Source organism: Streptomyces sp. NPDC093795 (assembly GCF_044764665.1).
Taxonomy (GTDB): domain Bacteria; phylum Actinomycetota; class Actinomycetes; order Streptomycetales; family Streptomycetaceae; genus Streptomyces.
Map to the genome: position 1 here is coordinate 230,531 of NZ_JBIWIO010000008.1, position 57,671 is coordinate 288,201.

Annotated in this window: 40 protein-coding genes and 2 pseudogenes (2 of these 42 running past the window's edge); 21 read left to right on the forward strand and 21 right to left on the reverse strand. The window is 68.9% G+C overall.

Features of this window, described 5'->3' with window-relative positions; genetic code table 11:
- Both ACIRB7_RS22575 and ACIRB7_RS22580 read right to left on the reverse strand, forming a co-directional pair.
- On the reverse strand, positions 1–667 hold the start of the coding sequence (locus ACIRB7_RS22575) for an SNF2-related protein (RefSeq protein WP_403601461.1). The gene continues 2,498 nt to the left of window position 1, outside the view; 667 of the gene's 3,165 nt are visible here — the first part of the coding sequence; its start codon is at positions 665–667; its stop codon lies off the left edge, out of view.
- A 143-nt stretch (positions 668–810) separates the two neighbouring features.
- Positions 811–1,998, reverse strand: coding sequence for a serine/threonine-protein kinase (locus tag ACIRB7_RS22580; protein ID WP_403601464.1), 1,188 nt, complete (start codon positions 1,996–1,998; stop codon positions 811–813).
- Between the two features lie 398 nt (positions 1,999–2,396).
- Between ACIRB7_RS22580 and ACIRB7_RS22585 the strand changes: the two genes are divergently transcribed.
- The 5 genes and pseudogenes from ACIRB7_RS22585 to ACIRB7_RS22605 all read left to right on the forward strand — a co-directional run.
- A complete protein-coding gene (locus tag ACIRB7_RS22585) occupies positions 2,397–2,915 on the forward strand; it encodes a hypothetical protein (protein WP_403601467.1) in 519 nt (172 codons plus the stop codon).
- Between the two features lie 314 nt (positions 2,916–3,229).
- On the forward strand, positions 3,230–5,323 hold the full coding sequence (locus tag ACIRB7_RS22590) for a DUF262 domain-containing protein (RefSeq protein ID WP_403601470.1): 2,094 nt from the start codon (positions 3,230–3,232) through the stop codon (positions 5,321–5,323).
- Positions 5,324–5,429: 106 nt separating this feature from the next.
- Positions 5,430–6,215 (forward strand): hypothetical protein, encoded by a 786-nt coding sequence (locus ACIRB7_RS22595; RefSeq protein ID WP_403601472.1) that lies wholly within the window; start codon positions 5,430–5,432, stop codon positions 6,213–6,215.
- 165 nt (positions 6,216–6,380) lie between these two features.
- On the forward strand, positions 6,381–6,617 hold the full coding sequence (locus tag ACIRB7_RS22600) for a hypothetical protein (protein ID WP_403601475.1): 237 nt from the start codon (positions 6,381–6,383) through the stop codon (positions 6,615–6,617).
- A gap of 28 nt (positions 6,618–6,645) precedes the next feature.
- Positions 6,646–6,897: pseudogene (locus tag ACIRB7_RS22605) on the forward strand (transposase family protein); the annotation flags it as partial.
- A gap of 552 nt (positions 6,898–7,449) precedes the next feature.
- On the opposite strand, the gene ACIRB7_RS22610 reads toward ACIRB7_RS22605, so the two are convergent.
- The 6 genes and pseudogenes from ACIRB7_RS22610 to ACIRB7_RS22635 all read right to left on the reverse strand — a co-directional run bounded on the left by ACIRB7_RS22610 (position 7,450) and on the right by ACIRB7_RS22635 (position 20,706).
- Entirely contained in the window at positions 7,450–8,337 is an 888-nt protein-coding gene (locus ACIRB7_RS22610; protein WP_403601477.1) for a tyrosine-type recombinase/integrase, read from the reverse strand.
- Between the two features lie 882 nt (positions 8,338–9,219).
- On the reverse strand, positions 9,220–9,798 hold the full coding sequence (locus ACIRB7_RS22615) for a hypothetical protein (protein WP_403601480.1): 579 nt from the start codon (positions 9,796–9,798) through the stop codon (positions 9,220–9,222).
- The gene (locus ACIRB7_RS22620; protein ID WP_403601839.1) at positions 9,791–10,330 is read right to left on the reverse strand and encodes a DNA/RNA non-specific endonuclease; all 540 of its coding nucleotides are present in this window, start codon (positions 10,328–10,330) and stop codon (positions 9,791–9,793) included. The genes ACIRB7_RS22615 and ACIRB7_RS22620 overlap by 8 nt, the downstream gene beginning before the upstream one ends.
- Positions 10,331–10,621: 291 nt before the next feature.
- Positions 10,622–11,188: pseudogene (locus ACIRB7_RS22625) on the reverse strand (RHS repeat-associated core domain-containing protein); the annotation flags it as partial.
- Positions 11,189–11,479: 291 nt separating this feature from the next.
- Positions 11,480–12,004 (reverse strand): SMI1/KNR4 family protein, encoded by a 525-nt coding sequence (locus tag ACIRB7_RS22630; protein WP_403601482.1) that lies wholly within the window; start codon positions 12,002–12,004, stop codon positions 11,480–11,482.
- Positions 12,005–12,018: 14 nt separating this feature from the next.
- Complete coding sequence (locus ACIRB7_RS22635; protein ID WP_403601484.1) at positions 12,019–20,706, reverse strand: DNRLRE domain-containing protein; 8,688 nt, start codon at positions 20,704–20,706, stop codon at positions 12,019–12,021.
- Positions 20,707–21,000: 294 nt separating this feature from the next.
- Between ACIRB7_RS22635 and ACIRB7_RS22640 the strand changes: the two genes are divergently transcribed.
- On the forward strand, positions 21,001–21,477 hold the full coding sequence (locus ACIRB7_RS22640; RefSeq protein WP_403601487.1) for an MmpS family transport accessory protein: 477 nt from the start codon (positions 21,001–21,003) through the stop codon (positions 21,475–21,477).
- Positions 21,478–21,669: 192 nt separating this feature from the next.
- Here the strand turns inward: ACIRB7_RS22640 and ACIRB7_RS22645 are convergent, their stop codons facing one another.
- Positions 21,670–22,251, reverse strand: coding sequence for a L,D-transpeptidase family protein (locus tag ACIRB7_RS22645; RefSeq protein WP_403601490.1), 582 nt, complete (start codon positions 22,249–22,251; stop codon positions 21,670–21,672).
- A gap of 171 nt (positions 22,252–22,422) precedes the next feature.
- Between ACIRB7_RS22645 and ACIRB7_RS22650 the strand changes: the two genes are divergently transcribed.
- A complete protein-coding gene (locus tag ACIRB7_RS22650) occupies positions 22,423–22,665 on the forward strand; it encodes a hypothetical protein (RefSeq protein ID WP_403601492.1) in 243 nt (80 codons plus the stop codon).
- 631 nt (positions 22,666–23,296) lie between these two features.
- Here ACIRB7_RS22650 and ACIRB7_RS22655 read toward each other — a convergent pair.
- From ACIRB7_RS22655 to ACIRB7_RS22665, 3 genes are all read right to left on the reverse strand, one after another.
- Positions 23,297–24,826: a UDP-N-acetylglucosamine 1-carboxyvinyltransferase gene (locus ACIRB7_RS22655; protein WP_351219747.1), complete on the reverse strand. Its 1,530-nt coding sequence runs from the start codon at positions 24,824–24,826 to the stop codon at positions 23,297–23,299.
- Between the two features lie 51 nt (positions 24,827–24,877).
- On the reverse strand, positions 24,878–25,234 hold the full coding sequence (locus ACIRB7_RS22660) for a VOC family protein (RefSeq protein ID WP_403601496.1): 357 nt from the start codon (positions 25,232–25,234) through the stop codon (positions 24,878–24,880).
- Between the two features lie 72 nt (positions 25,235–25,306).
- A complete protein-coding gene (locus ACIRB7_RS22665) occupies positions 25,307–26,347 on the reverse strand; it encodes a saccharopine dehydrogenase family protein (RefSeq protein WP_403601499.1) in 1,041 nt (346 codons plus the stop codon).
- A 103-nt stretch (positions 26,348–26,450) separates the two neighbouring features.
- Here ACIRB7_RS22665 and ACIRB7_RS22670 point away from each other — a divergent pair, with 103 nt between their 5' ends.
- On the forward strand, positions 26,451–27,386 hold the full coding sequence (locus tag ACIRB7_RS22670; protein ID WP_403601502.1) for a helix-turn-helix domain-containing protein: 936 nt from the start codon (positions 26,451–26,453) through the stop codon (positions 27,384–27,386).
- 68 nt (positions 27,387–27,454) lie between these two features.
- Here the strand turns inward: ACIRB7_RS22670 and ACIRB7_RS22675 are convergent, their stop codons facing one another.
- Positions 27,455–28,126: an SMI1/KNR4 family protein gene (locus ACIRB7_RS22675; RefSeq protein ID WP_403601505.1), complete on the reverse strand. Its 672-nt coding sequence runs from the start codon at positions 28,124–28,126 to the stop codon at positions 27,455–27,457.
- 258 nt (positions 28,127–28,384) lie between these two features.
- On the opposite strand from ACIRB7_RS22675, the gene acnA reads away from it, so the two are divergent.
- Positions 28,385–31,102 carry an aconitate hydratase AcnA gene (gene acnA, locus ACIRB7_RS22680; protein WP_403601508.1) on the forward strand — a complete coding sequence of 906 codons (2,718 nt, stop codon included), beginning with the start codon at positions 28,385–28,387 and terminating at the stop codon, positions 31,100–31,102.
- 100 nt (positions 31,103–31,202) lie between these two features.
- Here the strand turns inward: acnA and ACIRB7_RS22685 are convergent, their stop codons facing one another.
- Positions 31,203–32,111 carry an FG-GAP repeat domain-containing protein gene (locus ACIRB7_RS22685; protein WP_403601511.1) on the reverse strand — a complete coding sequence of 303 codons (909 nt, stop codon included), beginning with the start codon at positions 32,109–32,111 and terminating at the stop codon, positions 31,203–31,205.
- Positions 32,112–32,652: 541 nt separating this feature from the next.
- Between ACIRB7_RS22685 and ngcE the strand changes: the two genes are divergently transcribed.
- From ngcE to ACIRB7_RS22735, 10 genes are all read left to right on the forward strand, one after another.
- Positions 32,653–34,101: an N-acetylglucosamine/diacetylchitobiose ABC transporter substrate-binding protein gene (gene ngcE / locus ACIRB7_RS22690; RefSeq protein ID WP_403601513.1), complete on the forward strand. Its 1,449-nt coding sequence runs from the start codon at positions 32,653–32,655 to the stop codon at positions 34,099–34,101.
- Positions 34,102–34,202: 101 nt separating this feature from the next.
- The gene (locus tag ACIRB7_RS22695) at positions 34,203–35,132 is read left to right on the forward strand and encodes a carbohydrate ABC transporter permease (RefSeq protein ID WP_403601515.1); all 930 of its coding nucleotides are present in this window, start codon (positions 34,203–34,205) and stop codon (positions 35,130–35,132) included.
- Entirely contained in the window at positions 35,132–36,070 is a 939-nt protein-coding gene (locus tag ACIRB7_RS22700) for a carbohydrate ABC transporter permease (protein WP_403601518.1), read from the forward strand. Before ACIRB7_RS22695 ends, ACIRB7_RS22700 begins: the two co-directional genes overlap by 1 nt.
- Positions 36,071–36,241: 171 nt before the next feature.
- Positions 36,242–37,453: an ROK family transcriptional regulator gene (locus ACIRB7_RS22705; protein WP_351219814.1), complete on the forward strand. Its 1,212-nt coding sequence runs from the start codon at positions 36,242–36,244 to the stop codon at positions 37,451–37,453.
- Positions 37,454–37,575: 122 nt separating this feature from the next.
- Entirely contained in the window at positions 37,576–38,640 is a 1,065-nt protein-coding gene (locus ACIRB7_RS22710; protein ID WP_403601520.1) for a sugar ABC transporter substrate-binding protein, read from the forward strand.
- A 355-nt stretch (positions 38,641–38,995) separates the two neighbouring features.
- On the forward strand, positions 38,996–39,775 hold the full coding sequence (locus tag ACIRB7_RS22715) for an ATP-binding cassette domain-containing protein (protein ID WP_073817512.1): 780 nt from the start codon (positions 38,996–38,998) through the stop codon (positions 39,773–39,775).
- Entirely contained in the window at positions 39,772–41,106 is a 1,335-nt protein-coding gene (locus tag ACIRB7_RS22720; protein ID WP_403601524.1) for a sugar ABC transporter permease, read from the forward strand. Before ACIRB7_RS22715 ends, ACIRB7_RS22720 begins: the two co-directional genes overlap by 4 nt.
- Positions 41,107–41,361: 255 nt before the next feature.
- Positions 41,362–43,281 carry a 1-deoxy-D-xylulose-5-phosphate synthase gene (gene dxs / locus ACIRB7_RS22725; protein WP_403601527.1) on the forward strand — a complete coding sequence of 640 codons (1,920 nt, stop codon included), beginning with the start codon at positions 41,362–41,364 and terminating at the stop codon, positions 43,279–43,281.
- A gap of 153 nt (positions 43,282–43,434) precedes the next feature.
- Positions 43,435–44,913 carry an amino acid permease gene (locus tag ACIRB7_RS22730; RefSeq protein WP_403601841.1) on the forward strand — a complete coding sequence of 493 codons (1,479 nt, stop codon included), beginning with the start codon at positions 43,435–43,437 and terminating at the stop codon, positions 44,911–44,913.
- 133 nt (positions 44,914–45,046) lie between these two features.
- Positions 45,047–46,126 (forward strand): hypothetical protein, encoded by a 1,080-nt coding sequence (locus ACIRB7_RS22735; protein ID WP_403601529.1) that lies wholly within the window; start codon positions 45,047–45,049, stop codon positions 46,124–46,126.
- 98 nt (positions 46,127–46,224) lie between these two features.
- Here the strand turns inward: ACIRB7_RS22735 and ACIRB7_RS22740 are convergent, their stop codons facing one another.
- Both ACIRB7_RS22740 and ACIRB7_RS22745 read right to left on the reverse strand, forming a co-directional pair.
- The gene (locus tag ACIRB7_RS22740; RefSeq protein WP_403601532.1) at positions 46,225–48,363 is read right to left on the reverse strand and encodes a 3-hydroxyacyl-CoA dehydrogenase NAD-binding domain-containing protein; all 2,139 of its coding nucleotides are present in this window, start codon (positions 48,361–48,363) and stop codon (positions 46,225–46,227) included.
- Entirely contained in the window at positions 48,360–49,574 is a 1,215-nt protein-coding gene (locus ACIRB7_RS22745) for a thiolase family protein (protein ID WP_403601534.1), read from the reverse strand. The genes ACIRB7_RS22740 and ACIRB7_RS22745 overlap by 4 nt, the downstream gene beginning before the upstream one ends.
- A 304-nt stretch (positions 49,575–49,878) precedes the next feature.
- Between ACIRB7_RS22745 and ACIRB7_RS22750 the strand changes: the two genes are divergently transcribed.
- The gene (locus ACIRB7_RS22750; protein ID WP_403601537.1) at positions 49,879–51,000 is read left to right on the forward strand and encodes an alpha/beta fold hydrolase; all 1,122 of its coding nucleotides are present in this window, start codon (positions 49,879–49,881) and stop codon (positions 50,998–51,000) included.
- A gap of 74 nt (positions 51,001–51,074) precedes the next feature.
- Here ACIRB7_RS22750 and ACIRB7_RS22755 read toward each other — a convergent pair whose 3' ends face one another.
- The 3 genes from ACIRB7_RS22755 to ACIRB7_RS22765 all read right to left on the reverse strand — a co-directional run bounded on the left by ACIRB7_RS22755 (position 51,075) and on the right by ACIRB7_RS22765 (position 54,040).
- A complete protein-coding gene (locus ACIRB7_RS22755) occupies positions 51,075–52,358 on the reverse strand; it encodes an HRDC domain-containing protein (protein ID WP_403601540.1) in 1,284 nt (427 codons plus the stop codon).
- A gap of 82 nt (positions 52,359–52,440) precedes the next feature.
- Positions 52,441–53,106: a response regulator transcription factor gene (locus tag ACIRB7_RS22760; RefSeq protein ID WP_073817496.1), complete on the reverse strand. Its 666-nt coding sequence runs from the start codon at positions 53,104–53,106 to the stop codon at positions 52,441–52,443.
- A 238-nt stretch (positions 53,107–53,344) separates the two neighbouring features.
- Positions 53,345–54,040 carry a DUF3000 domain-containing protein gene (locus ACIRB7_RS22765; protein WP_403601543.1) on the reverse strand — a complete coding sequence of 232 codons (696 nt, stop codon included), beginning with the start codon at positions 54,038–54,040 and terminating at the stop codon, positions 53,345–53,347.
- A 91-nt stretch (positions 54,041–54,131) separates the two neighbouring features.
- On the opposite strand from ACIRB7_RS22765, the gene hemE reads away from it, so the two are divergent.
- Positions 54,132–55,208: a uroporphyrinogen decarboxylase gene (hemE, locus tag ACIRB7_RS22770; RefSeq protein ID WP_403601546.1), complete on the forward strand. Its 1,077-nt coding sequence runs from the start codon at positions 54,132–54,134 to the stop codon at positions 55,206–55,208.
- Positions 55,209–55,267: 59 nt separating this feature from the next.
- Here the strand turns inward: hemE and ACIRB7_RS22775 are convergent, their stop codons facing one another.
- Both ACIRB7_RS22775 and ACIRB7_RS22780 read right to left on the reverse strand, forming a co-directional pair.
- Positions 55,268–56,641 carry an FAD-dependent oxidoreductase gene (locus ACIRB7_RS22775; protein WP_403601549.1) on the reverse strand — a complete coding sequence of 458 codons (1,374 nt, stop codon included), beginning with the start codon at positions 56,639–56,641 and terminating at the stop codon, positions 55,268–55,270.
- A gap of 131 nt (positions 56,642–56,772) precedes the next feature.
- Positions 56,773–57,671: the 3' portion of a DUF4349 domain-containing protein gene (locus ACIRB7_RS22780; RefSeq protein WP_403601551.1), read on the reverse strand. 118 nt of this gene lie beyond the right edge of the window; only the last 899 of its 1,017 coding nucleotides appear in the window; the start codon falls outside the window, past its right edge; the stop codon is at positions 56,773–56,775.

Below are 57,671 nucleotides of genomic sequence, written 5' to 3' on the forward strand. Positions count from 1 at the left end.
GGCGGACCAACGGGATGGAGAAGCGGGTCCACAGCTCGCGCTGGAACTGCTCCAGGACGTGCGCCGGAGTGACCACCAGGATGCGCTCGCCGCGCCCGCGCCGGATGAGCTCGGCGAGCAGGATGCCGATCTCCAGGGTCTTGCCCAGCCCCACCACGTCGGCGATCAGAACCCGCGGCTGCGGGTTCTCTTTGGACAAGGCCAGCTCGGCAGGGCGCAGCTGGTGGGTCTGCTGGTCCATGAGGAAGTTGTCGGCCAGCGCGAGACCGTGCTCGGTCTGCGGGAGCGCGGTCTTGCGGATGACCGCCTCCAGGTAGAGGCGGGCCTTGCGGTGGTTCGGGGAGTCGTCCGGGACCAGGAGAGTTTTCTTCGGGTCGAGGGCCTCGATGTAGTCGAGCTTGTCGTAGAAGACGGCGTCGGTCCCGCGGACGAAGGAGGAGACTCCGGTCGCCTCGACCATCCAGTCCTCGTCACCCACCGGCGTGACGGTTTTGACCAGCCATTGCTCGTCCCGGACCCGGACCTGCGCGCCCGGCGCGTACTTGGCCTGGCGGGTCAGGGAGGCGGCCCCCGTGGGGCCGGGAACGGCGGAGTCCACTGCTTCATCCGCAGCGTCCTCCGTGTCGAACGCGCCCTGACCGTCACCGGTCTCCGTCACGCTGGTCACGTACCGCTCCATTCCTTCATACTGCTGTTTCGCATGCGCTCCGGAGAAGCCCGGAGGTGAGATACGGCGACTCGATCATCCGCCGTTGTTTTACCGCAGTGCACTGACATTGCCTCCGGCTGACGATGCGCCTGATGGGCGAGCTACAGCCCGGACTGCATCGCGTACCGCTTTCGCAAGTCCTCGGAAACCGTCAGAGAGGCTGGCTTCCGACCTCGCCTCGGCTTCTGGGTCGGCGGCTCCGGATCGGGAGTTTTCTCGGCTCCCCGCACGATTTCTTTCGTGAGATCTGCAGGCGCCTCAGCGCCGGAGTCTTCTGAGACCGGGAGGGGACGGTCGAGCGGGCTGTCGTGGTCGTCCTCGTCCGCAGTGCCGGTCTCGCCGACCGGGGCCGCGAATTGTTCGATGCGTTCCCACACCGAGGAGGACGGGCCATTGTTCTGCGCCGCGCGGGCACTGTCCTCGGAGGAAGCCGTCGCCTTTACCAGTGCATGGCGGGCTTGTGCCGCAGACAACCCCGCATCCTCTACGAGCGCCACACACTGCCGGGTCACCTCGGTCAGCATGGGACGGTCGGCCGGCGCGTACGCGAGCATGGCTGTGATCAGCGGGAGGAGGGCATCAGGCAGCCCGGCCAGATTCGGGGACTGCTCCTCGTCCGCTACCTGAGTGGCAATTCCGAGCCAGTCCGCGCCCTCGTACGGGTAGTGGCCGGTCGCCGCATAGAGCAGCACTGTGCCGAGCCCGTACACATCGGCAGGTTCTTTCGGCTTGGTGCGGGCGAGCGCTTGTTCGGGAGGTATGCACCGAATGGTGCCGATGATCATCCCGGCTTGCGTCAGGTTGTCCTTGTCAGCGTCAACGAAGGCCCCGAGACCGAAATCGATCAGTATCGGACCGTACTCGCTGAGCATGACGTTCTGCGGTTTGAGGTCGCGGTGGAGCAGGCCCACCTTATGAACTGCTTCGAGCCCCTCGGCGAGCAGCGCGCCGAGGCTGGCGACGAGCGGGGTAGGGAGCGTGCCCCGGCCCTGTACCTGCTCCTGAACCGTATGTCCTGGGACGTACTCGACGGCCATCCAGGGCTGCTCGGCGTACGGGTCGGCATCGAGGAAGCGTGCCACTCGGTTCGTACCCACGACCGTTCGCGCGATGAGCGCTTCCTTCTCGAATCGGGCGCGCGTGGCCTGGTCGAGGCGATCCCGTCGGATCACCTTCACCGCGACCGGGTCCCCGCCGGGCGAATAGGCCAGATAGACCTCTCCCATGCCCCCCGAGCCCAGCTCGCGCTCGACCACGTAGCGGCCGATCTGCGCGGGCACCTCTGCCATGTTCTCTGCGTCACCCTCTCGCGACCGCGTCACCGTGTTGCACCATCCCCGAAGGTCACCCTATCCCTGCGGCTACGGGAACAGGGCGGGTTTCTGGTCCTTGACGTGCGCAGACGTCAAGGGCGGACGAGTTGGCCCGACGGGAGACAGCCAACGTACTTACGAAGCAGGTCGGCGGACGCCGTCCGCTCGCGCAGGTCCAGCCGCGGTGAGGGTGTCGCTATGGGGCTCGGTGAGGCCGCTGCGGCCGTTGAAGGCCAGGCGCTGCTCGGCGTCCCAGCGAAGGCGGTACGCGTCTGACAGAACTAGCTCCGCAGTGCCGTGTGCTGCCGGTAACGTCGTCCGTATCGTCAGCGGCGGCCCGCGTGCGGCCGAAGTGTAAGAGGGGGCGCTGAGCCATGGGGAAATCAGCACGGGTGTTGGGCGAGAAGTTTGGCCGAACGGCTCGAGAAATGAATGCGCTCCTCAAGGAGTACGGCTATCTGGACGGAAACCCCGGCGCTTATGGGCTCACCGAGAAGGGGCAGCAGTACGCGAAGGAGCAATACCATTCACGCGGTACGGGCGGGTACGCTCAGTACAACCGGAACTGGGAAACTCGTACCTGGAGCGAGGAGACGGTAGCGGCACTTAGGGCCGATATGGAAGCGAATTCCGGTGGCTTCGGCGACGGAGGGTCTCCCGCTGAAGAAGAGGCCATTTTCGATCCCGAGCCCATCGTGGACGACAGCGGTAATGGTGGCGACGATGACCCTCAGCTCAGTTGGAAAGAGTTGGCCATCGGCGGGGCCGTAGTAGGCGCCATTCTCGTCGCTCCTCATGTCAGGCCTTTCTGGGACAACAAGGTGAAACCTGTTGCGAAGAAGCTGCGGGACAGATTGGCGAAACAGGAGGCCATCGAGCCCACAGAGTCCTGACGCTCATTCGTGCTGGGCTGCCCAGGGTGGCGACGACCCATGTCGCACGCTGTGGCCGTGCGCGGGCAGGATGGTGGCCCGAGTGCCGGTTGGTCAACGCGAGTGTCGGCATCCATCCAGGCCGGGAGGTTGCGTGTGATCTGCGCGATCTCGAGCCGGACACGGTTGTGCGCGGTGGGCTTCAGGGGCAGCTTTCGTAGGTCGGTGGAGCGGGCGGGCCACTGGTTGCGGGGTTGACGCTAGTCCCTGAATCGGCCGAGAGGACCTCAATGGCAGGTACTCGGCTCGTGTACCAGCCCCTATTGGAGGACAGTGTGGAAGCGAAATCGATGACCCTGCGCGATTTGTTCGGGCCGGACCGGCGACTCGTCGTGCCGGTCTTCCAGAGGCCGTACGTCTGGACGGAGGACCGGAACTGGCGCCCGCTGTGGGAGGACGTCACCGCTCTGGTCCACCAAAGAATGGCGGATGAGGAAGTTCATCCGCACTTTCTTGGTGCGGTCGTGCTGGATCAGTTGCTGACACTCACGGGGTCGATGCCTGCCAGACAGGTCATCGACGGACAGCAGAGGCTGACAACACTTCAGGTTCTCCTTGCTGCGGTCCGCGATGTCGCACGGGAGCTCGATGTCCAGGACAGGTACGTACGTGCGCTCGTCAAACTGACCGCCAACGACGACGACATGACCGACGACCCGCATGCTGCCTACAAGGTGTGGCCTACCAACATTGACCGTGACTCGTTCCGCATGGTCATGGACGGTCGGCTCCGGCGGCCCGTCGACGTCGCATTCCCCGTCACTCCGGGCGCCTCGGCGATCGTCCAGGCGTACTGGTTCTTTCGCAACCGCACGGTCGAGTGGGCACAAGAGTTGAACTACGAAAGCAGGCTGGACAAGGGCTTTGATGCCTTGGTGCGCGTGCTTCGTGACAAGTTCGAGTTGGTCGTTATCGATCTCAAGCCCGAGGATAACGCCCAGGTCATCTTCGAGGCTCTGAATGACCGAGGCACCCCGTTGCAGGCCTCCGACCTGGTCAAGAACCTGGTCTTCCAGCAGGCGGAGGAGCAAGGGCTCCCGGTGGAGGAGCTGTACAGGGACCTGTGGGCGCAGCTGGAGACGCCCGACTGGCGCAAGGAGGTGCGGCAGGGAAGGCTGAAGCGTCCTCGCCTGGACGTCTTCCTCATGCAGTACCTGACGGGTGAACTCGCCGAGGAGGTGATGGCTCCCGAGCTCTTCCTGACCTTTCGCAGGTACGTCAAGGCCGCTGATATGGGCCTGGTCAATCTGATGGGGCGCCTGGTGGAGCGGGCAGGTGCCTACCGGCGGCTGACGGCCGAGGAACAGCCGCTGACACCGGAAGGCCGCTTTCTGCGCACTGTTGGTGTTCTGGACGCCAACACCGTGATGCCCGTGATCCTGTGGCTGGTGAGCCGTTTCGACGAGGACGACCGGGCTGGGGCGGTGGCCACCCTGGACTCCTACCTGGTGCGACGCACCGTCTGCCGGCTGACGACGAAGAACTACAACCGGCTCTTCCTGGAGCTGCTCAAGGAGCTGAAGGCGAAGGACGACCCGTCGGTCGTGGCGGACTTTCTGCTCCGGCAGGAAACCGACTCCGGGTTCTGGCCCCGCGATCGCGATATCCGAGAGGTCTTTCGGTCCCAGCCGTTGTACAAGCAACTCACGCGGACCCGAATGCGGCTGCTGCTGGCCGAGTTGGAGGACTCGCTGTATTCGGGCAGGACCGAGCGACAGGTTCACAACGGGGAGTTGACGATCGAGCACCTACTGCCCCAGGCCTGGGAAGAACACTGGCCGCTCCCCGAAGGCGGAGGCCGCGGAAGCGTCGAGGCTCATGAGCGCAGGCAGTCCCTCCTCCACACCGTGGGAAACCTGACACTGCTGACCGGCAGACTGAACACATCGGTTTCCAATGGTCCCTGGGAGCGCAAGAGATCCGACATCCTCGTGCACAGTGCACTTTCGTTGAACCGTTCCCTGCCTGCTCAGTGGGACGAGGAGACCATCCTGGCCCGGGCGGACCATCTGTCCGAGGCGTTCTCCCGCCGCTGGCAACGCCCGGATGGAGGCGCGCCCGCCTTCTCAGTTGCAGGCTTCCCGGCACCCCGGCTGGGGGCGAGGGAGGCTACCCCCGTCGATAGGCCGGCGACGGTTCAGATGCCCCGGTCCCGGCGCGATGTCGCCCGCCACATGCGAGAGGCCTTCGCCGGTCTCCCGGTCGGGAGCGTCCTGGCGGTTTCCCAGATAGTGGCGATCCCCACGAGCCAGTACGAGGCTGGGGAGATCAGTCCCGGCGCTGTGGCCGCCAGACTTCGTGCTGACAACGTTCCTGGTATCCGGGCCGTACCTGGTTCCAGCCCACTTTCCGCCCGCAAGACCAGCTGAACCGTCCCGCACTTGTGCGGGGTGCACTTCCTCGGGACAGAATCCGCCACGAACTGGTGATGCCTGCTGTCACGGCGAACTGGTGGAACCAAAGGAGAGGGTTCGGATGGGGTGGCGAGAGGGTGCCGGGGAACTGGACGCGCGGATGCTTGAGCGTCCACTTCCTTCGGATGCAGTGGGAAAGCTGGGAGCCTGGCTGGCCGGAGACGGGGCGCCGTACGCGGACGGGACCGGCGAGCACGCCGTTGGCTACATCCCGGGGGCCTGGGCCGGCATCCGGCCGTGGCCCTCGGGGTTGGCTGAGCAAGTCGGACGTAAGCCAACTTTGCTGAGCCGGGCGCAGGTGCTGGCGGTGGCCCGGACTGGGGCAGCAACGGCGAGCTGGACCGAGACACTCGTCGCCAGCTACGTCTGGGGACAGGGTGACATCGGCTACGGGGCCCACCGGCTGGGTGAGATCCTGCGCCCAGCGCCGGTTGAGGCGGTGCTTGCACAGGCTATTGCGCTGCTGGCGACCGATGGAGCCGTGGCGGGCTACCGCAGGCTGAGCGGCGCGATCGCAGGCCTTGGACCGGCGTTCTTTACCAAGTTCCTCTACTTCGCCGGCGGCGCCGTAGTGGATGCGCCGGGGCCGCGCCCGCTCATCCTCGACCAGCGCATAGCTCGTGTCTTGCGCGCGTACACGACACAACTGGGGGAGAAGATCGGGCTTGAGGAACCCGCGAAGCTTGCTGCCTGGCTGTGGAGCGACGGAGGGTGGACCCCGCACCGCTACGACGTGTACCTGAGATGGGCACACGGCGCTACCGACCAGCTGGCCGGGTCCACGCACTGGCCGCTCGCTCCCGACGTACTGGAATTGGCACTGTTCAGCGGCACATGGACCCCGTAGAAGGCTCCCCCTCGGGCCGTCCGCCGATTCGGCGGCACCGCGTCCGCTGCCCCTTTGGGTCCAGCCCCCATGGCCAATACTCCCGGACCGCCGCCACGAGGACGCCTGCCGCCAGTTAGCGAGGAATTCCGCTCCGAGATGGGAAAGTTGCGCATGAGGCAGTCGATGGGACGTATCGGCTCTTGTTGCGATAACGCTGCTGCGGAAAGCTGGTTCGCCGTCCTCAAAGCAGGGATCGGAACCATCGCCTGGGAGACCCGCGAGGCCGCCCGGGCCGACGTCTTCCGCTACATCGAGGTCGAGTACAACCGCAGCCCACTGCGTCGGCACCCCGACCACGGATACGTCATCCCGCTCGAAACGAGAACCCTGCTCAGGCAGAACCTCACCCCCGCAGCGTAAGCATTCGCAGTTCACGGTCAGCTTTCGCGTGCTTGCCTACCCGTCCGGCATCGATCTGCTCAGCCGCACCCTGCACCACCTCTCGGGTCTCCTCGCAGGCCACCGCCGCCAAATCGGCTCCCGGTGACGTCGCCTGTCCTGCGGTCGGCAGGCCCTGCTCGTCCTGGCACGCCTGCGCTGCGGCGACACCTGCGCCCGCCTCGCAGCAGGCTTCCGCATCGGGGTTGCCACGACCTACCGCTACATGTGCGAGGCCCTAAACCTCCTGGCCGGCCTCGCGTGACAGGCGCTGCGGCTTGGCAGCCCGTTCCTGCTGCTTGGCCTCCCGGCGCTTCGCTCCGAAGCCCTGCGCCTTCTTCTCGCAGTCAGGGTGTACCGGCTTGCCCCGGGCTAGAGCCCTCTTCCCGGCTGACCCACACCTTGCCCTCGATCGAGGCCTCGCGCATCGCACGCACCGCCAGCCCACGCCGCCGCGACGCCAGCGTCGTCTTGCGAGCCGACTTCGCCGCCCGGACCTCCGTCGATCTGTCAGCCCAGGTAACCGTCACCGGAGACGCTGGCGACACCGTGTAGGAGCGTAAGTCGCCCGGTGCCGCTCCCCTTTTCTGCCGCGCGCACGGGATCTTGCTGGCCATGAACGGCAGGGTATGCGTCCTGCGACCGGCTTGATGCGCTCCTGGAGGCCGCCGCGTCGCCCTCGAGACCGACCGGGGCCCGGTCAGCTGGTCCCGTCCATGCTCATCACGCTCCCTGGCCAGCTCGTCAGCAGCGAGCGCGAAGCCTTCCACCCGTGGCAGAGCCGGAACCGCGAGGCCGCCGAGAAGGCCGCCGACTACGTCTCTCGGCTGGCGCGGCGGGCGGCGGTGTCGAACCCGCGGCGTAAGGAGTGGCCAGTCCACTGCCCCTCGAAGCCGGCGAGCATGGCAGCGCGGGTGACGGTGGCGGCCGCGACGGTAGGGGTGACGCGGCCGGACGGCGCCCTGACACTCAGGGCGTGATGGGTCATTGGAGGGGTGATGCGGTCGTGCCTATCGATACGGACGAACAGCGGCCCATCGGTGCGCCCCTTGGCGTTCAGCGCGGCGAGCAGCGCGCGGACGGCCCACACAGGGCAGGTGGCGGGGGTGGGGCCATAGGGCACAGCCACTTTCTCGTGCCGCTTGAGCGGGCGCCGGTAGAGGGTTACCAGGAGCCCTGCGTTGGTCTCCACCGCGTCGGCCTGGTCGAGCGAGACCAGCTCGGAGACGTGGGCGGTGCACGCGTAGCCAAGCAGCAGCAGCGCGGCGTCCCGCTTCCCAATGAGCGTGTCCTGGTCGAGGGTGGCGAGCATCTCGCGCAAGGCATCCGGGGCGGAGGGTCCGGCCCTAGGGGGGCGGGCGGCCCGGGCTTCGGCCCGGCCTTTGGCGGCGGTCAGGCGTTTACGGTAGCCGGACAGTACCTTGCGGGCGCCCTCGGTCTCAGGGGCGGGCAAAGCGTCCGCCCTGTGCGCAGCGCGGACGGCGGTCAGGATGCGATTGATGGACCCGAGGGCGAGCGGGCGGCCGGTCTGCGGCGACGGGGTTACGGTCAAGTGCGCCACGTACTCGGTGACAGTCTCCGGGGTAGCAGGCAGCGGCCGCCGACCGACGCTCGCGCACCAGGCAGTGAAGGCGGCCATGTCGGCGGAATACATCAGGCGGGTGGAGTCGGTCAGCTGTCGGCCGCTCTCGGCGGTCCCCACGGCTAGGTGCTGAGGGCCAGAGCCTGGGGCGCGGAGGCTTGTCACGATGCTCATCGTAGGGCGGCCCGACACCCCGCTGGCCCGGACGTCACGGCGGGTACTCCCACGAGGTGGGCGCAAACTCAGCCCGCGACACGGCACCCGTCTACGACAGAGGACCCGCGCCCGCGTGGTGCGGGTCCTCTTCTGCGTGGCTTGGTGGTCAGCCGGAGACTCTGATGCGCGGCCGGACTCAGGTTGCGTCGCGAGGCCGGAGAGGTCGGGCAGATGGCGGTTCGCCTCGTCGACCAGACGCGGTCGGCGTGACACGACCGACATCGGACGTTGCGAGGCCACTTCGGCGACAACCCTCCGTGAAGGCTGACGGGTGCTCAAGCTTCCCTGGCGTACCGTCAATCAATCAAGATCATCTTGCACGTGCGTTGCACAAGGTACTGAAATACAGCAGCGATCAGTGGAGTGCTGTGAAGGTAGGTATCCCCAGGTCAGATGGCATGTTGAGTGGTCGTGCCCCTTGCCCCTAAAGGGCACGACCCCGTGCCGGTCAGATGTCCCGGAAAAGACTCGGCAGCCCGATGAGCTGCACAGACTCGCGGCGTGAGGTAGCTGACCTGCGAAGATGACCTTTCCCTTCTTTCACCTTCGTGCCACTTGATGCCGCCGAAAGTCCCAGGAAAGTCCCAGAGGTGTCCCGCGCGGGTGATCCACACAGCTACAGGAAGGAACATGACGCCGCTCGGCGGGAGGTGTGGAGTGCCGCCGACCGGGACGAAGACCGACGTCGCTCTCCGTAGTTGCCCGCAAGGGACACCGCCGGGCACCTGTCGGTACCCGGCGGTGTGGTCCGGTCGGGTCGTCAGCCGACCGATCCGGTGAGGGTGGTCACGTCGCCCACGGGTCGAGCCCCTGCTCCAGCAGGCGCTCCTCTTCGCTCTCGCTCAGGAGGAGCGCGGGATGCCTGCCCCACAGGGAGAGGTCACTCAGGGGGTTGGCGGGGAACTCCGCCCGCAGGACGCGGACGAGGAACTCGACCATTCCGCAGTCGTGGCGCCGCCAGAGGCCCTTGCCCCGGTGGTACACGAGCACTGGCCACGCGGACGGGTCGTCGCCGGAGGCGTCCCAGCAGATGATGTCCGCCGCCGCGTCGGAACCCCAGGCGATGAGCCGCGGCTGCGCCCCCTCGAGTTCGGGCTCCTTTCCGAAGCTCGCCCAGGCGTCCTCGGCGGTGAGGGTCTCCACCAGCATGCCGCCGTAGGGCGACGTCAGCTCCTCCGCCTTCGGTTCGGGCACCTGGACCTGGAAGAAGTCGTCGATCGCTCCAGGTCCCCACACCTCCATGAACGCCCGGTAGTCGGGCGGGAACTCCGTACCCCACGACTCGCCCATGCGGACCCAGTCGACGGACGTGTCGGGTGCCGCCTTCGGCGGCATGAGCTGCCGCAGCGTCTCCAGATCAGTCATCGCGGTGCCTCCTTGTCCTTCCGGCCGGCGTCATCCCATCGATCCCGTCGGTACCTGCCGACCGGTGGCCGGGTCGTTGAACATGCCGAGGTTGCGGCCGGCCAGGGTGTTGGAAATGAAAGTGTTGATGGATATTCCAGCACTCCCGTCCGGGTTCGTCCCCTGTGCGTGGATGGCGAATCCGGCGGCCACTGTAGCGAGGGGTCACCGAGTAGTAGACGTCCTGTCCCGCCTGCACGGCCGCGGCGATGTCCGCCTCGTACTTGGCCATGTTGTTGTCGCCCTGCTGGGACCCGAGCTGCTTGGCGTTGGCTCCGCGGGCGCACGTGGCGAGATTCCGCGGGTCCGTGCCCGATCCGGTCAGCTGGTTGGCGAGGAGGTGGCAGGCGTTGATGTTCTCCCGGATCGGGCGCGCCCCGAGGAAGCCGGCGGTGCGCTGTGCCCACCGGTACCCCGGCGGCGTGAACACCCGGGTGTCCGTCTCCGAACCAGAGTGCGAGTCCACGTAGTCCTTGGTGAGGCAGGAGGTCATGCCGGTGGCGTGGCTGCCGTTCTTCTTGTCCACGTCGCCGTACTGGACCCAGCCGGACCCGCACTTGCTGCTGTCCTCGTCCTCGTCCTCGTCCTCGGGCGCGGGCCTGGGCTTCGGCTTGGGCTGCCTGGCCCGGTCGATCGCATCGTTGATGCCACGAGCGGTGGAGACCAGCGCGTCCCCGATGCTGTCCGCGAGGCTCGGCCGGCCCTGCTGCTCGGCGGTCACTTCGTCGGTGGCGACGATCACGGCTGCGACGACGGCGGCGACGGCGACGACGGCGAGAAGGGCGAGGTGCCCGTCGATCTCGACGTTGCTGATCGGGTTGCCGCCGGTGAAGGCGTAGCGGTTGCCGGTGAAGGGGTCGCTGCCGAGCCCCATGTCGGCGAGGGCGCCGTTGTACATGTCCCGGGTGGTGAAGCGGTTGAGCCCCGGGTCGTAGTCGCGGAAGCCCATGTCGTAGGTGCCGGACTGGGCGTCCCACCGCTTGGCGTTGTAGCGGTAGGAGTTGTACTCCTCCTTCGTCGGGTCGCCGACGTCGGGCTTGTCGATGCCGGCGAATTCGGATGTGTCGTTGCTGCCGTAGGCGGTGTAGCCGTAGGTGGCCTTGGTGTCGCCGTTCCTGTCGGTCAGCGTGTCGACATCGGTGTGACTGTTGTAGCCGTAGAAGCCGTCCTCCGTCGTCCCGTCGCCGTTGTGCTTGATCCGGGAGAGCCGCTCGCCCCACGGCGAGTACTGGTACGACTTGGTGAGCGTGCCCGCGACCTCCTCGTTCAGCACCTCGCCCGACAGGCCGAGGTACGTGCACTGGGTGGTCTTGCCGTCGGCCGTCTTCGACGTGGTGCGGTCCAGCGGGTCGTTCGACGGTAGACCTCGCCTCGGCAGCCGAGGGTCGGCTTCCCTCCGGACGCAGACGGGAAGCTTCGCGCTCCATCTCCGCGAAGACCGGCGGGGTGAAGCCCATGAAAAGCACGCGCCCTCGTGGCGGAGCACCGAAGGACGGCGCTCCGCCACGAGGGCTGGGTCGTGGCGCGTCACTGCCACGCGATGGGCTCGAGCTCTACGTGCCACTGAGCTTCCGGTACCCCTCCATGCCGCGGACCTGGCGGCGGTCCCCGGACGGAAGACTGATCGCACTCGCCTTTACAGCTATTCCTCCAACGGCTCGAACGAGGCCTCAGGAACGTGCCGGGCGATACCGAACGGAGCGAATTCCTCGTCCGTCAGGACTCGGGACAGGAACTCCGATGTCGACATCTCCAGCTCGTGCCAGGGCTCGTCGGTCGCCCGACGCGCCACGATCTTCCACGATTCCGGATTGTCCGACTGGACGAGCCAGTGGAATTCCGCCTCATCGGCTGTGTCCGCCCATTGGATCAGCCTGCCCTCGGGATAGACTCCGTAGGGCTCGTAAAGCCGGCGGGCGGTCGGCCTCCGGTCGAAGATGCTGTGCAGCCTTCGCAGATTTCCGGCCACTCCGGAGGAATCGCTTCCGGCGGAAGCCAGCATGCTGACGTATCCGGAGAACTCTCCACGGCCGAAGGTGGCGCACAACTCCTTGAAGTCGCCCGGTAGTTCGACACCCAGAGCTTCCTCCGCGACAGTCCAGGAAAGCTGGATCCCGCGCGGCTGCCACCCCGTGGCAGCGACGATTCTCTCAACCCAAAGGGTCATCGTCCCTCTTCCCGCTACGGCTCGTTGATCAAGGGGTAGTTCAGTGTATACCCCTTGCTACCGGCAGCGGTCAGAGTGAGACTCGTCGGAATGTTTCCGCCGTTTCCATAGTGCGGAATCACACTGTACAGAATCGTCTCATTCCCTTGAATGCGCTCGGCAATCTCGGACTCGATGTCCCGCATTTCAGGCGTATTGACCCGGGCGTAAAGGGGGACCAGGTTCCTCCGGTCCTCGCCGTCACCGCCCAGTTGACGCCCCAGGAGGTGCCCCCTGTGCATCCCCTTCTTCATGCCCTTCGGGTTGTCTCCGTAGTCCTCGACGGGGAAGGGCGCCTTGGATCCCCAGATCGCGGTGGCGTCATTGTCGGGGAAGGCGGTGTCTCCGTTGTCCTTCGTGTAGTTGAAGTCGCCCTTGTTGAGGCAGGCGTGCATGCCCGTGGCACGCCCCTGATCGTCCAGAGGCTGGTAGAAGACCCACGTCTGCCCACCGTTGAGACAGTTCGGGGGGAGGTCACCGGAACCGATGCTCGGATCCACCTCCACGTCTCCGTCGGGGGTGAGGAAACGGCCCTGGTCGTAGTTCTTCGCTGGGTACCAACGGGCCTCGGAGTCTCCGAAGATCTCGTCGACCGCCGTGTCCACGAGGTCACCGACCGGGTCGAAGTCGAACAGCAGACCCGATACGGAGCTGACCAGACCCACCGGGTTCCTCTTGCCGGCGAACTTCAGGACGTCCTTCGCGAGGTCCGTGATGGAGAAGTGGCCGTCGAACTCGACGAAACTGGTGGGGTTGCCCCCGGTGAAGGCGTACCGGTTTCCGGTGTACGGGTCCACGCCGAGGTTCATGTCGGCCAGAGCGCCGTTGTACATGTCCCGGGTGGTGAAGCGGTTGAGCCCTGGATTGTAGTCGCGGAAGCCCATGTCATAGGTGCCGGACTGGGCGTCCCACCGCTTGGCGTTGTAGCGGTACGGGTTGTACGTCTCCTTTGTGGGGTCGTTGGCGTCCGGCTTGTCGATGCCCGTGAACTCGGACTCGTCCTCGGAACCGTAGGCGGTGTAACCGTACGTGGCCTTGGTGTCGCCGCTGCTGTCCGTGAGGGTCTCGACGTCGGTGTGGCCGTTGTAGCCGTAGAAGCCGTCCTCGGTCGTGCCGTCGGCGTTGTGCTTGATCTGCGACAGGCGCTCGCCCCACGGGCTGTACTGGTACGACTTGGTCAGCTCGCCCGCGACCTTCTCGTCGAGGACCTCGCCGGAGAGGCCGAGGTACTCGAAGTCGGTGGTCTTGCCGTCCGCCGTCTTCGAAGCGGTACGGTCGAGCGGGTCGAAGGTGTACTTCGTCGACTTCAACACGCCGGCGTCGTCCGTCTTCTGGGACTCCACGACGTGGTCGAAACCGTCGTACACGCTCCGCTCGATGACCTTGCCGCCGGAGGTGACCGACTCCTGGCGCCCGAACGGGTCGTAGTTGTAGTCGGCCGTGACGCCGGACACCGTCGCGGTCAGCAGCCGGTTGCGGTCGTACCGGTAGCTGGTGGTGGTGCCCTTGACCGTCTGGCTGATGACGTTGGCGTTGTCGTCGTGGACGTACGTGTCCGTGCCGGCGCCGGTGCCCGTCTTCACCGACTTGGTCAGCCGGTTGGCCGGGTCGTAGGTGTAGGCGGTCTCGGAGTCGAGGTACGCCGCGTGGTCGTCGGCGTTCATCTTCTTCGCCACGTCCCGCGCCTTGTTGCCGTTGGCGTCGTAGGCGTAGGTGTGCGAGGCGACCAGGGTGGTGCCGTCGGTCTTCTTCTCCGTCGTCGACTTCAGGCTGCCGTCGAGGAAGTAGGTGTGATCGACGGTGTTGCCGTTGGCCTTCGTCTCCCTGAGCTTCTGGCCACGGTCGGTGTACGTGTACGAGGTGACCTTGGGGTCGGTGTCCGTCGCGGACTTGCCCACCGAGACCGTCTTGACCAGTTCCCTGAGGTCGTACGTGTACGCGGAGAACTGACTCGGGTGGGTGACCGTCTCCGACTGGCCGTTGGCGTCGTACGTGTACGACGTGGACTTCTTCTCCGTGCCCGCCAGCGCCTCCGTCACCTTCTGGACCTGGTTGAGGCTCGTGTAGGCGACCGTGTAGGCGTCGATCCGCGAACCGGACGACGTGTCGTCGATGGACGTGAGGTTGCCGTTGACGTCGTACGCGTAGGTGAAGGTCCTCTTCTCCTGGTCGGTCTCGGTGGAGTTGTCACGGACGAGCTTCACGCCGTCGGCCGTGACGGCACCGGACTGGCTCTGGAACAGCCGCAGTCCGGCGGCGTTGCCCTGCTGGAAGTCGTACGAGCCCAGCGAGACCCACGTGCCGCCGCCGCTGTTCTGGGCGATGGTCTTGTCCGTGCTGCCACCGGCGTGCGTGACCTTGTACTTCGCGTCCGCGGCCGCGCCCGTGTTCGCGGGGTACTTCACGTAGACGGCGTAGGTGCCGGCCGTCGGGATGTTGAGGGTCCAGGTGAAGGAGTCGGTGCCCGTGCCGGCGGCGTGGACCTGGTGGTCGTAGCCGTGTTGGCCTGCCTGGTCCCCTGTCGTCCAGGTACCCGTGGAGGAGGTGTTCTGGGCGTCGGAGTTGTCGACCAGGACCACGTCCTTGCCCACGGGAACACCGTCGTCGGAACGGGACTTGAGCTTGCCGTCGGGGTAGTACGACCACGTCATCGTGCGGTTCGACGAACCGCCGGCCGACGTCAGCGTCCTGGCCGTCTGCTGACCCATGACGTTGTAGTCGTAGGTGGTGCTGATGTCCCACGGGTCGGTGGAACCCTTCACCCAGCCGTTGTCGAAGTAGTCGTAGGACGCGGTGTTGCGGACCGTCTGCCCCTCCGAGGGCGGCATCGTGGTCTTCGCCACCCGGCCTACCTCGTCGTACACGGTCTCGGTGTAGACGTTCGGGTCATTGTGGCGGGTGTCCGCCGGGTCGTACGGCTGGTACTGCCGCTTGGGCCGGTTCAGCGCGTCGTACTCGGTGCGGGACGTGAACGCCGTGGTCGTCCCGGCCTCGACCGCCCGGGGTGTGATCACCTTGATGGTGTTGCCGACCTGGTCGTATTCGTACCGGGTCGTGCGGTAGGTGATGTCCGTGGTACCGCTGCGCGGGACCTTGACCTCGGTCTGCTTGCCGCGCTCGTCGTAGCCGATGAGCGTGCTGTTGTTCTCCGCGTCCGTCGTCGACGTGACCAGCGAGTCCTTGTCGTAGGTCCGCTTGGTGGTCTTGCCAGCGGCGTCCGTGACCGTCGTGACCCGGTGGTTCAGGTCGTAGGTGGTCTTGGTGGTGTAGTCGGTCGTGTCGGCGGTGGCGTTCTTCTTCGGGTCGATGACCTTGGTCGCGTTGCCGACGTCGTCGTACTCGTAGCTGACCTTGTGTCCCTCGGCATTGACGACGGAGGTCAGCTGGTAGATCTCGTCATAATGGTTCGTCGTGACGTAGTCCGTGGCGTCGGCGGTGGTGGCGACGCCCTTCGGCTCGGTCGTGGTCCTGAGGTTGCCGACCTTGTCGTAGGTGTAGGTCGACTTCCGCTCGCCCGAGGTGGCCGTGTCCTTCGGCCCGGTGGCCGAGACGATCTGGTCCGCCTTGTCGTAGACGGCCGAGGAGACCGCCCCATTGGGCGCCGTGGACGTCGTGACGTTGTCGTTGGCGTCGTACTGGGGCGCCGTCGTGGTGATCACGTCGCCCGACGCCTGGTCCTTGGGGATCACCCGGACCAGCGGACGACCGAAGGTGTCGTACGTCTGCGTGGTCCTCTTGCCGAGGGCGTCGACGACTTCGGTGACCTGGCCGCGCGCGTCGTAGACGAACGTCGTGGACTTGTTCAGCGCGTCGGTGATGGTGGCCGGGTAACCGGTGGGGCCGAAGTCGCTGTTGGTGGTCGGGTTGCCGTTGGCGTCGGTCGACTTGGTCAGCTGACCGTACGCGTCGTACTCGTACGACGTGGTGTAGTCACCGGCCGTCGTGGTGGCGACGCCCTTGGGGTCGGTGACCGTCTTCAGATTACCGAAGCCGTCGTACCCGAACTGCCAGGCGCGTCCTTCGGGTGAGATCTTGCGCCACAGGTCGGCGGAGTAGCCGTCGAGACGGGTCTGGTACTCGAACTTGGCCGCGTCGGCCGGGTAGGAACCGGGCGCGCATTCCGCGGCCGCGGGCACGCCGGCCTTGTTGTGCTCGGCGTCACGCGACCAGAGGATGTAGCCGGTCTTCTGGTCGTAGCAGTAGGCGGTCTTGGCGCCGTTCGGCTCCTCCGCGTACGTGACGTTGTTGTCGGCGTCCCACGACATCTTCGTGGTCTGCGACTTGGCGTTGGTCGTCTGGACCGGGCGGCCGAAGTCGTCCGTCACGTAGTCCGTGGCACGGGACTCGGCGTCGGTGACCTTCGTGTCCGTGAACTTCGTGTTCGCGGCGTTCACCGCGTACGTGAAGCCCGTGGCGCCGTTCAGACGGTCGGTGATCGTCTGCGTCCGCCAGTGGTACTTCGGGTCGTCGCCCTCCTTCGGGAAGTAGTACCCGAGGGAGGTGGCGTTGCCGCGCGGGTCGGTGGCCTTGACCAGCTTGACGTTCTTGTTCCCCTGGGTGGCGTCGTAGGTGAACTTGAAGTCCTTGGGCTGGGTGGAGCCGGCGCCGTCGGTGATCTGTCCGAGCAGGCCCTTGGCGGTGTAGTAGAAGGAGATCTTGCGGTCGGAGATGTCCGTCATGGACTTCACGTGGTCGTAGATCTTGGTGTTGGTCAGGTTCGAGCCCGTGACCTTCGCGCCCAGGTCGTTGATGTACTCGTAGGACGCGTCACCCTTCTTGAAGTAGTCGACGGTGAGCGTCTGGCGGCCGGCCGGGTCCGTGATGTAGAGCAGGAACTTGGTCGGCTTGTTGTTGGACTTGCGCTCTTCGTAGGTGAACGTCTGGGTGTTGCCGTTCTTGTCCACCGTCGAGGTCATGTAGCCGTCGCAGCCGAACAGGAACCGGGTGCCGTCCGGGCGCGTGAGCGTCCAGGCGTCGGGGACCGGGTCCTTGGTCGGCTTGCAGTCCAGGCCGGCCTTCATGGTGACCTTGTAGTGGACGCCGGCCGGGGCCTTCCACGTGCCGTCCGGCTGCTTGCGGAAGACGTGCGTGGTGCCGTCGCCGTCCGGGAGGCGGATCTCGGTCGGGTTCGGGTTGGGGTGGAAGTCCAGCGGCGCACCCAGCCGGATCGGTCCCGCTGCCTGCATCGACCAGCCGTGGCCGGCGACCGTGTCCGAGGTGTCCTGGCTGTTGTACGCGAACCTGGCGAAGGTGCTGAGCCCGCGTCCGGGGTTGCTGAAGGCGTTGTACTGCCAGACGCTGTTGCCGGAGGCCAGGTTGTTCATGACCGTGGACCCGGCGCCGGTGTTCTTGCCGGTGTAGCTGTAGAACTTCTCCAGGCCGAGGCTGTTGGAGGTCGGGTCCTCGACCGCCACGTTCTGCTTCAGCGACGGGATGCCGCCCGTACCGGCGGAGAGCCAGGTGCCGTCGGCGATCTTGCGGACGTCCCAGCCGAGCACGTACTCGTTGCGCTTGTTGCCCGAGTCCGAGTTGATCGGGGTGGCGACCTTGGCCTGGATGGTGGCGGACTTGCCCGGCAGCAGGGCCGGGATCGCGGTGGACAGCTGGTTGCCGCCCGTCGTCACGTCCGTGCCGTCGGGCAGCTTCCAGGTGTACGACAGCTGCCGCTCACCGGCCGCCCACGCCGTCGCCGTGGTGTTGGTGACCGTGAACTCCACCGTGTACTGCGAGTTCGGCGTCATCCGGGCCGGGGTGGTCGGCGCGTAGTACGTGTCCTCGGTGGTCGCGTCGACGTAGATGACCTGCATGTACGGCCGCAGCTGCGGGTCCGAGGCTTCGGACGACAGGAACAGGGTGCGTTCCTGCGGGCCGGTGGTGGACTCGTCCTTCAGCTTGACCAGGACGCCCTTGTTGGTGGCGGGGGTCTTGACCCAGGACTGCATGAGGCCGGTGGCGTCCCACCAGTGGCGGCCGACCTCGTCGGTGATCTGCGGGACGGTGTCGGAGACGGTGGCGGAGAAGTCACCGCCGGCGGTGGTCCACGGGGTGGTGGAGTTGGCGTTGTTCCACGTGGCCTGGGTCTCGGTGAAGTCCCGGGTCAGGGAATGGAGTTCGTAGATGGCGCCGTTGGTGGTGCTGGTGGTCTCCGCGCCCCACATGTACATCTTGTTCTCCAGCACCGTGGCGGTGGTGGGGATGGATGTGGTGGGGAACTTCAGGGCGGCGCGGGTCTTGCCGTAGGTGCCGGAGTTGTTGCCGACGCTCAGCCACGTCTGGGCCTTGCCGGAGACCATGCCGTCGTGGTTGACGGTCGGCTGCTGCGAGGAGAGCGTGGTGTCGACCTGGCCCGCCTGGATGATCCTCATCGTCCGGCCGGCCTTGGGGATGCCCACGATCCGGGTCGGGGACCCCAGGAGCTGACCGTTCTTCGTCTTGACCGCGAGCTGGTAGTAGTACGACTTACCGATCTCGCTGGAGGAGGAATCCGGAGTCGGCACCGCCGTGGTGTCCGTGTACGCCGTGGTGCCTGTCGGGATCGGGGCGATCAGCGTCGCGGCGGACGGGGTGAAGACCTGCTGCGTGGAGCGGTGCAGCTGGTATTCCACGATGTCCAGACCGGTGTCACCGCTGCCGTTGGCGTACGCCGGCCACGAGAGCTCCGGACCGGTGGAGTGGACCACGGTCGGCGAGTTCAGCGAGGTGCCGACGGCCCCGTAGGTCACCGTCAGGCGCGGGTAGGTGGACGTCTCGCCGCCGTAGGCGTTGCCGTCGGCGGCCTCGTAGCGCGGGCCGCCCTGCGGGGCGGTGGCCGTCTCGTCCTTGGCCTTGAGCACGAAGCCGTGATTGACGGCCGTACCGGAGACCCACTTCTGGACCGTGTCGGCGACCGGGAAGTCGTGCCACTTGTTGTAGTCCCAGGCCACCTTGGTGATCTCGGCGGGGTTCACGAGCCGCACCGAGTCGGCCAGCGTACGGGTCGTGGCCGAGCCCGTGTCACCCAGGACGATCTTGCCGGCGGTGCCCTTGGCGAAGCTCAGCTCCGCCGCGTCCAGGGTCTTCCAGACGCCGCCGGTGCCGGTCTGGTTGACCGTGTAGTTCTTGGTGCCGCCGTTGTGGGTGACCGTGTACGGGGCGGCCGTGGCCGCGTCCGACGCCGCCGGATAGTGCACGTCCACCCGGTAGGTGTCGGTCTCCGGGACCCTCGGCTGCCAGGCGTACGACTCGCCCGTGAGCGCGTTCTTGTTGGAGGCGTAGTCGTCGTTGGTCGCCGCACCGCCCGTGGTCGTGCCGCGCGGCCACTCGCCGACCGCCGCCGTACCGGCGTCACCGTCGTCCAGGGACACGGTGGTGCCGGACAGTTCACCCACAAGCGCGCTGGTGTTGGACCAGGTCGCGGGCGTCGCACCCGCCTCGCTCCACGCCCCGGTGGCCCGGCGCGCCTCAAGAGCGACGGCATTGCCGTTGGTGGTGTGTGACTGGTCGTAGTACAGACTCAGCCGGGCCGCGTCGACCTTCACTCCCGCCGGGATCTCGCTCAGCGGGAACTTGATCAGGGAACGGGCGATGCCGGTGTCCGTCTTGCCGACCGACAGCTTCCAGGTGTTGTTGAAGTTCACCGCCGGCTGGTCCGACAGGACCATCGTGTCCTCGGAGGCCGAGGCGATCGGGGTGATCGTGATCGTCGGGTCGATGACGACCGGGTACTGGCGCTCCTTCGCCGCGAGCCACTTGGCGTCCGGGGTGACGGTCAGCTTCCAGCCCTTGCCGTCCGTGTCACGGCTCAGCTTCTGGGTGACCTGGGTGCTGTACGTGCCGCCCGTGACCGACTGCGGATCCTTCTTGGCGTCCGTCATGTACGGAGCCGGGATCACCATCACCGGCGTGCCCGGGGCCTCGCCGAAGAAGGCGATCGAGCCGTCCTTGCGGGTCTGCGGCGTCAGACCGCCCTCGGTGTCCAGGGTGAAGGTGAACGACACCGGCCCGGCCGGGCGTTCGGTGAGGACGATGTCCTCCTTCACCTGGCCGTTCCCGATCCGGTACGACAGGTCCGCGCCGGAGACGGCGTCCTTGTAGAGGACCCGGTCGCCGTTCGCCTCCGGCTTGAGCGTGCCGGCGCCGGCCAGACCGAAGGTGACCGCCCCGCCGCTCTCCGCCTCGAAGCGCATGAACTTCTTCGCGTCGGAGCCGAACCAGCTCTTGCCGGCGTTCGCCGTGTTGGCGAAGTCGAAGCCCTTGTCGCGGGTGGCGCGCACGGTGGTCTCGACCGGCTTCCAGGACGTCCCGGACCGGTACGAGGTCGGCACCGCCGTCAGCTCGGCCTCGATCCGGCCGTCCGAGAGCTGCCAGTAGCGCGCCTGCGAGGTGCGCTTGTCCGTCAGCTCCTTGACCCGCTTCGCCTTCGGGAGCTTCTCGCCCTTGGGCAGCTTCTCCCGGCTGGGTATCTCCAGCGCCCCGCCGACCGGGGGCTTCTTCGCCTCCTCGCCGTCGTCCTGGAACCATCCCGCGACGGTGTCGAAGACACTGGTGTCGTCACCCGCGGGCGACGAAGGTGGGGCCGCATAGGCGACCTGGGGCAGTAGCGTGCCCGCCACCGCCGACACGACCAGACAGGAGATGAATCTCCTGCGTGGAAATTTCACCACGATACCTTTCGGTATCGGCATACCCGCGCCGCTGTACGCGAAATGGGCACGCCGAACGAGCCGCAGCGAATGTTTCCGCCCGGCTTGAAGCAATGCGAGATGACCGCGAGAAGCAGAAAAACGCGAGCTCGCGGAGTCGCAGGGGGCTTTCTAACCAGCCTTCTGACGCCAAGTCAACCCTGGTGACATACCGGACAATCGCATGCTCGGGAGAGGCGTCATTCGCCCGATTCTTCCGCTCACTCGCACCTCACCGATGGAATGGTGTATAACCGCCCGGTTCATCTGTCGGTCCATCGAAAGCCGGGCTCTTCCATGTCATCCAGCGAAATCGCGGCAAACACCGCACAGCAGGAGAGCGAACACGAGGGCACCGAGGGCTCGCCGGACCGGCGGGGGTTGCTGGTCGCCGGGATCGTCCTGCTCGCCTGCCTCGGGCTCGTCGGCTACGGCGTACTCGACACCGATGAGCAGCCGAAGCCGCAGGCCGCACCGACGGCCGAGGTGACGTACGAGGTCACGGGGACGGGAACCGCCGAGATCTCCTACCTCGCCCGCAGCGAGGACGGCACGGCCACGGTCGAGAAGGGCGTCACGCTTCCCTGGAAGAAGTCCGTCCGGGCACCCCTCGGCAAGACCCCGACCGTCGCTGTCGTCCTCGACGGAAAGGGCGGCCAGGCGGCCTGCACACTGGCGATCCGCGGCAAGCACGTCCAGCGAGCCACCGCCACGGGCGAGTTCGGGCGCGCCACGTGTTCGGGCGAGCTGCTTTCCGGTGTCGGCGAGGGGTGACGCGTCACTTTTCGGAACACTTGCTGTCTGGTTTACGTGCTTGGGCGTGCTGGAGCGGGCGCGTCGTGTATAACCGCTGCGCCGTGGCGGGAATACGGGACCGAACTCCGTTAATTCAAAGAGCGATGGAAACACGCCAGCGGCCGGGCCCCTTCCGCAAGGTCCCGGCCGCTTGGCGTCTCACGGCGTGGCTCAGCCGATCGCTATCCGCGGGTTCGCCGACGGCTCGACCCAGCCCATGAACCGGTCCATCGTCGCCCGCGGCACCGACACACAGCCGGCCGTCGCACTGTTGCCGTTGACGTGCAGGAAGATCCCCGCACCGCGGCCGGGCACGGCGGGCCACCGGTTGAAGTCGATGACCAGTGCCTTGGCGTACTGCGCCGGGTAGTTGACCAGATGCTCGCTGCCGCGCTCTCCGGACTCGGTGAGCGGAAAGTCCGCGCCCTCCGCCGTGTGCATCTGGTTGTAGAACTTCGACTCAGGGTCCCGCACCCACCAGTGACGGTCGTCGACCTTGGTGTACGGCATGGCGGTCCCACTGGACTCGACACCGAAGCCCTCGGTGATCGTGTACGGGCCCGAAGGCGTGGTGTACGTGCTCTGCCGGCGGGTCGAGCCGTCCACGACACCGTTGGAACCGACGCGTCCGGCGCTGGTGGAGAACTGCGCCTTCCAGCCGGAGGAGCCCTTCTGCCACGCGGTGACGGTGGCGTACGAGCCGCCGGCCTTGACCGTGATGACCTGCGTGGCGTTGCCGATGTCCACGGGCACGGGGAAATCCGGCGCCGCGGCGGGCGCGGACGTCGGCTCCCCCGACCCGCCACCGACCGTGGTACCCCCGGGCTTCGTCGTTGGAGTCGTGCTTCCGGACGGCTTGGCAGAGGCGGACCGGGACGCGGAGGACGACACGGACGGGGATGCGGGGGTGAGGGTGACGCCGAGGTGGAAGCTGATGCGGAGGGCGACGTCGAGGCGGAGGGCGAGGCCGAGGCGGAGGGCGAGGCGGTCGGACTCGCCGGAGCTGAGCTTGCCCCCGCCGTACGGTCGCTCAGGTCGGCACCGGGCGCGACAGAGACCGCAGAACCGGCGGGCTCCTTCTGGTCGCCACAGGCCGATACGAGAGTCATCGCCCCGATGACGGCCAGCACGGACGCGTACCTATGGGAAGAGCACAGCACGAAGTGATTCCCCGGTTCGTCGACACAGCGCGGCGCACACCGCCACGCATCAAGGCGGCCCGGTTATACAAGATCCTCGGCCACCGACACCAGGCGGCGGACATTGCGGACACGCCTCACGTCCTCTGGCACAGCCACCCGGAGCCGCTTCCGAGCCGTGAGCCCCCCGCACCCGCGAACCGCGTCCCCTGATGATTCATCCCCTCGTACGTGTGACTCCCCATGTCGGACGATCCCGTCAGCCCTTGACCTTTGATCCTGGACAAACGAGATGTGGAGAACCCGGCGTCGAGCCGGCCTAACGAACCGGGAGGTCTCCCGCGACCGTTCGTTGTCGCCGCGTCAAAGGGGCGGTGCGGTTGCGGAGGGTGCAGCAGGATCATGCCGGGCATCGGCAGGCCCCTCGCGGTCGTACGGGGTGCTGGAGCGGTTCGGTGATCCAGTCACATGCCCGCGAGTGTCGTCGTGCGGTGTCGGCGCAACGTTGGAGCGGGCGGCTCTTCATCAGGTTGGCGGCCCCGTAGTGTCCCAACTCGGGACCAAAGTCCCAGAGAAGTCCCACGAGGCGCGCCACACCTCCCGTCGTTGTCCATTGCCGCAGGTCAGAATGGCTGCGTCGGCCATTTTCTGACGGTTTGTTAGATGTCCCGGAAGATCTCGATCTGCGCGCCGATCGAGTTCAGTCGCTCCGCCAGGTCCTCGTAACCCCGGTTGATGACGTACACGTTCCGCAGGACCGATGTGCCCTCCGCCGCCATCATTGCGAGCAGGACGACCACCGCGGGGCGCAGGGCCGGGGGGCACATCATTTCGGCGGCGCGCCAGCGGGTGGGGCCCTCCACCAGGACGCGGTGGGGGTCGAGGAGCTGGAGGCGGCCGCCGAGGCGGTTGAGGTCCGTGAGGTAGATCGCGCGGTTGTCGTAGACCCAGTCGTGGATGAGGGTCTTGCCCTGGGCCGTCGCCGCGATGGCGGCGAAGAAGGGGACGTTGTCGATGTTCAGGCCGGGGAACGGCATCGGGTGGATCTTGTCGATCGGCGCCTCCAGCTTGGAGGGGCGGACCGTGAGGTCGACCAGGCGCGTGCGGCCGTTGTCCGCCGCGTACTCGGCCGAGCGGTCGTGGTCGAGGCCCATCTCCTCCAGGACCGCCAGCTCGATCTCCATGAACTCGATCGGGACCCGGCGGATCGTCAGTTCCGACTCGGTGACCACTGCCGCCGCCAGGAGGCTCATCGCCTCTACCGGGTCCTCCGACGGGGAGTAGTCGACGTCCACGTCGATCTGCGGCACGCCGTGCACGGTCAGGGTGGTGGTGCCGATGCCGTCGACCCGTACGCCGAGCGCCTCCAGGAAGAAGCACAGGTCCTGGACCATGTAGTTGGAGGAGGCGTTGCGGATGACGGTCGCGCCGTCGTGCCGGGCGGCGGCGAGCAGCGCGTTCTCGGTGACGGTGTCGCCGCGCTCGGTCAGCACGATCGGGCGGCCGGGGGAGACCGAGCGCTCGACCTGGGCGTGGTAGATGCCCTCGGTGGCCGTGACGTCGAGACCGAAGCGGCGCAGCGCGATCATGTGCGGCTCGATCGTGCGCGTACCGAGGTCGCAGCCTCCGGCGTACGGCAGCTTGAAGCGGTCCATGCGGTGCAGCAGCGGGCCGAGGAACATGATGATCGAGCGGGTGCGGATCGCGGCCTCGGCGTCGATCGAGTCCATGTCCAGCTCGGCCGGCGGCACGATCTCCAGGTCGACGCCGTCGTTGATCCAGCGGGTGCGCACCCCGATGGAGTTGAGCACCTCCAGGAGCCGGAAGACCTCCTCGATGCGGGCGACCCGGCGCAGGACCGTGCGGCCCTTGTTGAGGAGGGAGGCGCAGAGCAGCGCGACGCAGGCGTTCTTGCTCGTCTTGACGTCGATGGAGCCGGAGAGTCGGCGCCGGCCGACGACCCTGAGGTGCATGGGTCCCGCATACCCCAGGGACACGATTTCACTGTCGAGGGCCTCGCCGATCCGGGCGATCATCTCAAGACTGATGTTCTGGTTGCCGCGCTCGATCCGGTTGACGGCGCTCTGGCTCGTGGCCAGTGCCTCGGCGAGCTGCGTCTGCGTCCAGCCACGGTGCTGCCGGGCGTCACGGATGAGCTTGCCGATGCGTACGAGGTAGTCGTCTGCCATGGCTTCACGTTATCTCAGATATGAGATGCCGCTGATCATCGGGGTAGGCCGTCAGGGTGACAGGCCGTGCGCGGTGGGGTGACGCGGCTCGTACAGGGGGAGTTCGGTGCCGCTCGGCAGCCGTACGGCGGCGAGCAGACCCCAGCCCTGGTCGGTGATGGCGCGTGAGATCTCGGCGCCCCGGTCCTCGAGGGCCGTCAGGGTCTGTGTGAGGTCCTCGCACATGAGGTACACCTCGTGCTTCGGCTCGTCCTTCGTGGGATGCACCGCGACCTCGGCGGGCGGCAGCTTGAAGATGAGCCAGCCGCCCCCGGCGTCCACGTGCTCGAAGCCGAAGACGTCCTTGAGGAAGGCTCGGTCGGCCTCCGCGTCCCGGGTGTACAGAATCACATGCGCGCCGCTGAACATGCTCCGATCCTCGGCCCCCTGTGGGGCGTCGGCAATCGCACCGCGCCCGTACGGGGGCCATTGCGCCCCCGTCTACGGCAATTCGGCCGAAAGGTGGGCGGAAAGGGCGCGAAGGAAGTCGGGCGCGTCGAAGATCGCGCCGGCCGAGGCGACCCCGTTCGTCCTGGTTCGTCCGCTGAGCACCCGGTCGACGGCCTCCACCGCGAGCGGTGCGCTGACGGCGTAGATGTCCTGGCCGCGCGCCACCGCGCGCCGCTCCTCGTCTCCCTTGCGCACGGCCACGTCCACGAGGAAGGTCTGCGCGGACCGCCCGCGCTCGTCGACCGGGGCCGGTGCCGGGGTGTCCGATGCGGCCAGGTCCTTGGCCGCCTCGACGGCCATGTACGTGCGCACCTCGGGGACGTCCACATGGCTGGGTACGGTGACGACATCGGCCATGGTGAAGTCACCGATCACCGGGCTCACCCCCAGCGGCTCCGGGAAGGCCCACTTCAGGGTGGTGGCCGTGGAATCGTCGCGGTACTCGAGCCGCCCGCCGGTGAAGCGGACGTGCCGCCCGTCCCTGCGCTCCCGCGAGACCGCTCCCGCCGTACGGGTCCCGGCCGTGGGGTGCCAGCTGCTCAGCCCGTACGCGACGTGCACCTCGTCGGCCGACGTCCAGTCGCCCATCGCCGCCGTGACCAGCAGGTCACCGAGGCCGCCGAAGAACGCCATCGCGGGGACCACCGCGGTACCGGCGGTGCGGGCGGGCTCCGCGAAGTGGGCGAACGTGTCGACATTGGCCTCGATCTCGGCCGCCACGTCCACGTACGGGATGCCGGCGCGCAGCGCCGCCTCGATCACCGGTGCGGCGGTCGACGCGAAGGGGCCGGCGCAGTTGATCACGGCGTCGGCGCCGGCCAGCGCGCGGTCCAGGGAGGCCGGGTCGTCGACCGTGGCAGGGCGGACCTCAAGGCCGGAGAGCTCCTTACGGGACGCCGCGAACTCCGCCAGCTTGCCCGCGTCACGTCCGGTGAGGACGGGGACGAACCCCCGCTCCAGCAGCTCCGTCACCACGAAACGCCCGGTGTGCCCGTACGCGCCGAACACCGCAACTGTCCTTACCGATCCCATGAGTTCCTCCGTTGTCCGCTGTCCTGCTCGGATACGAAGAGCCTGTCAGGGGCCGACCGCCGGAACCAGTGTCCGGAACGACATGGGCCGTACAATTACGGACATGGAAACTGTCGCCCTGGCCGTCACCGACGGGATGCTGCACTTCGAACTCTCCGTGGCGCACGAGGTGTTCGGCGATCCCGCGTACGAGCTCGTCGTCTGCGGCCCGGGCCCCGTGCGTTTCGGCAGGTTCCGGCTGGATCCGGACGCCGGGCTCGACCAACTCCCGTACGCCGACACGGTGATCGTCCCGGGCTGGGCCGACGTCGACGTGGAGCCGCCAGCCGAACTCGTCGACGCGGTACGCGCGGCCCACGAGGCGGGCGTGCGGGTGGCCTCGCTGTGCACGGGCGCGTTCGTCCTGGCCGCCGCGGGTCTGCTCGACGGCCGCCGCGCGACCACGCACTGGGCGCACACCGACGTCCTGGCCGCCCGCTACCCCCTGGTGGAGGTCGACCCGGACGTGCTCTACGTCGACAACGGCAGCGTGCTCACCTCCGCCGGCAAGGCCGCCGCGATGGACCTGTGCCTGCACCTGGTCCGCCTCGACCACGGCTCGGCGCACGCGAACACGATCGCCCGCCGCCTGGTCGTGCCCCCGCACCGGTCCGGCGGCCAGGCGCAGTTCGTCACCGCCCCGGTGCCGGCCCAGGACGACCACCCGCTCACCGAGCTGTTCCCCTGGGCGATCGAGCGGCTCGACCAGCCGCTGACCGTGGAGGATCTGGCCCGCCGGGCGAACATGAGCTCGCGCCACCTCGGCCGCCACTTCCGTACGGTGACGGGCGCCACGCCGCTGCAGTGGCTGCTGACCCAGCGGATCCGACGCGCCCAGGAGCTCCTCGAATCCAGCGGCGACAGCGTCGACGCCATCGCGGCCGCCACGGGCATGGGCACGGCCACGACCCTGCGCCGCCACTTCAACCGCACCCTCGGCGTCCCCCCGGACACCTACCGCCGCACGTTCCGCCGCTCGACGGCATGCGCCGGGACGTGACGACGGGAGGGACCCGGTGTCGGGCAGGGGCGCGGTGAAGGGGTCGACGTCGAGCCCTTCGTGAGCGGTCAGTGGCCGGAGGACCCCGGGTCGCCGCCGAGCACGTCGGCGTTGGGGACGAAGCGGGTCCTTTCCTCGGGGTCGACGAGTTCGTCGAGGTCGCTGTAGTAGAACGACGTCGACGTACCGGACACCACGTCCAGGAGATAGCGGCTGCACGAGACGGGAGCCGCCTCCCAGAGCGGGCCGCGGCCCTCGTTGAGGATGACGGTCCACTCTTCTGGTGCGGCGCCGGGCCGGACCAGCCAGTACAGGAAGTGGCCCGCGCCCTCGTCGAACGCCCAGGGCAGCAGCCGGACGTCCGGGTCCAGGAGTTCCCGCGGCCTGTCCTCGCCCGCGTCCCAGAGGTCCTGGAGGATCTCCAGGCGCTCCTGGGCCTGGGCGACGAGCTCGTAGTACGGATCCGGGCACCCGGGCTCAAGGAGCCAGAGCGTGCCCGCGAAGAGCCCGCCCCCGTACGTCTCGACGAGCCGCCGGTAGTCCGTCGGCAGCGGGACGCTCAGAGCCTCTTCCACCGCGGCCCAGTCCACGTCCCTGGCGGCACCCGGCGGCGGCGGGCACAGCCGCTCAAGCGGCGCGGTGTGGCGCAGGGCGTGAGCCGTCCGCAGGTCGTCGGGCAGCGCGCCGAGGCGTCCGGGCGTCCGGACGAGGGCGTCGTACCCCTCCTGATCGGCAGGCATGACGCCCACCTTCCCATCACCGTCCGGAGGTGTGTGACGGGGGACAGGCATGCCGGGCATGACCGAGCGGCGGGGATGCACTAGAGTTATCTCGACATCGAGATAACTGCTTACGGCGCACCGCAGCCGCCCACCCGGTAAGGGTTACCTAACCAAGCCTTACCTTAGCGGATCGGCGGGGAGTCGGGCGGCACCACGCGGCGGCAGCCGCATATTGTCGCTGCGCGGTAACCGCGCACACTGATGAAGGAGACTGTCGTGTCGGCGAACAGCTTCGACGCCCGCAGCACGCTGCGCGTGGGTGACGAGTCGTACGAGATCTTCAAGCTGGACAAGGTCGAGGGCTCCGCGCGCCTCCCTTACAGCCTGAAGGTCCTCCTGGAGAACCTGCTCCGCACCGAGGACGGCGCGAACATCACCGCCGACCACATCCGGGCCCTCGGTGGCTGGGACTCGCAGGCCCAGCCGAGCCAGGAGATCCAGTTCACGCCGGCCCGCGTGATCATGCAGGACTTCACCGGCGTTCCCTGTGTCGTCGACCTCGCCACCATGCGCGAGGCCGTCAAGGAGCTCGGCGGCGACCCGGCGAAGGTCAACCCGCTCTCCCCGGCCGAGCTGGTCATCGACCACTCGGTCATCGCCGACAAGTTCGGCACCGCGGAAGCCTTCGGCCAGAACGTGGAGCTGGAGTACGGCCGCAACAAGGAGCGCTACCAGTTCCTGCGCTGGGGCCAGACCGCGTTCGACGACTTCAAGGTCGTCCCGCCGGGCACCGGCATCGTCCACCAGGTGAACATCGAGCACCTGGCCCGTACGGTCATGGTCCGCAACGGCCAGGCGTACCCCGACACCCTCGTCGGCACCGACTCCCACACCACCATGGTCAACGGCCTCGGTGTGCTCGGCTGGGGCGTCGGCGGCATCGAGGCCGAGGCCGCGATGCTCGGCCAGCCGGTCTCCATGCTCATCCCGCGCGTCGTCGGCTTCAAGCTGACCGGCGAGCTCCCGGCCGGCACCACCGCCACCGACCTCGTCCTCACGATCACCGAGATGCTGCGCAAGCACGGCGTCGTCGGCAAGTTCGTCGAGTTCTACGGTGAGGGCGTCGCCGCCACCTCCCTCGCGAACCGCGCCACCATCGGCAACATGTCGCCGGAGTTCGGCTCCACCGCCGCGATCTTCCCGATCGACGGCGAGACCCTGAAGTACCTCAAGCTCACCGGCCGCTCCGAGCAGCAGGTCGCGCTCGTCGAGGCGTACGCCAAGGAGCAGGGCCTCTGGCTCGACCCGGCCGCCGAGCCCGACTTCTCCGAGAAGCTGGAGCTCGACCTCTCCACGGTCGTCCCCTCCATCGCCGGCCCGAAGCGCCCGCAGGACCGCATCGTCCTCGCGAACGCCGCCCAGCAGTTCGCCCAGGACGTCCGCAACTACGTGGACGACGTGGACGAGCAGGGCAAGGAGTCCTTCCCGGCCTCCGACGCCCCGGCGAACCACCCCAACGGCGCCCCGTCGAAGCCGGTCACCGTGACCGCCCCCGACGGCTCGACCTACGAGATCGACCACGGTGCGGTGACGGTCGCGGCCATCACCTCCTGCACCAACACCTCGAACCCGTACGTCATGGTCGCCGCCGCGCTCGTCGCGAAGAAGGCCGTCGAGAAGGGCCTGACCCGCAAGCCGTGGGTCAAGACCACCCTCGCCCCGGGCTCGAAGGTCGTCACCGACTACTTCGACAAGGCGGGTCTCACCCCGTACCTCGACAAGGTCGGCTTCAACCTCGTCGGCTACGGCTGCACCACCTGCATCGGCAACTCCGGCCCGCTGCCGGAGGAGGTCTCCAAGGCCGTCAACGACCACGACCTGGCCGTGACCTCGGTGCTCTCGGGCAACCGTAACTTCGAGGGGCGCATCAACCCCGACGTCAAGATGAACTACCTGGCCTCCCCGCCGCTGGTCGTCGCGTACGCCCTCGCGGGTTCCATGAAGGTGGACATCACCAAGGACGCCCTCGGCGTCGACACCGAGGGCAAGCCGGTCTACCTGGCCGACATCTGGCCGACGGAGGCCGAGGTCAACGACGTCGTCGCCAACGCCATCGGCGAGGACATGTTCAACAAGTCCTACCAGGACGTCTTCGCGGGCGACGCCCAGTGGCAGGCGCTGCCGATCCCCACCGGCAACACCTTCGAGTGGGACACCGAGTCCACCTACGTCCGCAAGCCCCCGTACTTCGAGGGCATGACGATGGAGACCACCCCGGTCACCGACATCGTCGGCGCCCGCGTCCTGGCCAAGCTGGGCGACTCGGTCACCACCGACCACATCTCCCCGGCCGGCGCCATCAAGGCCGACACCCCGGCCGGCAAGTACCTCACCGAGCACGGTGTGGAGCGTCGTGACTTCAACTCCTACGGCTCGCGCCGAGGCAACCACGAGGTCATGATCCGCGGCACGTTCGCCAACATCCGACTGCGCAACCAGATCGCGCCGGGCACCGAGGGCGGCTTCACCCGCGACTTCACCCAGCCGGACGCGCCGGTGTCGTTCATCTACGACGCCTCCCGCAACTACATCGAGCAGGGCACCCCGCTCGCGATCCTGGCGGGCAAGGAGTACGGCTCCGGCTCGTCCCGCGACTGGGCCGCCAAGGGCACCGCGCTGCTCGGCGTCAAGGCCGTCATCGCCGAGTCGTACGAGCGCATCCACCGCTCGAACCTCATCGGCATGGGCGTCCTGCCGCTCCAGTTCCCGGAGGGCCAGACGGCCGCGACCCTGGGCCTGACCGGCGAGGAGACCTTCTCCTTCACCGGCGTCGAGGAGCTCAACAACGGCACGACCCCGCGTACGGTCAAGGTCACGACCGACACCGGTGTCGAGTTCGACGCGGTCGTCCGCATCGACACCCCCGGCGAGGCGGACTACTACCGCAACGGCGGCATCATGCAGTACGTGCTCCGCAACCTGATCCGTGGCTGACACGGCCTGATCGGGTAGTACGGAAAGGGCCCCGCTCCTCGGAAGAGGAGCGGGGCCCTTGCGTCGTGCCGGAGCGGCCCTCGCGTCGTGCCGGAGCCGATCAGAACATCGCGCGGAAGCTGTTCCAGCCCGAGGTGCCGATCTGCACGCGGGCGGCGTACGGGGCGGCGGCGCGGCCCGTGCCCTTGTACAGCCACAGGCGACCGGCGGCGTCGCGGGCGACCAGGTCGGCCTTGGTGTCGAAGTTCAGGTCGCCCGAGGACACCACGGCGTTGTAGGCGTTCCAGCCGCTGCTGATGCGGGTCCGGCCCGAGAAGGGCGTCGCGTAGTTGCCCGTGCCCTTGTAGAGCCACAGCACGCCGCCTCGGTCGCGGGCGACGATGTCGGCCCGGCCGTCACTGGTGAGGTCGCCCTTGCCGGCGATCGCGGTGTACGCGTCCCAGCTGCTGCCGACCCGGATGCGCCCGCTCAGCGCACCGTTGCCGTAGCCCAGGTAGTGCCACAGCACGCCGGCGCTGTCACGGGCGAGGATGTCGTCGGCCACGCCGCCGCCGGTGTTGGAGGCGGAGAGGATCTTGTTGTAGATGTGCCAGCCGCCACCGATGTCCCGGGGGGCGCCGACGTCGGCGTAGTGCAGGCGGCCGCTGCGGACGGCGTAGAAGCCGTCGGAGCCACCGTCGCCGTCCATGTCGGCCTGGTTGAAGTGGCTGTGGGAGTTCCAGCCCGTGCCCGAGTTGTCCGCGAGCCGCTGGATGGCGCCGCCGCCGACCGGCTTGTAGCCCCAGATGGTGCCCGCGCTGTTGACGCCGTAGAGGTAGTTCCTCGGCGTGGCGGCGGCAGTGGCCGCGAAGGCCGTCGCCTGCGAGGTCTGCTCGATGCCGGAGGCGGTGGGCTGGGGCGTCTCGGCCGCCCCCGCGGCGGTCGTGGTGCCCACCAGCGCGGCGGCTATCGCCGCGACCGTGACACGGGACACGAGGCCCGTGCGGTTGAGGCCAGAAGTCTTGGCCACGTAATACTCCAGATCTGTATGGGATGAGGCAGGCCCGCCGGGCCCCCGTCGCGAGGACGGGCGTGGGCGGGACCCCTCTATGATCCCGGTCCTCCTTACAAAATCTTCATCGGGTGGGGGGTCTGTGACACGACTGTTTCGTTCTCGACCGTATGTCCCTTTTTGTGCGCGCCACCGGCGACCGGAGCGTCCGCCCCGCGCCCCGGGCTTCGCCAGGACCCCCCTGTATGGCTCGGCCTGACCCCCTGTCAAGGGTGCCGCCGCGCGAATGCTTGGACGAAACGCCGCAGATCCGCCGTGCTTATCCCGGAGGTCTCAACTCGGGAAAGATGGCTGCCGAAACCTGGTTTCGATCTTGCTCCGGCGAAGGGAAGTGGACTATACCTGTCGGCGTCCAGCCAGTCGTTTCCATCACGCGACGGCCCGACGCCTGCACGACCCGGCTGCAAATGACCGCGGTGGCGGGGCCCTTCGCCTGTGGCGAGCGAGTACGGGCGACCGGTACACCGCCTGAGTCCTGAATGAAGGCGAGGACTTGAGCATGGGATCCACCTCCGCACAGACCGACGAGGGCGGCCTCGGCCGTCGCGATCTGATCAAGCGTTCTGCCGCTATCGGTCTGATCTCCGTACCGACGATGGGCTTCCTCTCCGCCTGTGCGAGCAGTGACAGCGGTGGCAACGGAAAGGTCGAGAAGGGCCAGAAGTCCGAAAAGAACCCGCTCGGGGTGAACGAGTCGGCACCGCTCGACTTCGTCCTCTTCGACGGCGGATTCGGACAGCAGTACGCCAAGGACGCGGTCAAGGTCTACGAGACCAATTACCCGAAGGCGAAGGTCAAGTTCACCCCCACCCAGAAGATCACCACCACGCTCCAGCCGCGCTTCAACGGCGGCAACCCGCCGGACCTCATCGACAACTCCGGCGCCGAGCAGATGGACATGGGTGTCCTCGTCGGCCAGAAGCAGCTGGCGGACCTCACCCCGCTCCTCGACGCGGCCTCCGTCGACGACCCGAGCAAGAAGGTCCGTGACACCCTGCGGCCCGGCATCGTCGAGATGGGCCAGTTCGACGGCGACCCGGTGTGGATCATGTACTACGCCTACACGATCTACGGCGTCTGGTACTCGCAGAAGCTGCTCGACTCGCTCGACGCCAAGTACCCCGAGACCTGGGACGAGATGCTGGCCGTCTGCGAGAAGGCCAAGAAGAAGGGCATCGCGGGCTGGACGTACGCCGGAAAGCACCCGTACTACGTCCCCTTCTCGCTCTACCCGATGATCGGCAAGGTCGGCGGCCGTGAGGTCCTGGACGCCATCGACAACCTGGAGCCGAAGGCCTGGGAGCACCCCGCGGTCAAGGCCTGCTTCGAGGCGTACTACGAGCTCGTCCGGAAGGGCTACATCCTCAAGGGCACGCCCGGCCTCGACCACATCCAGTCGCAGACCGCCTGGACCGAGGGCAAGGCGCTGTTCATCCCGAACGGCTCCTGGGTCGAGAACGAGGCCGCGAAGACCATGCCGGCCGACTTCAACCTCGCCGTCTCGGCCCCGACCGGCATCGACGCCTCGGACAAGATGCCGTTCGGCACCATCTGGGCCTCCGGCGGCGAGCCCTTCATCGTCCCGGCGAAGGCGGCGAACGCCGAGGGCGGCATGGAGCAGCTGCGCATCATGCTCAGCGAGGCGTCCTCCAAGAACTTCACCCAGTCGGTGAAGTCCCTGACCGCGTTCAACGGCGGCACCGACGGCATCGAGCTGACCCCGGGCCTCAAGTCCGGCGTCGTGGCCCTGGAGAAGGCCGGCCAGAACGTCGTCAACCCGCGCCTCCAGGACTGGTACGTCGCCCTCCAGAAGGAGAAGATCGGTGTCGCGGGCATCGGCGAGATGATGGCCGGCCGCGCCACCCCGGCCGAGACGATCAAGAAGATCCAGAAGTACGCCGACGAGGCGGCCAAGGACTCCTCGATCAAGCACTACAAGCACCAGTGAGCTGTGCCGGGGCCCCTTCCCGCCGACCGGGAGCGGGCCCCGGGCCCTTCGCGCGCGGCACCAGCGGCGCGCCTCCGCGGGAAGATCGGGGTCGGTAGGAAATGCAACACGGCAAGTACCGTTTCATCGTGGGGTTCCTGGCGGCCCCCCTCGCGCTCTACGCGCTGTTCGTCATCTGGCCCTTCATCCAGTCCATCTACTACTCCTTCACGGACTGGACGGGACTGAGCCCCGAATTCGGGATGGTCGGAGTCGACAACTACAGCAGAATGCTGGACGACGAGATCTTCTGGAAATCGCTCCAGCACAGTCTGACCTTCGCTGTGGTGCTCCCGATCGTGACCGTGGGACTCGCGCTGTTCTTCGCCTTCATGCTCAATGTCGGCGGTCGGCGCCGCGGGGGCGCGGCCATCGCTGGCGTGCGCGGCTCGTCCTTCTACAAGATCGTGTATTTCTTCCCGCAGGTGCTGTCGATCGCGATCGTGGCGCTGCTCTTCCAGTTCGCGTACAACCCGAACAGCGGAGCCATCAATTCCGTTCTGAAGGGTGTCGGTCTCGACAACGTCCAGCCGGACTGGCTCGGAGATCCGGACCTCGCCCTCATCTGCGTGATGGTGGTACTCGTCTGGTCCACCGTCGGATTCTTCGTCGTCCTCTTCTCGGCAGGCATGGCGTCCATTCCGCGGGACTTCTACGAGGCGGCCCTGCTCGACGGCGCGAACCGCTTCACCACGTTCTTCAAGATCACCCTGCCGCTGCTCTGGGACACCGTGCAGTCGGGCTGGATCTACATGGGCATCCTCGCGCTGGGCGCGGAGTCCTTCGCCGTCGTCCAGATCATGACCGTCGGCCCCAGCGGCGGTGGGCCCGACTACTCGACCATCGTCCTTCCGTTGTACGTGTACCAGAAGGCGTTCCGGGACGGTCAGGCCGCCTACGCCACGACCATCGGTGTCGCGCTCCTCGTCGTCACACTGGCCTTCGCGGCCGTCGTGATGAAGCTGGGCCGGCGCGAGCGGCTGGAGTTCTGATGAAGACGACCGACACTGTCCCCACCGGCGTCGAGAACCCCGGCTCCCCGGGCGGCCCGGGACCCGTGGTCACCAAGACGGTGACGCCCGCGCCCCGGCGCACCGCCAAGGCCGAGGGCGCGGCCCTCAACGTCTTCTCGCACGGCGTACTGATCGTCTGGGCGATCATGGTCGTCATGCCGCTGCTCTGGGCGGTCATGACCTCCTTCAAGACCGACCGGGCGATCTTCACCTCCCCCTGGTCGCTGCCCGACAAGCTGCACTTCGAGAACTGGTCACGCGCCTGGACCGAGGCGCACATGAGCGACTACTTCCTGAACACCCTCCTGGTGGTCGGCGGCTCGCTCCTCGGGACCCTGCTCTTCGGCTCGATGGCGGCCTACGTCCTGGCCCGCTTCGACTTCCCGGGCAACCGCTTCATCTACTTCCTCTTCATCGGAGGGATGAGCTTCCCGATCATCCTGGCGCTCGTGCCGCTGTTCTACGTGATGCAGAACATGGCCCTGCTGAACACGCTGCACGGCCTGATCCTCGTCTACATCGCGTACTCGCTGCCCTTCACCGTCTTCTTCCTGACCGCCTTCTTCCGCACCCTGCCGACCTCGGTGGCGGAAGCGGCGTTCGTCGACGGCGCCTCGCACACCCGGACCTTCTTCCAGGTGATGCTGCCGATGGCCAAGCCCGGCCTCATCAGCGTCGGCATCTTCAACTTCCTGGGGCAGTGGAACCAGTACCTGCTGCCGACCGTGCTCAACACCGAGCCGGAGCGGAAGGTGCTCTCGCAGGGCCTCGTCCAGCTCGCCGTAAGCCAGGGCTACAAGGGCGACTGGTCCGGGCTCTTCGCCGGACTCGTGATGGCGATGCTCCCGGTCCTCGCCGCGTACATCATCTTCCAGCGGCAGGTGGTGGCCGGTCTGACCGCCGGCGCCGTGAAGTGAGCGCGTAACCCCTCGTTCCCGTACCCGAAGGGCCCCCGGCGCACCGCGCCCGGGGGCCCTTCCCGTCGTGTGTCACAGACCCTCCGCCTCTCAAGGTCTTGACGGGGAGCAAGGCGAAAGCGTCCCCTTAGAGTTCACATGTTGGAGAAAACGGTGGGAGTGAGTGAGTCGATGGAGACTCCGGGGTCGCAGACGTCTCTGCACAGGGCCAATCTCGAACGGGTCGTCCGGGCGGTGCGCATGGCCGGATCGCTCACCCAGGCGGAGATCGCCCGGGCGACGGGCCTGTCCGCCGCCACGGTCTCCAACATCGTCCGGGAGCTGAAGGACGGCGGCACCGTCGACGTCACACCCACCTCCGCGGGCGGCCGCCGGGCCCGCAGCGTCTCGCTCTCCGGCGACGCCGGCATCGTGATCGGAGTGGACTTCGGCCACACCCACCTCCGGGTCGCCGTCGGCAATCTCGCCCACCAGGTGCTCGCGGAGGAGGCCGAGCCGCTGGACGTCGACGCCTCCGCGGCCGAGGGCTTCGACCGGGCGGAACAGCTGGTCAAACGGCTGATCCTGGCCACCGGGATCGGCCCGGACAAGGTGATCGGCGTCGGACTCGGCGTCCCGGGTCCGATCGACGTCTCCTCCGGGACCCTGGGGTCGACCTCGATCCTGCCGGGCTGGAGCGGGATCAACCCCGCCGAGGAGCTCTCCGGCCGACTCGGCGTCCCCGTGCACGTCGACAACGACGCCAACCTGGGCGCCCTCGGCGAGCTGGTCTGGGGCAGCGGGCGGGGCGTCAAGGACCTGGCGTACATCAAGGTGGCCAGCGGCGTGGGCGCCGGCCTCGTCATCGACGGGCGGGTCTACCGCGGGCCCGGCGGCACCGCCGGCGAGATCGGGCACATCACGCTCGACGAGTCGGGACCGGTCTGCCGCTGCGGCAACCGAGGCTGCCTGGAGACCTTCACCGCGGCCCGGTACGTCCTGCCGCTGCTCCAGCCGAGCCACGGCCCCGATCTCACCATGGAACGGGTCGTCCAGCTGGCCCGGGAGGGCGACCCGGGCTGCCGCCGCGTGATCGCCGACGTGGGGCGGCACATCGGCAGCGGCATCGCCAACCTCTGCAACCTCCTGAACCCCAGCAGGGTGGTCCTCGGCGGCGACCTGGCGGAGGCCGGTGAGCTGGTCCTCGCGCCCATCAGGGACTCCGTCTCGCGGTACGCGATCCCCAGCGCGGCCCGGCAGCTCTCACTGGCCCAGGGGGCCCTCGGAGGGCGCGCGGAGGTGCTCGGCGCCCTCGCTCTCGTACTGAGCGAAATGGGCGATTCGACCCTGTTGGAGAGTGCGCTGCCCGCCGCCGCGCCGGTCTCTCGTCTTGCCTTCACTTAGATAACGAACACCACCGTTGTCATCTCGTTAAGAATTTACTTCTTGACGGCAACGTTGCGGCCGAGTTGACTTCGTGCCACCTCGGCCGCAACGTCGCGGCCTCGTCAGGGAGGCAAACCCACATGAACGCAGTGACGCGTCGTGCCGTCATAGCCACGGCCGCGGTCTCGATGGCCCTCACGCTCGCCGCCTGCGGCCAGGCCGGCGGCGACGACAGCGCGGACAAGGGCAGCTCGACCAAGATCGGCCTGCTCCTTCCGGAGAACAAGACCGCGCGCTACGAGACCCTGGACAAGCCCCAGTTCGAGAAGGCCGTCAAGGCCGCCTGCGGTGACTGCGAGGTCGTCTACAACAACGCGGTCTCCGACGTCGTCAAGCAGAAGCAGCAGTTCGACCAGCTGATCGCCGACGGCGTCAAGGTCATCGCGCTCGGCTCGGTCGACGCCACCAAGGCCGAGGGCTGGGTCACGGAGGCCAAGGCCAAGGGCGTCAAGGTCGTCGCGTACGACCGCGCCGTCAAGGGCGCCGACGCCTACGTCAGCCACGACAACAACAAGGTCGGCGAGCTCCAGGGCCAGGCGCTCCTCGCCGCCCTCGGCGGCAAGGCCGCCGCCGCCAACGTCGTGATGATCAACGGCGACGAGAAGGACCCGAACGCCGCGCTGTTCAAGGCCGGCGCCCACGCCGCCCTCGACGGCAAGGTCGGCAAGGTCGCCTACGAGGCCTCCGGCGAGTGGGACCCGAAGATCGCGGGCGAGAAGATGTCCGCCGCGATCTCCTCGCTCGGCAAGGACAAGATCAACGCGGTCTACTCCGCGAACGACGGCATGGCCGGCGGCATCATCACCTCGCTCGAGAACGCCGGCATCAAGAACATCCCGGTCGGCGGCCAGGACGCCGAGGTCGCGGGCGTCCAGCGGATCATCGCCGGTTCGCAGACCTTCACCATCTACAAGTCGCCGCTCCAGCTGGCCCCCGAGGCCGCCAAGTTCGCGGTGAACCTGCTCCAGGGCAAGGACCTCGGCGCCCAGGGCGCGACCGACGGCGTGCCGTCCACGCTCTTCCCGCCGGTCGTGGTCGACAAGACCAACATCCAGACCACGGTCGTCAAGGACGGCATCTACAAGGCCGCGGACCTCTGCACCTCGGACCTTGCCGCCAAGTGCACCGAGCTGGGCATCAAGTAACCCCTGGCCCCACCCCGCCGGGCCCTCCGAGGGCCCGGCACCACGGATCCCGCCGCCGGCCGCGTACGGCCCACCGGCCGCCCCCCGCACGGGGCGGCCGGGAGGCCGCCGCCACGGCCCGCGTACAGAGGGTGAACACCCCCTCCGGCCGGCGTGCGGCGCACGGACGGAGGGTGAAGACCCTCCGGCCGAGCCGCGGCACACGGATCCGTCCCCTCGCCCGTCCGGCCCCCGGCCGACCCAGACCCCGCTGTCGGCCCGGGGGCCGGACGAAGCCCACCCCCCTCTCGAACTTTGGCGCTGCACCGGCGGCGCGACATGCCGCCGCCCGCGGGCGGCGAAGGAGTTGGTTCACGTGTCCCAGACGCCCGTGCTGGCGTTGCGCGGGATCTTCAAGCGGTTCGGAGCGGTTCAGGTCCTCTCCGGTGTCGATCTCGAAGTCCACGCAGGAGAAGTCGTCGCCCTCGTCGGCGACAACGGAGCGGGAAAGTCCACGCTCGTCAAGACGATCGCCGGTGTGCACCCCATCGACGAGGGCGTCATCGAGTGGGAGGGCGAGCGCGTCGAGATCCAGCGCCCGCAGGACTCCCAGAACCTCGGTGTCGCGACCGTCTACCAGGACCTCGCGCTCTGCGACAACCTCGACGTCGTCGCCAACCTGTTCCTCGGCCGCGAGATCAAGAAGGGCAGCGTCCTCGACGAGGTCGCCATGGAGAAGCGGGCCAAGGACCTGCTCTCCACGCTCTCCATCCGCATCCCCAGCGTCCGTATCCCCGTCGCCGCCCTCTCCGGCGGCCAGCGGCAGGTCGTCGCCATCGCGCGCGCCCTGGTCGGCAACCCCAAGATCGTGATCCTGGACGAGCCGACCGCCGCCCTCGGCGTCGAGCAGACCGCCCAGGTCCTCGACCTGGTCGAGCGCCTGCGCGAGCAGGGCCTCGGCGTCATCCTCATCAGCCACAACATGGCCGATGTGAAGGCCGTCGCCGACACCGTCGCGGTGCTCCGCCTGGGCCGCAACAACGGCACCTTCCCGGTCGCCACCACCACGCACGAAGAGATCATCGCCGCGATCACCGGTGCCACGGACAACGCCGTGACCCGCCGCCAGGCCCGCAACGCGGAGGTAGCGAAGTGAGCAAGACCCCTCCCACCGCGAGCGAGGAGGCCGCGGTGCCCGACCCCCGTACCCCCGACGAGCAGGCCACCGTCACCGAGGCCCCGGTCACCGAGACCCCGGCCGCCGCCGCGATCCCCGCCGTCGACCCCCGCCTCCTCGTGCGCGAGCAGGGCTTCAAGGGGTACGTCGACGAGTTCAAGCGCAAGATCCGCTCCGGTGAGATCGGCTCGCTGCCCGTCGTCGTCGGCCTGATCGTCATCGGCATCGTCTTCCAGGCCCTCACCGGCAACTTCATCACCTCGTACAACCTCGACCAGATCACGCTGTACGCGGTCGGCCCCGGCATCATGGCCGTCGGCATCGTCTTCGTGCTGCTGCTCGGCGAGATCGACCTCGCCGTCGGCTCCGTGGCGGGCCTCGCCGGCGCGGTCTGGGGCGTCCTCGGCACCGACATGCCGGACGGCCTCGCGATCCTCCTCGGCATCCTGTCCGGCACCCTGCTCGGCGCGTTCCACGGTCTGGTCTTCGCCAAGATCGGCGTGCCCGCCTTCGTCGTCACCCTCGCCGGCTTCCTCGGCTGGGCCGGCCTCCAGACCTGGGTCATGGGCGAGCGGTCCACCATCCCGACCCCGATCGGCAGCTTCGTCGGCGACCTCACCAAGTACTACTTCTCCGACGTCGCCGCCGCCTACGGCCTCGCCGTGGCCGTCGTCGCCGCCTTCTACCTCGCCCAGCTGCGCGACTCCAGCCGCCGCAAGGCCGCCGAGCTGCCGTACCGCCCGCAGAGCGAGATGATCCTGCGCACCGCCGTCCTCGCGGTCCTGGTCCTCGTCGCCGCGTACGGCTTCAACCAGGAGCAGGGCCTGCCGCTCTCCCTGGTGATCTTCCTGGTGATCCTGCTCGTCACCGACTTCGTCCTGCGCCGCACCACGTACGGCCGTCAGGTCTTCGCCGTCGGTGGTGGCATCGAGGCCGCCCGCCGCGCCGGCATCAACGTCGCGTGGATCCGGATCTCGGTCTTCATGATCTCCGGCACCATGGGCGCGATCGGCGGCCTGTTCCTCGCCTCCGCGACCGGCGGCGCCGACCGCTCCCTCGGCGGCGGCAACCAGCTCATGATGTGCATCGCCGCCGCCGTCATCGGCGGTACGTCCCTGTTCGGCGGACGCGGCAAGGTCTGGTCGGCGCTCCTCGGCATCCTGGTCATCCAGTCGATCGTCCAGGGCCTCAACCAGATGAACCTGTCCTCGAACGCGATCCAGTACATGATCACCGGAGCGGTCCTGCTCATCGCGGTCATCATCGACTCGGTCTCCCGCAAGACACAGAAGACAGCAGGACGAGCCTAAGGACCCCGTCCCGCGCGCGTGACGGACCCCGTCCCGCGCGCGTAACGCTCGCCACACCGCCCGGCGCCGTGAAACCGGCGCCGGGCACTGCTGCGTCCGGAGCAGTGCACCGGCACGTACAGGCCCGTACAGATCAGCGGTGCGTAGGCCATGAGGGTGACGCGTGATCCCCCGGCCCGATGCCCACGATCCAAGACGGAACATTAGACTCGACAAATCGGCAAGCTCGACCAGCTCAAACGCAAGGAGGAACGGGTGGCTCTGCTGACCCGTATCAGGGGACCGCGAGATCTGGACCGGCTCTCCCCGGAACAGCTGGACCAGCTGGCCGACGAGATCAGGACGTTCCTCGTGGACGCCGTCTCCAAGACCGGCGGGCACCTCGGGCCCAACCTCGGCGTGGTCGAGCTGACCATCGCCCTGCACCGCGTGTTCGACTCCCCGAAGGACAAGGTCCTCTGGGACACCGGCCACCAGAGCTACGTCCACAAGCTGCTCACCGGCCGCCAGGACTTCTCGAAGCTCAAGATGAAGGGCGGCCTCTCCGGCTACCCCTCGCAGGCCGAGTCCGAGCACGACGTCATCGAGAACTCGCACGCCTCCACGGTCCTCGGCTGGGCCGACGGACTCGCCAAGGCCAACGAGGTCCTGAAGAAGGACGACCACGTCGTCGCCGTCATCGGCGACGGGGCGCTCACCGGCGGCATGGCCTGGGAGGCGCTCAACAACATCGCCGCCGCCAAGGACCGCCCGCTCGTCCTCGTCGTCAACGACAACGAGCGCTCCTACGCGCCGACCATCGGCGGCCTCGCCAACCACCTGGCGACCCTGCGCACCACCGACGGCTACGAGCGCTTCCTCGCCCGCGGCAAGGACATCCTGGAGCGCACCCCCGTCGTCGGGAAGCCGCTCTACGAGACCCTCCACGGCGCCAAGAAGGGCCTCAAGGACTTCATCGCCCCCCAGGGCATGTTCGAGGACCTCGGCCTCAAGTACGTCGGCCCCATCGACGGCCACGACATCGAGGCCCTGGAGTCCGCCCTGACGCGCGCCAAGCGCTTCGGCGGCCCCGTGATCGTGCACTGCCTCACCGAGAAGGGCCGCGGCTACCAGCCGGCCCTCCAGGACGAGGCCGACCGCTTCCACGCCGTCGGCAAGATCCACCCCGACACGGGCCTGCCCATCTCCTCCTCCGGCGCCGACTGGACCGGCGTCTTCGCCGAGGAGATGGTCGCGCTCGGCAAGGAGCGCGAGGACATCGTCGCGATCACCGCGGCCATGCTCCAGCCCGTCGGCCTCGACAAGTTCGCCAAGGCCTTCCCCGAACGGGTCTTCGACGTCGGCATCGCCGAGCAGCACGCCGCGGTCTCCGCCGCCGGCCTCGCCACCGGCGGACTGCACCCCGTCTTCGCGGTGTACGCCACCTTCCTCAACCGCGCCTTCGACCAGGTCCTGATGGACGTGGCCCTGCACAAGTGCGGGGTCACCTTCGTCCTGGACCGGGCCGGCATCACCGGCACCGACGGCGCCTCCCACAACGGCATGTGGGACATGTCGATCCTCCAGGTCGTCCCCGGCCTGCGGCTCGCCGCCCCGCGCGACGCCGACCAGGTCCGCGCCCAGCTCCGCGAGGCCGTCGAGGTCACCGACGCCCCGACCGTGGTCCGCTTCTCCAAGGGCGCGGTCGGCCCCGCCGTCCCCGCCCTGCGCAGGGTCGGCGGCATGGACGTGCTCCGTGAGCCCGGCTCCGACCGGCCCGACGTCCTCCTGGTCTCCGTGGGCGCCCTGGCCCCCATGTGCCTGGAGATCGCGAACCTCCTCGACAACCACGGCATCTCCACGACCGTCGTCGACCCCCGCTGGGTCAAGCCGGTCGACGAGGCCCTCGCCCCGCTGGCCGAGCGTCACCGGGTCGTCGTCACGGTCGAGGACAACAGCCGCGTCGGCGGTGTCGGCTCGGCCGTCGCGCAGGCGCTGCGCGACGCCGGGGTGGACGTACCGCTGCGTGACTTCGGCATCCCGCCGCGCTTCCTCGACCACGCCTCGCGCGCCGAGGTCCTGGCCGAGATCGGACTGACCGCCCCGGACATCGCCCGCCAGGTCACCGGTCTGGTCTCACGTCTCGACGGCCGGTTCGACACCGGCGCGCAGGTCGTGGAGCCCGCCCGCGACTGACGGATCGGCGTCACCCCGCGTCACCCTTGGGCCGGTCGGCTCACTCTTCGGAGTGCCGACCGGCCCATTGCCGTGCATTCTGACCACAGTGCGGACAGCCGGCAGGGAGGTACGAAGGTGAGTACGGACCAGCAGCCACGGGCGAACTCCGGAATGTTCCGGACGAAGTCGGTCGAACAGTCGATCCGCGACACGGAGGAACCGGAGCACGCGCTCAAGAAATCCCTCTCCGCCTGGGATCTGACGGTGTTCGGCGTCGGCGTCATCATCGGCACCGGCATCTTCGTCCTGACCGGCAAGGTCGCCAAGGAGAACGCGGGCCCGGCCACCGCCCTCGCGTTCGTCGCGGCGGGCATCGTCTGTGCCCTCGCCGCCCTCTGCTACGCCGAGTTCGCCTCGACGGTGCCGGTGGCCGGATCGGCGTACACCTTCGCGTACGCCTCCATCGGCGAGCTGCCGGCCTGGATCATCGGCTGGGACCTCGTCCTGGAGTTCGCCCTCGGTACGGCGGTGGTCGCCGTCGGCTGGTCGGGCTACGTCCGCTCACTCATGGACAACATCGGCTGGCACCTACCGGCCTGGATGGAGGGCCCGGACGCGGCGGGCGGCACCTTCGACCTCCTGGCCTTCGTGCTCGTCCTGGTCCTGACCGTGGTCCTGGTCCTCGGCATGAAGCTCTCCGCGCGGATCACCGCCGTCGTCGTCGCCATCAAGGTGACCGTGGTGATGATCGTGATCATCGCGGGCCTGTTCTTCATCGTCGGCGACAACTACGAGCCCTTCATCCCGCCGGCCGTCACCCCCGAGGGCGGCGGCTCCAACTGGGACTCGCCGCTCGTCCAGCTGCTCTTCGGGTACGAGCCGACCAACTTCGGCGTCATGGGCATCTTCACCGCCGCCTCGGTCGTCTTCTTCGCCTTCATCGGCTTCGACGTGGTCGCCACCGCCGCCGAGGAGACCAAGCTGCCGCAGCGGGACATGCCCCGGGGCATCCTGGGCTCGCTCCTCATCTGCACGGTCCTCTACGTGGCCGTGGCCCTGGTCGTCACCGGCATGCAGCACTACACGGAGCTGTCCGTGAGCGCCCCGCTCGCCGACGCCTTCAAGGCCGCAGGACACCCCTTCTACGCGGGCGTCATCAGCTTCGGCGCCGCCGTCGGCCTCACCACGGTCTGTCTGATCCTGCTCCTCGGCCAGACCCGGGTGTTCTTCGCGATGAGCCGTGACGGGCTGCTGCCGCGGTTCTTCTCCGTCACGCACCCGCGCTTCAAGACCCCGTACCGGCCCACGATCCTGCTCGGTGTGATCATCGCCATCGTCGCCGGCTTCACCAGCATCAACGAGCTCGCGACCCTGGTGAACATCGGCACGCTCTTCGCCTTCGTGCTCGTCGCGTTCGGCGTCATCGTGCTCCGCCGCACCCGCCCGGACCTGCCGCGCGCCTTCCGCACCCCCTGGGTGCCCGCGCTGCCGATCCTCTCCATCGCCGCCTCGCTCTGGCTGATGCTCAACCTGCCCGGCGAGACCTGGTTCCGCTTCGCCGTCTGGATGGCGATCGGCATCGTCGTGTACTTCCTGTACGGGCGCGGTCACAGCCGGCTCGGGCGGGAGGGCCCGGACGCCCGCTACTGAGCGGGCGCCGGGGCGGGCGGCGCGGCGGTCGGCGACGGCCGATGCCGCAGGCGCGGAATGGACCGTTCGGCAGGGCGACTACAGTCGGTTCGTGCCCGAACTCCTTCCGACGACCGGAGTACTGGATCCCCCCATGGCGAACCGATCCCAGGCCCCCGCTGCCCGTTCTCACGGCTCCACCACCGCCCCCGTACTCCAGGGCGACTGGCTGACCAGAGGGGTGGAGGGCCGGTTCAGCGCCTATCTGCCCAGGGACGGAGAGGTGGTGCGCTGGACCGAGGAGCCCGACGGGCGCTGGAGCAGACCCGTCTCGCTCGGCGGCGACGGTCTGACGCCCTTCCTGGCGGTCGGCCAGGGCCCGGACCGCTACGTCCACCTCGTCGCCCTGCGGCCGGCCGCGGGAGAGGACGAGCACGTCGAGGTGGTGCACAGCGTCCAGTTCCAGACGGGCCGCCCGGCCGTCGCCTGGCGCCCGATCGGGCACTCCAACGGCAAGGGGCCCTGGACCGGCAACCCCGCCGTCGCGGTGGACGCCCAGGGCCGCGCGCACGTCTTCATGCGCAACGGCGGCGGCGGCGTGAGCGTACGGGCGCAGAAGGACGCCGGCGGCTGGCACCCCTGGTGGGACCTCCTCGGCTCCAAGACCGACCCCTCGCCGGTCGCCCTCACCAACGGCTCGGGCCTCGTCGAGCTGTACAGCTCGCACGCCAAGGGCCTCGTCCGCTACGTACAGCGCGAGGCCGGGGCGAAGCCGCTCCGCGAGGAGCTGGTCCCGGCCTCGGTGACCATGGGCACCCTGGCGGCCACGACGGGCCCCTCCGGGCACGCCACCCTCTTCTACCTCGACCAGGACGGCCGGGTCTGCGCCTGGTCGCCGGAGCGCTCCCTCGAGCCCACGCCCCTCGGGGACGCGGCCGGCACCGGGCGGCTCGCCGTCACCCGCTGTCTCGTCGACGGCTCCGAGCACACCGTCCTCGCCCAGCAGTCCGCCGACGGCCGGCTCGCCCTCGCCGCCTACCCGAGCGAGCGGGAGGCCGACGGCATCCAGTGGTCGGAGACGGGGGACGCCCGGGGCGACCTCGACGCCGTCCTCACCCGCGGACTCGACGGGCGTCTCGTCGCGATGGCCCTGGTCGGCGGGACCTCGCTGATCACCACCCGCCAGAAGGCGGCGGACGCTCTCCTGCTCGACGGCTGGCGCTCCATAGGGTGACCCGACCCCCTGTCGATCCGCCGATACGGGAACGGCCCCGGCACCTGGAGAAGGTGCCGGGGCCGTACGCGTACGCACCGAGGTGCCGTACCGCGGTGTTACGCGGGAACGCTCGCCACGCCCTGCGCGAGGAAACGCTTGCCGTTGACGCGCTCGGAGACGCCCTCACGGTCCAGGTACGGCGTGATGCCGCCCAGGTGGAAGGGCCAGCCCGCGCCCGTGATCAGGCAGAGGTCGATGTCCTGCGCCTCGGCGACGACACCCTCCTCCAGCATCAGGCCGATCTCCTGCGCCACCGCGTCCAGGACGCGGTCGCGGACCTGCTCCTCGGTCAGGACGGAGTCGCCCTGGACGAGGAGGGCGGCGACCTCCGGGTCGAGTTCCGGCTTGAAGCCGTTCTCGGCGTTGTAGACGTAGAAGCCGCGCTTGCCGGCCTCGACCACACGCTTGAGGTTCGGCGAGACGGTGAAGCGCTCCGGGAAGGAGCGGTTCAGGGTCTCGGAGACGTGCAGACCGATCGCCGGGCCGACGAGCTCCAGGAGCACCAGCGGCGACATCGGCAGACCGAGCGGCTCGATGGCCTTCTCGGCCGTCTCGACGGAGGTGCCCTCGTCGATGACGTTCTGGATCTCGCCCATGAAGCGGGTCAGGATGCGGTTCACGACGAACGCCGGGGCGTCCTTGGTGAGGACCGCGGTCTTCTTCAGCTTCTTCGCGACACCGAACGCGGTGGCCAGCGAGGCGTCGTCCGTCTTCTCGCCGCGGACGATCTCCAGGAGCGGGAGGATCGCGACCGGGTTGAAGAAGTGGAAGCCGACCACGCGCTCCGGGTGCTGGAGCTTGGAGGCCATCTCCGAGACGGACAGCGAGGAGGTGTTGGTGGCGAGGATCGCGTGCGCCGGGGCGACCGCCTCGACCTCCGCGAACACCTTCTGCTTGACCGACATCTCCTCGAACACGGCCTCGATGATGAAGTCCGCGTCCGCGAAGCCCTCGGCCTTGTCCAGGACACCGGAGACCAGGCCCTTGAGACGGTTGGCCTTGTCCTGGTTGATACGGCCCTTGCCGAGCAGCTTCTCGATCTCGGCGTGGACGTAGCCCACGCCCTTGTCGACGCGCTCCTGGTCGATGTCGGTCAGGACGACCGGCACCTCGAGGCGGCGCAGGAAGAGCAGGGCCAGCTGGGAGGCCATCAGACCGGCGCCGACGACACCGACCTTGGTGACCGGGCGGGCCAGCGACTTGTCCGGGGCGCCGGCGGGGCGCTTGCCGCGCTTCTGCACCAGGTTGAAGGCGTAGATGCCGGAGCGCAGCTCGCCGCCCATGATCAGGTCCGCGAGGGCCTGGTCCTCGGCGTCGAAGCCCTTCTGCAGGTCCCCGTCCTTCGCGGCCTCGATGATGTCGAGGGCGCGGTAGGCGGCCGGGGCGGCGCCGTGCACCTTGGAGTCGGCGATGGCACGGCCCTTGGCGACGGCCTGGTCCCAGCCCTCGCCGCGGTCGATCTCGGGGCGCTCCACGGTCAGCGAGCCGTTCAGGACGGAGGCCGTCCAGATCAGCGACTGCTCCAGGAAGTCCGCGCCCTCGAAGAGCGCGTCGGCGATGCCGAGCTCGAAGACCTGCTTGCCCTTGAGCTGGCGGTTCTGGTTCAGCGAGTTCTCGATGATGACCGAGACGGCCTTCTCGGCGCCGATCAGGTTCGGCAGGATCGCGCAGCCGCCCCAGCCGGGCACCAGACCGAGGAAGACCTCGGGCAGCGAGAAGGCCGGCAGGGCCTTCGACACGGTGCGGTAGGTGCAGTGCAGACCGACCTCGACGCCGCCGCCCATGGCCGCGCCGTTGTAGTACGCGAAGGTCGGCACGGCGAGCGCGGAGAGACGCTTGAAGACGTCGTGGCCGCCCTTGCCGATGGCGAGCGCCTCGTCGTGCTTCTTGAGCAGCTCGACGCCCTTGAGGTCGGCGCCGACGGCGAAGATGAACGGCTTGCCGGTGATGCCGACGCCGGTGATCTCACCGTTCGCGGCCTCCGCCTCGACCTGGTCGATCGCCGTGTTCAGGTTGGCGAGCGACTGCGGGCCGAAGGTGGTCGGCTTCGTGTGGTCGAAGCCGTTGTCCAGCGTGATCAGCGCGAACCGGCCCGCACCCGCGGGCAGTTCGAAGTGGCGGACGTGGGCGCTGGTGACGACCTCGTCCGGGAAGAGCTCCGCGGCGCCCTTCAGAAGCTCGGCGGTGGTGCTCACTTGCCCTCCCAGTGGGGGTTTTCCCAGATGACCGTGGCGCCCATGCCGAAGCCGACGCACATCGTGTTGAGGCCGTAGCGGACCTGCGGGTTCTCCTCGAACTGGCGGGCCAGCTGCGTCATGAGACGGACGCCGGAGGAGGCGAGCGGGTGACCGTAGGCGATGGCGCCGCCGTACTGGTTGACGCGGGCGTCGTCGTCGGCGATGCCGTAGTGCTCCAGGAAGGCGAGGACCTGGACCGCGAAGGCCTCGTTGACCTCGAAGAGGTCGATGTCCTCGATCGAGAGGCCGGCCTTGGCCAGCGCCTTCTCGGTCGCGGGGATCGGGCCGTAACCCATGACCTCGGGCTCGACGCCGGCGAAGGCGTACGAGACGAGGCGCATCTTGACGGGGAGGTCGTTCTCCCGCGCGAAGTCCTCGGAGGCGATGATCGAGGCGGTGGCGCCGTCGTTGAGACCGGCCGCGTTGCCCGCGGTCACGTTGCCGTGGACGCGGAACGGCGTCTTCAGGTTGGCCAGCGACTCCAGGGTCGTGCCCGGACGCATCGGCTCGTCGGCGGTGACCAGGCCCCAGCCGGTCTCACCGGTGGAGGCGTCGGTACGGCGCACCGAGATCGGCACCAGGTCCTGCTGGATCTTGCCGTCGGCGTACGCCTTGGCGGCCTTCTCCTGCGAGCGCACGGCGTACTCGTCGGCGCGCTGCTTGGTGATGCTCGGGTAGCGGTCGTGCAGGTTCTCGGCGGTCATGCCCATGAAGAGGGCGGACTCGTCGACCAGCTTCTCGCTGACGAACCGCGGGTTCGGGTCGACGCCCTCGCCCATGGGGTGACGGCCCATGTGCTCGACGCCACCGGCGATGACGGCGTCGTACGCGCCGAAGGCGATGGAACCGGCGACGCTGGTCACGGCGGTGAGGGCACCGGCGCACATGCGGTCGATGGAGTAGCCCGGCACCGACTGCGGCAGCCCGGCGAGGATGCCCGCCGTGCGGCCGAGGGTCAGACCCTGGTCACCGATCTGCGTGGTCGCGGCGATGGCGACCTCGTCGATGCGCGCCGGGTCGAGGCCCGGGTTGCGTCGCAGCAGCTCCCGGATGGCCTTGACGACGAGGTCGTCGGCGCGGGTCTCGTGGTAGATGCCCTTCGGGCCCGCCTTGCCGAACGGGGTGCGGACGCCGTCGACGAAGACGACGTCCCTGACGGTACGAGGCACGATGGCTCTCCTCCAGGGTGCGGGATGGCACTGCTGCCGCGACACGCCTAAGCGTGCGCTTGCTTCCCCCATGCTACTTGTGAGTAACCGGGCTGCCCAGCCCCTGGGGGGCAAGCGGCGAAGGTCACATCCCGAGGATCCCACCGGCCGGGCCGCACGCCCCCCGCGTACGCCCGACCGTTGGAACGGTCCCGCCCCCCGATGGCCCAGGGCGGCGGCCGCGTCGCGGCGCCGGCTCCCACCGGCGGACGCAGTCTGGCCGTGCCGGGGCGCGAGGTCCCGGCGCCGCGCAGAAGGGACCCCCGTGCCGCTCGTCACCACCGATCACCAGGTCACCCATCAATCCACAGTTCCGGCGAACAAGGACGAGATCGTCAAGCTCTTCGTACGGGAGCGGAACGGCACGCCACCGGGACAGCCGCGCAAGCCTGTCCTGATGCTCCACGGCCGGAGCGTCCCGGTGCTCCCGGGCTTCGACCTCCAGTACAAGTCGTACAGCTGGGCCGAGGAGCTGGCGAAGGCCGGCTACGACGTCTTCCTGATGGACCTCCAGGGCTCGGGACTCTCGCCGCGCCCCAAGATGGACGACCCCCACAACGTCAGCCCCGCCCAGCAGCACCTGCTGACCCCGAGGCCGCCGGGATTCGTGCCGGGCCCGCCGAGCTACCCATACCAGCTGACCAACTCGGACAGCGACCGCGACGAGCTGAACACCGTCGTGGAGTTCGTCCTGAACGAGTGCGGGACGGCGAAGCTCGCCTTCGTCGGCTGGTCCGCCGCCGCCTTCCACATGGGGCCGTACGCGATCGACAACCCCGGCAAGGTCGAGAGCCTGTTCCTGCTGGCCCCGATCTTCCCGGCCAACGGCTCTTCCACCCCGCCGTCCCCGCTGCCGCAGCCGGGCTTCCCGACCTTCATCGGGGGGAAGACGGGGTTCGTCAGGGGCATGGACAACGAGACGCACTGCGTGGACCAGCGCGAACCCGGCATCACCGACGTGGCCTGGGACGCGATCATGAAGTGCGACCCGATCGGCAGCGCCTGGGGGCCGCCCACCGGGTTCAACAGGATCAGGAACTTCGTCCGGTGGGGATGGAACAAGACCACCGCGGCTCAGGGCGGAGTGCTCGGCGGAAGCGTGCCGGTGCTCATCGTGTACGGGGACAGCGACACCCAGGTGAACACCTCACCGCCCAGCTCCGACCCGGAACTCAACTTCTCGGTCCTCGAGCTCTACGACGCCATCGCGGGCCCCCACAAGCTCATGGTCAAGCTGGCCTGCGCGGGGCACTCGGTGGTGTGGGAGACACAGCACAAGAACGTGCACCACCTCTCGAAGCACTGGCTGAAGCACCTCAAGGTCGACGGCAAGACCCAGGGAGTCTTCGACATGGACACCGACGGCATCCTCAGTCCGGCCCCGTAAGGCCGGTCCGACAAGCCCTGGGACGACGAAGCCCCCGGCGCCTTCTCGGGCGCCGGGGGCTTCTCCGGACGGGCTCACGCCGTCACTGTCAGCGCCTCCACGAGGAGCGGGGTCACGAGCTCGACCTGCCAGGGGCGGGCGCCGTAGCCCGTCAGGGCGGCGGCCACTCCGTCCGCGTCGCCCGGAGCCGGCGGCTCCCAGCACACTCGCCGCACCGTGTCCGGGGTGATCAGGTTCTCCTGCGGAAGGTTCAGTTCCTCCGCGAGCGCCGAGACCGCCGCGCGCGCCGCCGTGAGGCGGGCGGCCGCGACCGGGTCCTTGTCCGCCCAGGCGCGCGGCGGGGGCGGGCCCGCGACCTGCTGCCCGGGCTGCGGCAGCTCGCTCTCCGGCAGCGCCCTGGCCCGGTCCACCGAGGCCTGCCACTGCTCCAGCTGGCGACGGCCCATCCGGTGGCCGAAACCGGGCAGCGCCGTGAGCGCGGCCAGGTTCACCGGCACCGCGAGCGCCGCCTCCACGATCGCCGCGTCGCTCAGCACCTTGCCGGGGGAGACGTCACGCCGCTGGGCGACCGCGTCACGGGCCGTCCACAGCTCCCGTACGACCGCCATCTGACGCCGGCGGCGCACCTTGTGCATGCCGGAGGTCCGCCGCCACGGGTCCTTGCGCGGCGGGGCGGGCGGGGCGGAGGCGATCGCGTCGAACTCCTGGTGCGCCCACTCCAGCTTGCCCTGCCGGTCGAGCTCCTTCTCCAGGGCGTCCCGCAGGTCGACGAGGAGCTCCACGTCGAGGGCCGCGTACCGCAGCCAGGGGTCGGGCAGCGGACGGGTGGACCAGTCCACGGCGGAGTGGCCCTTCTCCAGGGCGTAACCGAGGACGGACTCGACCATCGCGCCGAGGCCGACCCGGGGGAAGCCGGCGAGCCGCCCGGCGAGCTCGGTGTCGAACAGCGAGGTCGGCAGCATGCCTATGTCCCGCAGGCAGGGGAGGTCCTGCGTCGCGGCGTGCAGGATCCACTCGGTCCCGGCGAGCGCCTCCCCGAGCCCGGAGAGGTCGGGGCAGCCGACAGGGTCGATGAGCGCGGTGCCCGCGCCTTCGCGGCGGAGCTGAACGAGATAGGCGCGCTGGCCGTAGCGGTAGCCGGAGGCACGCTCGGCGTCCACGGCGACGGGGCCGCTGCCCCCGGCGAACGCGGCGATCACCTCGGCGAGGGCGTCCTCGGTCTCGACGACGGGCGGCACCCCCTCGCGGGGCTCCAGCAACGGGATCGGAAGCCCATTCGCAGGGACATCGTCGTCCGGGGGGCCGCCCCCGGTGGTGCGCAGTGCTGTGTCTGCTGCGGTCTCTTGGGCGTCGGTCACGTGTCAAGGGTATCGGTGAACGGCAAGCGCCCGCCGACGGAACGTTCCGTCGACAGGCGCGGGCCCGATGTCCACCGGTCCGTCAGTGGATGATCCCCGTCCGCAGGGCCACCGCGACCATGCCGGCGCGGTCGCCGGTGCCCAGCTTGCGGGCGATGCGGGCGAGGTGGCTCTTCACGGTGAGGGCCGAGAGGCCCATGGAGACACCGATCGCCTTGTTCGACTGGCCCTCCGCGACGAGCCGGAGCACCTCGACCTCACGGCCGGAGAGCTCGCGGTAGCCGCCCGGGTGGCTCGGGGCACCCGGGGGGCGGCGGTGGCCGAGGCGGGCGGCCGCGGCGCCGATGGGGGCGGCGCCGGGCCGGGTGGGGTGCCCGATGTTGTTCCGGGTGCCGGTGACGACATAGCCCTTCACGCCGCCGGCCAGGGCGTTCCGTACGGCGCCGATGTCATCGGCGGCCGAGAGGGCGAGGCCGTTGGGCCAGCCCGCGGCGCGGGTCTCGGACAGCAGGGTCAGGCCGCTGCCGTCGGGCAGGTGGACGTCGGCAACGCAGATGTCGCGCGGGTTGCCGACGCGGGGACGTGCCTCCGCGATGGACGAAGCCTCGATCACGTCACGTACTCCGAGGGCCCACAGGTGGCGGGTCACGGTGGAACGGACGCGCGGATCGGCTACGACGACCATGGCCGTCGGCTTGTTCGGGCGGTAGGCGACCAGGCTTGCGGGCTGCTCGAGGAGAACGGACACCAGGCCTCCTGGGGGGAAGGGTGCGGGACGGAGCCGGCTCGGGGAAGAGGCCGGGGGCGAACCCGTGCTGGGAAGGGGTCACTCACTCCTTCGGCAGCTGGGCCGCCCGCCTTTAGGGAAAGATCACGATTTGGTGAGTAACAATTAGGGCAATTCGGACGCGTGATCGATCATCCTACGAGCGGACCCCGCCCCGTCACCCCCAGGAGGGAGCGCCGGGACGCCACCGCTGAGGCCCTCAGGCCTGCTGCGGACCCCGCCGCTGTGGCAACGAGACGACCCCCGCGCCCGACACCGTCCCCGCCGCACCCGGCTCGGCCGCAGCGGGCGGCAGCCCCGCGATCTGGCACAGCAGATCGCACCAGGCCGCCAGATGCGCCCCCGTGTCCGGCACCCCGCCCAGACCCTCGCGCGGCGTCCAGGACGCCCGGATCTCGATCTGCGTCGCCGGCCTGCGCTCCGCGAGCCCGCCGAAGTAGTGCGAACCCGCCATCGTGACGGTCCCGCTCGCCTCCCCGTACGCGAGACCCCTGGCCTCCATCGCCCCGGTCAGCCACGACCAGCACACCTCGGGCAGCAGCGGATCCGCCGCCATCTCCGGCTCCAGCTCCGCCCGTACGAGCGTCACCAGGCGGAACGTACCCTTCCAGGCCTCGTGCCCGTCCGGATCGTGCAGCAGTACGAGACGCCCGTCCGCCAGATCCTCCTCGCCGTCCACGACGGCCGCCTCCACCGCGTACGCGTACGGCGCGAGGCGCTGCGGCGGCCTCGTCGGGTCGACCTCGATCTCCGGCCGCAGCCGCGCCGCACGCAGGGCCTCCACCGCCCGCCGGAACGCCGGTGGCACCGCGTTCGCCTCCGTACTGTCCGCCGTTTCGTCCGTCCCTCGATCGCCTTCGGAATGATCGGAAAAATGTCCCTGAGCCGCAGCCATGCGGGGAAGAGTAGGCGGAACGGGGCCTCCGTGCGGGGAGGGACACCCTGCCCGGACGAGCGGCTTCCCGCCACATGCGAAGATTCTGGGCGTGAGTGCCAACGACAGCCCGCAGGGCCAGCAGACGAAGCAGCAGTCGCGGACGCACGACTCCGCGTTCCTCAAGGCGTGCCGGCGTGAGCCCGTGCCGCACACCCCCGTCTGGTTCATGCGGCAGGCCGGGCGCTCGCTCCCCGAGTACCTCAAGGTGCGCGAGGGCATCCCCATGCTCGAGTCGTGCATGCGGCCCGAGCTGGTCACCGAGATCACCCTCCAGCCGGTCCGCCGCCACAAGGTCGACGCCGCCATCTACTTCAGCGACATCGTCGTCCCGCTCAAGGCCATCGGCGTCGACCTCGACATCAAGCCCGGCGTCGGCCCCGTCGTCGCCGACCCGATCCGCACCCGCGCCGACCTCGCCCGGCTGCGCGACCTGACCCCCGAGGACGTCCACTACGTCACCGAGGCCATCGGGATGCTCACCGCCGAACTCGGCGACACCCCGCTCATCGGCTTCGCCGGCGCGCCCTTCACCCTCGCGAGCTACCTCGTCGAGGGCGGCCCGTCGCGCAGCCACGAGCGCACCAAGGCGATGATGTACGGCGACCCGCAGCTGTGGGCCGATCTGCTCGACCGCCTCGCCGAGATCACCTCGGCCTTCCTCAAGGTCCAGATCGAGGCCGGCGCCTCCGCCGTCCAGCTCTTCGACTCCTGGGTCGGCGCCCTCGCCCCCGCCGACTACCGCCGCTCCGTCATGCCCGCGTCCGTGAAGGTCTTCGACGCGGTCGCCGGCTACGGCGTCCCCCGCATCCACTTCGGCGTCGGTACGGGCGAGCTGCTCGGCCTCATGGGCGAGGCCGGCGCGGACGTCGTCGGCGTCGACTGGCGCGTCCCGCTCGACGAGGCCGCCCGCCGCGTCGGCCCCGGCAAGGCGCTCCAGGGCAACCTGGACCCGGCCGTGCTCTTCGCCTCGCCCGAGGTCGTCGAGGCCAAGACGGACGAGGTCCTCGCCGCCGCGAAGGACCTGGAGGGCCACGTCTTCAACCTGGGCCACGGCGTCATGCCGTCGATGGACCCGGACGCGCTGAGCCGTCTCGTCGAGTACGTGCACACGCGGACGGCCGTCTGACTTTCGCAGAAGGCGGTTGCCGTCCGGGACCCCCGGACGGCAACGCCTCTCTGCCGTCGTCAGCCCGGCGCGCGGACCGCCGCCGTCGCCTTGCGGGCCGCGATCAGGACCGGGTCCCACACCGGTGAGAACGGCGGCGCGTAGCCCAGGTCGAGCGCCGTCATCGCCTCCACCGTCATCCCCGCCGTCAGTGCCACGGCCGCGATGTCCACCCGCTTCGCCGCGCCCTCCCGGCCCACGATCTGCACCCCGAGCAGCCGCCCCGTACGCCGCTCCGCCAGCATCTTCACCGTCATCGGCGCGGCCCCCGGGTAGTACCCCGCCCGGCTCGTCGACTCCACCGTCACCGACACGTACCGCAGCCCCACCGCCCGGGCGTCCTTCTCCCGCAGGCCCGTCCGCCCGATCTCCAGGTCGCACACCTTCGACACCGCCGTGCCCACGACCCCGGGGAACGTCGCGTAGTCGCCGCCCACGTTCGCGCCGATGACCTGGCCCTGCTTGTTGGCGTGCGTCCCCAGCGGCACGTACCGCTCGCGGCCCGAGACCAGGTCGAGGACCTCCACGCAGTCACCGCCCGCCCAGATGTTCTCGTGCCCCCGGACCCGCATCGCCAGATCGGTGAGCAGCCCGCCGTGCGAACCGAGCGGCAGCCCCGCCTCCCCCGCGAGGGAGGTCTCCGGCTCCACCCCCATGCCGAGGACCACCACGTCCGCCGGATACTCGGCCTCGTCCGTCGTCACCGCCCGGACCCGGCCGTCGTCGCCCGTCAGGATCTTCGTGACCTCCGCCGAGGCGACCGTCGTGATCCCGAGACCGTCCATCGCCCGGTGCACCAGGCGGCCCATGTCCGGATCCAGGGTCGCCATCGGCTGCTCGCCCCGGTGCAGGACCGTCACCTCGTAGCCCCGGCCGAGCAGCGCCTCTGCCATCTCCACACCGATGTACCCCGCGCCGACCACGACCGCCCGCCGGCCGGGCGCCCGGTCGAGCGAGTCGAGCAGCGCCTGCCCGTCGCCCAGGGTCTGCACCCCGTGCACCCCCGGCGCGTCGATGCCCGGCAGCGCGGGGCGCTTCGGCCGGGCCCCGGTGGCGATCACCAGCTTGTCGAAGCCCGTCCAGGCCTCCGTACCGGCCTCCAGATCCCGTGCCCTGACCCGCTGGCCGGGCACGTCGATCTCCGTGACCTCCGTCCGCATCCGCAGATCGATGGCGCGCTCCCGGTGCTCCTCGGGGGAGCGGGCGATCAGCTCGTCGCGGGTGGCGACGTCGCCACCGACCCAGTACGGGATGCCACAGGCCGAGTACGAGGAGAAGCGACCGCGCTCGAAGGCGACGATCTCCAACTCCCCGGCCTCCTTGAGCCTGCGTGCCTGCGACGCGGCGGACATCCCCGCCGCGTCCCCACCGATGACCACAAGTCGTTCACTCATCCCCCTATTTTCAGGCTCGGTTCGCCTCCGGGGCGCCAAAGCCGGGCTCACGGCCCCGACCGTGCTCGCCCCCTTCGTTCCTCAGGAGGCTCCGCGCGCTCGGGACCGTTCCCCCGGCGCGCCCCTTCGGCTCACTCGCCGGCTCGGGGGGCGGCGGGAGGCTCGGGAGTCGTGGCCGCCCCGGCGGCGTTGCGCGGGGTGTCCGGGAGGGCGGGGGAGTGCGCCGGCGTCCGGGCCGCGCGGCGCGGGCGGATCAGCCGGTGCCACAGGGCGAACGCGATCAGGGCGACCGCGAGCCACGGGGCCAGGGCGGCGAGGACGATCCCGATCCAGGTCACCGCGCCGACCAGGGCGTTCCAGCCGCCGCTCAGGGCGTCACCGAAGCCCGGACGGCCCTCCTCGCGCTCCTCCGGCCTCGGCTTCTCCTTCTCCGTCAGCTGGAGGGTGATCGTCGCCAGGGACGTACGGTCCTTCAGCGAGGCCTGCTGGGCGAGCAGCGACTCCAGATCCGCCTGGCGGCGGCTCAGCTCGCCCTCCAGGGTCACCACGTCCGCCAGCCTCTCCGCGCGCTGCATCAGCGCCCGTACCCGCGCCACGCTCGCGCGCTGGGTCGCGATCCGGCTCTCCACGTCCACGACCTGCTCGGTCACGTCCTTGGCGTCCGCCTTGCGGCCGAGGAGCTTCCCCGTGCCCGCCAGCTCGGCGAGCACCGTGTCGTACCGCTCCTGCGGCACCCGCAGCACGATGTGGGAGGTGACGTGCGTGTCGTCGACGCGTTCCGTCGACTCGTTCTCGACATGCCCGCCCGCGCCCGCCGTCACCCGGTGGGCCGTGGCCACGGCCTTCGTCGCGTCGGCGACCTCCACCGAGAGGGAGGCGGTACGGATGACGTGCTGCTGGGCCGGGGCCTTCGACGGCGGCGCGGCCTGCTGCTCGGTGCCCGAGGCGGCGTCGGCCGCTCCCCGGCCCGGGGCCTCGGCCATGCCGCCCTTCGACCCGGTGGCGGGCTCCGCCGCGCTCATGTCCTTCT

Coding starts and splice junctions, on each gene's coding strand:
- ACIRB7_RS22580 (WP_403601464.1), bottom strand. CDS start 1,998: ATGGCAGAGGTGCCCGCGCAGATCGGCCGCTACGTGGTCGAGCGCGAG.
- ACIRB7_RS22585 (WP_403601467.1), top strand. CDS start 2,397: ATGGGGAAATCAGCACGGGTGTTGGGCGAGAAGTTTGGCCGAACGGCT.
- ACIRB7_RS22595 (WP_403601472.1), top strand. CDS start 5,430: ATGGGGTGGCGAGAGGGTGCCGGGGAACTGGACGCGCGGATGCTTGAG.
- ACIRB7_RS22600 (WP_403601475.1), top strand. CDS start 6,381: ATGGGACGTATCGGCTCTTGTTGCGATAACGCTGCTGCGGAAAGCTGG.
- ACIRB7_RS22615 (WP_403601480.1), bottom strand. CDS start 9,798: ATGACTGATCTGGAGACGCTGCGGCAGCTCATGCCGCCGAAGGCGGCA.
- ACIRB7_RS22620 (WP_403601839.1), bottom strand. CDS start 10,330: ATGACCTCCTGCCTCACCAAGGACTACGTGGACTCGCACTCTGGTTCG.
- ACIRB7_RS22630 (WP_403601482.1), bottom strand. CDS start 12,004: ATGACCCTTTGGGTTGAGAGAATCGTCGCTGCCACGGGGTGGCAGCCG.
- ACIRB7_RS22635 (WP_403601484.1), bottom strand. CDS start 20,706: ATGCCGATACCGAAAGGTATCGTGGTGAAATTTCCACGCAGGAGATTC.
- ACIRB7_RS22640 (WP_403601487.1), top strand. CDS start 21,001: ATGTCATCCAGCGAAATCGCGGCAAACACCGCACAGCAGGAGAGCGAA.
- ACIRB7_RS22655 (WP_351219747.1), bottom strand. CDS start 24,826: ATGGCAGACGACTACCTCGTACGCATCGGCAAGCTCATCCGTGACGCC.
- ACIRB7_RS22660 (WP_403601496.1), bottom strand. CDS start 25,234: ATGTTCAGCGGCGCGCATGTGATTCTGTACACCCGGGACGCGGAGGCC.
- ACIRB7_RS22665 (WP_403601499.1), bottom strand. CDS start 26,347: ATGGGATCGGTAAGGACAGTTGCGGTGTTCGGCGCGTACGGGCACACC.
- ACIRB7_RS22670 (WP_403601502.1), top strand. CDS start 26,451: ATGGAAACTGTCGCCCTGGCCGTCACCGACGGGATGCTGCACTTCGAA.
- ACIRB7_RS22675 (WP_403601505.1), bottom strand. CDS start 28,126: ATGCCTGCCGATCAGGAGGGGTACGACGCCCTCGTCCGGACGCCCGGA.
- ngcE (WP_403601513.1), top strand. CDS start 32,653: ATGGGATCCACCTCCGCACAGACCGACGAGGGCGGCCTCGGCCGTCGC.
- ACIRB7_RS22695 (WP_403601515.1), top strand. CDS start 34,203: ATGCAACACGGCAAGTACCGTTTCATCGTGGGGTTCCTGGCGGCCCCC.
- ACIRB7_RS22700 (WP_403601518.1), top strand. CDS start 35,132: ATGAAGACGACCGACACTGTCCCCACCGGCGTCGAGAACCCCGGCTCC.
- ACIRB7_RS22705 (WP_351219814.1), top strand. CDS start 36,242: ATGGAGACTCCGGGGTCGCAGACGTCTCTGCACAGGGCCAATCTCGAA.
- ACIRB7_RS22710 (WP_403601520.1), top strand. CDS start 37,576: ATGAACGCAGTGACGCGTCGTGCCGTCATAGCCACGGCCGCGGTCTCG.
- ACIRB7_RS22730 (WP_403601841.1), top strand. CDS start 43,435: ATGTTCCGGACGAAGTCGGTCGAACAGTCGATCCGCGACACGGAGGAA.
- ACIRB7_RS22735 (WP_403601529.1), top strand. CDS start 45,047: ATGGCGAACCGATCCCAGGCCCCCGCTGCCCGTTCTCACGGCTCCACC.
- ACIRB7_RS22765 (WP_403601543.1), bottom strand. CDS start 54,040: ATGGCTGCGGCTCAGGGACATTTTTCCGATCATTCCGAAGGCGATCGA.
- ACIRB7_RS22775 (WP_403601549.1), bottom strand. CDS start 56,641: ATGAGTGAACGACTTGTGGTCATCGGTGGGGACGCGGCGGGGATGTCC.